This window comes from Sphingobium sp. 22B (genome assembly GCF_001580035.1).
GTDB classification, from domain to species: domain Bacteria; phylum Pseudomonadota; class Alphaproteobacteria; order Sphingomonadales; family Sphingomonadaceae; genus Sphingobium; species Sphingobium fuliginis.
On the sequence record NZ_LTAB01000001.1, the window covers coordinates 458,406 to 514,639 of the forward strand.

The window sequence follows — 56,234 nt, forward strand, 5'->3', positions numbered from 1 at the left end:
CACCCTCTGCATGAGGGGTCAGCGGCATCGGCGCGTATTCAGAAGGGAGTACAGAGCGCTTTTCACTGCGCCTTCCCGTCCGGACGAGCTGTGGCCACGGGCCTGACGGGCGCTTGCGCGGGGTAATGATGAGGTTGCGGTTGACCAATCAAGGCTGGACTGGCGATCCCGAGGAGGTCATCGACTGTCTGATTGTGGGCGGCGGTCCCGCAGGCCTCACGACCGCAATCTATCTGTCCCGGTTTCTCAGGAGCTGCGTCGTCTACGACGCGGCGGCGGGACGCGCCGCCTCCATCCCGCGTTCGCACAACCTGCCAGGATTTCCCGGAGGCATTTCCGGCGTCACGTTTCTTGCGCGATTGCAGGCTCAGCTGCACGAATATGGCGGTACGGTCCAAAGCGGTGAGATCGACGCAATCGTCGCGTCAGGCGACCACTTCTCGGCAAGCTGCGAGCTGAACGTCCTGCACGCGCGGACCGTTGTCCTCGCTACCGGTGTCGTCAATAAACGTCCAGAGATGCCCGATGCAATGCATGACATCGGCGTGGCGCGTGGTCTTCTCCGCTACTGCCCGATTTGCGATGGTTATGAGGCTCGGCGGACGAACGTGGCGGTGCTCGGCTGCGACGGCCATGGCGCTGAAGAAGCCGAATTTCTGCGCGCCTATGGCGCCAAGGTCACGCTTCTAGCGGAATGCTCGCTCGACCTCGGACCGACCGAACTTGCCAAGCTGAACCAGCAGGGCATAGATGTCGCCCCCTCGCCCGTCGAGCAGCTGCGTCTTGGTGACTATGTCGAGGTGCGGCTGGCCAATGGCCTTGAGCTACAATTCGACACGCTTTACCCGGCGCTCGGCTCGTCGCCTCGAACGCGGCTCGCCTCTTCGCTGCGGGCGAAGCTCAGCGCAACAGGGTGCGTGCTGACGGACGCCCACCAACAAACCTCGGTTGCTGGCCTCTACGCGGTTGGCGACGTTGTGGAGGGGCTCGATCAGATCAGCGTCGCAACCGGACAAGCAGCGGTCGCTGCGACCGCAATCCATAATTTGTTGCGCAACCGCGACAGCGGATTGGCATCCGCCATCGCCGGGTTGTGTCTCGCTCGCAGCGTACCACCGACGTAGCGCGAGACATTGGCGGTGTGACGAGCGAAGGCCGCGAACGAGTGCAATTGCGGCTCGCATTTCATCTTCCCGACTGCTTCGCGCTGGTCTGTACCCAGACGACACTCGGCTACACAGCCTTTCTCCGTTCAATGATCCCGCACTACGATCCCGGCTCGCACACACACGCGGCGTCGGCGTCCAGACGGTGCGCTTCTAACGGTGCCGAGAGTTACTCGATCTGCCAGAAGGTCAGCGCTGTAGCAGCTCGTCGCATTGCATTTGAACCGCGCGAACACGCGAACGTCTACTGAGCGCCGGCCCCCTCAGAACGCCAAGTGGTTTATTCCGCCATGCATGAAGGTTCCGCCGAGGAACCCCTGGATCGAGATCGCCAGCGTCATCAGGCCAAGCACCACCCAGTACAACGTCCGAGACCGGTCCGGACCCTTGCGGTGGCGCGCTGCCATCCAAGCCAGCGCGACGCCAAACACCGCGATCAATGTGCCGAGCCAGCGATGCGTCATCAGGATGGGGTTGCGGTCGGTCAGGTAGAAGCCACCCGCGAACCAGCCCAGGAACGCCGCCGCGATCGCTCCCAGGGCGCCGACGGCCAGCATTATGTGTGCGACATGCTGATAGTCCCGGTTGCGGCGCCACAACCCGAAAAGCTCCACCCCGAACGCACCGATGAACAGGGCGATGGGAAAATGAATGACCATGGTGTGCAGGCGGCCCAGCCAGCTCACCAGCCGTTCGCCGAAACTCTTGTTCTTGTTGGCGCCTTCCTCGTGCATGCCCCCCATGTCCATGTCGTCGCCGGCGATATCGCGGCCGCCCATGTTCATGTCCACTGTCGACATAGAGCCCATGCCCATGTGGCCATCGCCAGCGTCTGCCCCATCCGCTTTCTGCGTCTCGGCTGCGCTGTTAGCGACTGGCCCGGGACCGGCCCCGAGAGCGTTGTGGTCTTCGTGCGCCGATGCCGCCGTGCTGACTGACATTGCAACCGCAAGAAGTATAGCGAAGGCTCCGCCTCTTTTAACGCCCATCACCCGTCCCCTTGATCTGTGTTCATCTAATTCCGTTTACGCACGCGCCGCCTTCGCCCCTCACCCGCCCGTTGGCTTTTTCTGTGAGACTTTCCGTCTGCTCTTCAAGACGGCTCTGATGGCGGAGCTAAGCTGGCTGCGGCGGCTGATCAGCTGCCGTGGCGACCGAACAGGCGGCGCCCGCCGGAACCGAAGGCAACCACGTCATAGGCCTGCGCCTTGACGCCGGGCACTTCCATTCCCGGCGAGCCGAGCGGCATGCCGCCGACCGCGAGGCCCCGCACACCCTTGGGCCGGGTCGCGAGAGCCCGCTTCATGTCGGCGATCGGCACGTGGCCCTCGAAAGCCATGCCATCGGCGATTGCTGTGTGGCAGGACGAGACGTCCGCAGGAACCCCCGCGCGCTTTTGCAGCGCCGGGCGGTTGGGATCATCGACGACGCGCACCTGGCGCCCGAACTGCCGCTGCACCTGCGCGGCCCACTTGGCGCAACAGCCGCAGCCGGGATCGCGGTGCATGACGATCGGGGTGGCCGCGCTGACGGCAACCGGAACCAACAAGGCTGCGGCAGTAAACGCGGATCGCAAAGCTGTCTTCATGGGAAACTCCTTGGTCGTTCCTCCCGCCCGCTCGTTGTGGGGCGGGAGGAACGAAGGTTATCACTGAGGACGCTTGCCCATCGACTGGAGCATCGCCTGGAGTTCGCCAATGCTCTTGTTTTGCTCGGCAATCGACTTCTCAGCCATTTGCCGGGTCTTCGCATCGGGTGATTGGCGCAGAACGATCTGCGACATGGCAATCGCACCGCGGTGATGCTCGATCATCTTGCGGATCCACGTCTCGCTCGCATTGGCGCCCTTGGCCGCCATCATCTTTTTCTGCATCGCCATCTCGGCGGGCATGAAGGGCGTGTTCATGCCAGGCATGTTGTCGTGGTTCATGCCCTGCATTTTCGAGTGGTCCATGCCTTGCGTCTGCTGCTGAGCCAAAGCTGGACTCGCTGCCATCGCCGCCAGAGCCAGAACTGTAATTGTCTTAAACATTGACTTCTCCTTCTTGGACTCAGTCAACCCAACAAACCCTGATCGGCCTCAAAACCAAGTGCGGACGCCCAGAACGAGGCTGGTCGACGCCGCCCCCTGGCCCTCAGCGCGTGCGAGGCGGGCGGTGTCCCCGAACCTGCGATCGTACGAAATACCCACATAGGGCGCGAACTCGCGCCTGATCTCGTAGCGCAGACGCAGTCCGAGTTCGGCCGCGGACAGGCCGGAGCCGATGCCAATTTCCGGTACGTCCTGCGCGGCGAAGTTGAACTCGGCGCGTGGCTGAAGGATCAGCCGCTGCGTGATCCGCTGATCGTAATAGCCTTCCAGCCGCCCGAGCAGGTCGCCCTTATTGGACAGGAACAGCGCGCCCTCGACATCGAAGAAGCCGGGTGCAAGCGTTTCAAAGCCGACCGCCGCATAGACACGCGAAGGGTTGGGCTTGAAGTCGTAGCGGACGCCAAGCTGTATATCGGTGTATGGGCCAATGGCGCGCGAATAAAGCGCCTGCACCTCCGCCGCTTCCAAGCTTCCCCCGATATTCCCTTCGCCCTCGGTCTTGAGCACCAGCCGGTTGATATCACCCCCATACCAGGCACTGCCGTCCCACCGGTAGCCATCGCGACCGTCGCGGATCTGGACTTCAGCCAGATTGAATATGACCTGCGAGAAATTCTGCCCGCCGTGCATCCGCAAATGCTGCTGCGAATGCGCCATGGCGGCGGCAGAGTAGACCTGGTCCGCGGCGCGATCCGTCGGGATCGGTGGCGGCGGAGCGTTGCCGGCAGGCAGGTTGGTGCCGACCATCGCCGCGCCCATTACTGAGGGCATGCCTTCCATGTCGTGTCCCGACATGCCTTGCATCGTGCCCGAGCCCTGGCCCATTCCTTGCATCGACCCATGGTCCATGCCCTGCATAGCACCTGGGTTGGCGGGGTTGGCGCCTGCCACACCTGGCATTGCCGACATGTCGTGCCCGGCACCAGGATTGGGGTTGGCTCCGGGCGTATTCATGCCCGGCATGGCCGACATGTCATGACCGGCGTGAGGATCGGCAACGACCGTTCCAGGGGCCGGAGGCTTGGCGGACCGACTTTCGGCCGGCCTGGCCCCCGAACTCGGCTTCGCGCGCGGTGTCGATCTAGCGGCGGGCTTCACGGACTTCTTGCGCGCGGCGGGCTTGGTCGCTGCTGGCTTCTTAGCGGCGGGCTTTTTCACCGCTGGCGTCTTCGGCGGTGGCATCTTCATGCCGGGCATATTGGAATGGTCCATCTGCGCGACCGCCGGCGTTGCCAGGCCGAGCGCTGCGCCACCGGCGATCAGGAGGAGCTTAGCCCGCATCGCGACTCTCCTCACCCATCGGGCGAACGGTTACGACACGCATCATGCCTGCGGTCATGTGATAGAGATTGTGGCAGTGGAACGCCCAGTCACCGGGCGCATCTGCCGTCACGTCGAAAGTCATCTTGCCTCCGGGCGGCACGTTTACGGTGTGCTTGCGTGGGGCCTGGTCGCCATGGCCCGTTACTAGTTCGAAAAAGTGGCCGTGCAGGTGGATCGGGTGCGGCATCATCGTGTCGTTGATCAATGTCACCCGCGCCCGCTCGTCTTTTCGGAACGGAATGGGGTCCGCTGGATCGCTCAGCTTCTGGCCGTCGAAGCCCCACATGTAGCGCTCCATGTTCCCCGTCAGGTGAATTTCCAACTGGCGCGATGGCGCACGCACGTCCGGGTTGCGATCCAGCGCAACGAGATCCCGATAGGTGAGCACGCGATGATCGACGTCCTCCAGCCCCTGTGGCGGCTCGCTTGTGCGGTCCTTCGGCATCGGCGAGATGGTCTGCACCCCCGGCCCCATCTTGACGCCGGGCGCGTTCTTCGGGTTGCGCATGTTCATGTCCATGCTCATGCCCCCGGAGCCGTGATCCATTCCGGCCATTCCACCGGCCTGCCCTGCACCGCCTTGCATGGCGCCGTGGTCCATCCCCGCCATGCCGCCGCTGCCCGTCTGGCTTGGGGTTATGCCCGACGCGCCGGCACCCATCTGGCTGTGGTCCATTCCCGCCATCGCGCCGGAGGTCATTTGGCCATGACCCATGCCGGCCATGCCCGCCATGCCGGACGCAACCGCGACCGCTCCGTGGTCAGTCGGCCCCTTCCAGCCGGTTAGCTTCCACAGGTTACGCGATGCGTTCTGCTGGACCGTGGGGTCGAGGCCGCGCTTTGCCACCGGGTTCTCGTCGGACATCCCGGACATGCCCTCCATGCTTCCCATGTCCATGCCCATGTCGGTCATAGTCAGCAGGGTGCGCGGACGCAGCGGCGGGACTGGGGCGATCATGCCCTCGCGCGGTGCAAGGGTCGCGCGCCCCATGCCGGAACGGTCGATCGCTTCGGACACGAAGCTGTAGGCGCGGTCGCCAGGCGTCACGATCACGTCGAACGTCTCTGCAACCCCGATCTGGAACTCGTCCACGGCGACGGGCCGGACGTTCTGGCCGTCGGCCTGCACCACCGTCATCGGCAGGTCAGGGATGCGGACGTTGAAGTTGGTCTGCGCCGCGGCGTTGACGATGCGTAGCCGAACCCGCTCGCCTGGCTGGAAGAGACCCGTCCAGTTGTCATAAGGCCCGAAGCCATTGACCAGGAAGGTGTAGGTAGACCCCGTGACATCCGCAATATCGGCCGGGTCCATCCGCATCTGCCCCCACTTTAGGCGATCCTTGAGGGGCATTTCACGGCCGGCGAGCAGCCCGCTCAGCGTCGGGCGCTGATAGTTGAAATAGGCGCCACCCATCTGCTTGAGCTTGCGGAAGATCTCCTCGCCGGTCATCTGGCTATGGTCGGACAGCACGATCACATGCTCGCGGTCGAATGCGATCGGGTCGGGCCCCGCGGGATCGATCACAATGGGGCCGTAGAGCCCGTCCTGCTCCTGCTCGCCCGAGTGGCTGTGGTACCAGTAGGTGCCCGACTGCACGACCGGGAACTCGTACACGAAGGTCGAACGTGCCTTGATGCCGGGGAAGCTGATGCCCGGCACGCCGTCCATTTGGAACGGCAGAATGAGGCCGTGCCAGTGGATCGAGCTATCCTCGTCGAGATTGTTGGTCACCGCGAGCCGGACCTTCTGGCCTTCCTTGAGGCGGACGAGTGGCGCCGGGACCGTGCCGTTCACCCCGATCGCGGGCGTCGTGATTCCGTCCATGACCAGCTTCATCCGGTCGATCGTCAGCGCGATGTTTGTGCCCGACACGGTCGGCAGGGGCTTGGCGATGCCGCGCGACACAGCTTGCGCCCAAGCTGGCAGGTGAGCCGACATGGCCAGGGTGCCGCCTAGCATGGCGGTTCCGCGCATCACGTCGCGCCGGTTCAAATTGCGGCTCATGCCGTTCCTTCGCTCCAGTTGAATGCTTGCGGCCGGCGGCGGGGGGGCCGCCGACCTTACCCATCATTACGCTCGAACCGGCCCAACCCCTCATGCGAAGTTGAGAATTTTCGACAATTTTTCACGCGCGCGCCGGAGCCGCGTCTCCACGGCCTTGCCGCTGATCCCCAGCGCGGCCGCAGTCTCCGCTTGGGACAACCCTTCCACGGTCCGTAGCAAGAGCGTCTCCTTGAGCGTGGCCGGCAGCTCGGACACCGCGCGCGAAAGCCGAGCAAGCTTGGCACGGTCGAAGGTGACGGCGTCGGCACCTGGCGCCTCGTCCCGCTCACCCTCGATCGTCTCGGGCGGCAGCGAAGAGGCGAACGATAATATCTGGCGTATGCGCCGCCGCCGATGCCAGTCGCGGCTCTTGTTGATCGCCACGCGGGTCAGCCACGCAGAGAGCGGCCGATCTCCGTCATACTCTCGCAAGTTCTGAAAGGCGGCCACGAAGCATTCCTGAGTGAGGTCAAGCGCCTCTTCGGCGTCGCCGATATGCGAGCGGATCAGGCGGTAGACCGGTCTTTGGTGCCGCCGCATGATCTCAGCGAACGCAGCCTGACGTCCGCCGAGCGTCAAGGCGGCGAGTTCGCCGTCCGTGCAGGCCGTGAGATCAAGGCTCACCGCGCGTCTGCGGTCAGCGCCTTCACCACCGCGCGGTCAAACGTCCTCGCCTGGTCGGGCCTCAGGATCTGACGCATCGCGAACATATGGTTCAACGTCTCCTTTTGGAGCTCGCCCATCGAGCCGTGCGAACGATCGACGGCCGCCGCCACCTGCGGCCCATTACCATGTTCGGCCTCGATGGCGTCGGCGAGCCGCGCGTTGTCGGCCCTGAGTTCCAGCTCCAACGCACGCCGTCGAACGGCGAAGCGCGACTCCAGGGTCTCGAGCTTGGTCCGTTGAGCTTCGTCCAGCTCGAGCCCCTCGTGGAGCAAGCTATGAAGCTCCACGCCCGGGCTCGTCGGCGCAGGAAACAATTCGCGTCCAGCCCACACGCCTGCGACCGCCGCCACGAACGCGACGATGGCGATCAGCATCGTCCTTTGGCCGCCGCTCGTCACTGGAACGCGAGTAAGGTCGAAGGCGCTAGCGGCATGGCAGGCCCGAAGGGTGTTAGCGTCGGCACCTGCGCAGTCGTCGCGTTGGACGACAATCCGCCGCCCACCACTCCCAAAGCGACTGCGCCCAGCGCTGCCAGCATGCCGGATCGCAACGTCACTCCCGCGCCCGCGCGCCGTTTCGCCGCGACCAGCCGCATGACGTCGCCTTCCAGTTCCGCGAGCCCGGGATGAAGCGGTTGCTCGGCAAGGCGGCGCAACGCGCTGTCTAAATCCATGTCCATGTTCATTCCTTAGCCAGCCTCACATGTATTACGCACGGCCGGTGAACACCCCTCGAATCCGAAGCGAACGAATGCCACACGCTTCAAGCCCGGTTCAGCACGATCTGCGCATACATCTCTCCAGCCCGAAAGACGGGACGGAAGCACTTTACGCCGGGAACTCGTCTCAGCTCGGAAGTCGAAGCTTATCAGGCGCGCGGAGCCGTCCGCGGCACCTTTCGCCCCTTTCCCCCATATCCTAAGCCGTTTCCCTCTCGCTGTCCTGCGGGCTTAAAGTCGGCTCCGCGGTCCGGCTTATGTGCCTGATCCGGTGGCGGGCACCGGACGGGCTTTCCAGAGTCTTCGGGACAAACCCAGGCTGAGCACCATGTTCAAGCTCGCAATCGCCGGATTGGCACTCATCGTGGCCGTACCGGCCCTCGCCGAACCACCGGCCCATGCCCGCCAATCCGGTGGCCATGGGTATCAGAGCCAGAGCTACTACAGCCAAGGACATGGCTATGTTCAGCCTCAGGGTCACGGCCGAAGCTACTCCCAAGGCGAAGGGCATGGCAGTCACGGTAACGGTTATTCCGACTACGGCTACAACGGCTACGCCACGAACCGGCACGCCCGTCAGGACTATCGCCGGGAAGTACGTCATGCGCGTCGCGACGCGCGCCGGTACAATGAGCATGGCTACAACCACTAGGTCACCGACTCATAAATCGCATCCAGATTTTGGCTGAGGCGAGTTTGACGAGGGCGAGGTAGTTTGCGTCGTGCTTCTCGTATCGAGTTGCGACGGCTCGGAAGTGCTTGAGCTTACTGAAGAAGCGCTCGACGAGATTTCGGTAGCGATAAAGGAAGGCGCTGAATGCCGGCACCTTCCTCCGGTTCGGCAAAGGTTTGATGTTGGCCCAGGCACCTTGTCCGGCGATCTTCTCACGCAGCGCGTCACTGTCATAGGCGCGGTCGGCAAGGAGGATCTGATCCTCGCCGATCGCGTCGAGCATGTCGGCGGCGCTGCGGCCATCATGGGCTTGGCCCTCGGTGAGCTTCAGCATGATCGGCAGGCCGTTCGCATCAACAAGCGCATGGATCTTGGTGGTCAGTCCGCCCCGCGAGCGCCCCATGCATCGGGCTGGAGCGTCGTCCCCAGCCTCGGCTTCCTTCGGACCCCTTTTTTTGCATTCGCGCCATGCTGATGGACGCGGATCGAGGAACTATCGATCATCTGAAGCTCGCCTTCATAGGCTCTCGACACCGCCTCGAAGATGCGGTCCCAAACTCCCGCTTTGCGCCATCGAACGAAGCGGTTGTAGCAGGTCGTCGGTGGGCCATAGCGCTCAGGTATGTCCGCCCAAGGCGAACCGGTTCGAAGACGCCAGAAGATGCCGTTCAGCACCCGACGATCATCGACCCTGGCAACTCCGCGCGGCTTGTTGGGCAGCAACGGCTCGATCACCGACCACTCGAAATCCGACAGCTCGTAGCGACGCACGCTCATCATAAGCTCCCTTCCAGGAGCTTGAATCACGACCACCCCAAAAAGGGAATCCCATTTATGAGTTTGTGACCTAGCATTACAGTTGCGTTCTTGATTGGACGTGCGCGTGTTGCGCGGCAGCCTGATGAGCTCGTCGCCAGCATGACCATGCGATGACGTGACGGGGTTGCGAAGGCGAGCATGACGAGCGAGACGTGGCGGTGCCAGCCGTGCCAGGAGCGGGTTTCGTTGTGGTCGAGGCCAAGCTCGTTCTTGGCCGTCTCGAAGCTGTCCTCAATGGCCCAGCGATGCCCCTCTACGCCAACGAGGGTTTCCATGGTCGTGCCCGCCGGGCACCATGTCGTGAAGAAGGCGAGATCGCCATCGGCGATGTGGCGCCGGATTAACAGACCCCTGGTCCACGTGCCGGACAGACCGTCGGCATATTCGTCAGCATCAAGGTCGGCGAGTTCGAGATAGGCCCAGTCGTGAAGCCTGGCTCCCTTGGTGCCGTTGCCCGCCGACAGGCGATGCCATGCAGTTGGATCGAGGTCGCGCGCGATTTGCGCGGCGGTGCCCGCGACCACCGGCTTGTCTCCCCAGGAGCCGAAGCGATGGTCGCCCTTGACGCCCAGCACGTACCCTTTGCCGGCACGACGGAGCGCCTGCTCGATGTCGCCGACACCGTAGACCGCATCCGCCGCGATCCAGGCAAACGGCATGTTTGCCGCGATCGCTCGTTGGATCATCTCCACTGCCAATGCCGGCTTGGTTGCGAAGGCCGTGCCCTCGGGCACATGCGCCGCCGCCAGCCGCGAAGGGTCGGTGGTCCAGCTCTTGGGCAGATACAGTGCCCGGTCGACGAAGGCATGGCCCTTGACCGAGACATAGGCGGCAAACACGCCAATCTGGCAGTTGGTCACCTTGCCAGCCGACCCGGTGTACTGGCGCCCCACGCCACACGACGCCTTGCCTTGCTTCAGGAACCCGGTCTCGTCGATGACCAGCACCGCGTCGTCCGTGCCAAGATGTTCGATGACGTAGTCGCGCACGATGTCGCGCAGAGCATCCGCATCCCACCGCCCGCGCCCCAGGATCGCCTGCTGGCGCCACGGCCCGCTATCGCCAGCCGCCTCGGCGCGCATCCACCCGGTCTTGCGCCGTTCGTCACCCAGCAGTCCATCCAAGAAGCTGCTCGCCGAAGCCGCAACCCGCTCCTGGCTGAACAGTGGCCGCATCCGCGCCTTCACCTCGCGCAGCGATGACGCCCATAGCTCCAGCGTCGCTTCGATCGATACTCCCGTCACCACGACCTCCTTGCCATGGTGACCCATTGATTCAGAGCTCGATCAAAAACGCAACTGTAATGCTAGTCTGACACCCGCAATTAGGAGCCTCCGCGCTGCTTCCAGAGCTACGCCGAAAACCAGGTGCGAGACAAAGCCGCGGAGGTGCGTCGAAGCTGCGACCTCCGAAGCGGGGGGACTGAAGCCCAACGCCGGCATCGCCATCTCGTCGGCGACCAGCGACACCGCCGCTCCGTAGGCGGTTCCGAACCCAGCGCTGGTCTCTGGGCGAACCTCCACCGCGGCTCCGTAGAGAGCGCCGAGAAACATCCCAAAGCCGTAATGAACAGCTGCTCCGGCGGGCTCGCGATATTCCTCCGGCACCGGCTCCCCTACGGTTGCTTCCGTTACAGCGTCGGCCACCTTGACGGTGTTGGGCTCGTCTCCGACGTCCCTCTCGCCGGATGCCACTTTCCAGGCGTCGTGGAACTCGGACATTACCCATGAGGCCATCAACCCTGCAGCCGCGCCCGCCACAGCGCCTTCGATTACGCGCTTTGTGCCCACATCCATCTCTCCCACGCCTTTGTCTAAAAGCTCATTCTAACCGTAGCTCGCGCCGTCGTCGGCGCACCAGGCATGATGTTGTTGTCGTTGTAGGCGGACGAGAAATAGTTGCTGTTGAGGAGGTTCTCGACGTTGATTTGCGCCTCGATCTGGGGGGTGAGCTTGAAGAATGCGGCAGCATCCACACGGGTGAAGGCGGGCAGGACGGCGGTGTTGCTGATGGAAGTGAAGCTCTTCGACTGGTGGTAGACGCCGACGCCGGCCCCGAAGCGAGGGGTGAAGTCGTAGCGGGTCCAGAGCGAAGCCTGCTGTTTGGGAACCAGCGGTACCTCGCGCCCGGCCGGGGCCGCGCTCGTCGTCTTGCGAATCTTCGCGTCCTGCAGTGCATAGCCCGCACTGACCTGCCATTGGGGTGTGATCGCGCCGCTCAGGCCGAGCTCAAGCCCTTTGCTGCGCTGCGCGCCCGTAAGCACCGTCCGCGTGGCGTCGTTGGGGTCGGTCGCGCGGGTGTTGGTACGGTCGAGGCGGTAGACAGCAGCGGTCAGGTTCAGCGTTGGAAAGATATCCCATTTGAGGCCAAGTTCGTAATTGTCGAACTTCTCCGGCTCCAGCGCGGCGCTTGTAATGTCGAGCGATGAAAACTGATCGCCCGACTGGGGCAGGAAGGACCGGCTATAGCTGGCGTAGATCGAGACGGGTTGCACCGGCTTCAGCACCACCCCCAGACGGGGAGACCAGAGAGTGTCCGTCCGGCTATAGCTCTGCCCGGCGACCAGGTCGTCGACGCTGAGCTTGAAGCGGTCGCGGCGAACGCCGCCGATGACATCGACATGTTCGCCGATCGAAATCTGGTCCTGCACATAGAAGGCAGTGGCGTCGGCATTTGTCCGGATCGACCGGTAGCCGGTATTGGCGGTGGTGCGCAGCGTCACCGGCGGCACCGTGATCCGGTCGGCCAACCCCACAAAGACACGCCGCCCTCCATTGACGATATCGCCGCTTCCGAAAAAGCCGTTGATCCGCTGGTTGCGCGTGCGCTGATCACCAACTTCAAAGCCGGCGAGCAGCACGTGGCGGACGGGGCCGGTGGTGACGGTCCAGACAAGGTCGTTCTGGTTGAAGAAGTTCTTGCGCGTCGTGGGATCGCTATAGGCTTCGATGCCGACGCTTTGGATGCCGACGCGCGGCGTGACCGGGGTCACCGCAAAGGCGTTCCGATAGAGCTTGTCATAGTCGCCGTACAGGACCCGACTGGTCAGGGTCAGGTTGTCGCTGAACCGATGCTCGATGCGCCCGCTCAGGACCTTGGCCTCGAAATCGCTGACGTTGAAACCCGGAACACCGAAGAAGGTGTCGCGGAAGCCGGTGAGGGGGCGTGACGGGCTCGTCAGAGAGCCCTGCGCAGCCGAGGGGACGCCTCGATCGATCGTGCGCTTGTCATTGTTATATTCGAACCCCAGGTCGATCCGGGTGGTGCCACCGAGGGATAGGGCAAAGGTCGGATTGATCGCAATCCGGCGTCCGTCGTAGAAATCGCGGTTGCTGTTGAACTCCTCGTAAACGGCGTTCAGCCGAGCGGAGGCGGATTCGCCGATCGGCTGGTTGATGTCGGTGTCGACATACCATGCGCCATATGTGTCCGCCGAGCCGCTGCCGCTGATGAAGGCGTTGGCAACGGGGCGCTTGGTGACGCGGTTGACGATCCCACCCCCACCGCCGCGCCCGAAGATCATCGCGTTGGGGCCTTTCAGGACCTCGATCCGCTCTGCATTGTAGAGGCCGCGGTAATATTGCACATCGTCACGCAGGCCGTCGACGAAGAAGTCCGCGGTGCTGTTATTGCCGCGCAGGATGATCTGATCGCGGTGGCCCTCGCCCTGAGAGATCACCGCGCCGGGGACATAGCGAAGCACGTCGGCGATCGAGCGCATCGCCTGGTCGTCAATCTGCGCCTCGGTGATGATCGACGCCGCCTGCGGAACGTCCTTGAGACTGGTCGGTGTGCGGGTGGCGGTGCTGGTCGCGTCGACTTGGTAGCCGTCCCGGACGCCGGTGACGATGATTGTTTGGCGGGCGTCCGTAGCCGGGATGGCTGGCTGATCCTGAGCCGCTGCGGGCACGGCCATCATTCCAAGGCCTAGCGCACCGCATAATCTACTTTTCCTCATTTCACCCCCTTTGCGAATCGTTCTCAATCATTGACGCGCCCTATGCTAGATGCGAATGCATCGCAATAGCGACTCTGATGAAATATGGGCGATGACGGTGATGGTGCGCATGGACCCCAATGCAGGGGACGCCGAGCGGATCGTGGTGCGGCTGCTGCGCCGCTACGCGGCGTGCCGGCAACTCGGTGAGCAACCCCTGCCGCCGCTCACCAGACTAGGGGGCGAGTTCGGGATTCCGGCTCCTGCGGTGGTCGCCCTGGCCAGCGTTTTTCAACTCACTGAAGGATGCCTTGGCCGGGCATTGGTTGCCGAATGCTGTTGTAATCCAATGCTCAGCGCGGACGAGCGCGCGCTGTTGCTGCTTCTTACGCGAACGTACGCTGAGCCGGCTTTGGGCAGCTCAGATATACCGCAGGGTTTGCCAGGTGCGCTTGTCTGGGCTGTTGCGAGCGCACGCCGGCTTCTCAATCCATCGTTTCCAGAGCGGATGAATGGCGCCAGCCAGCCTTCAATGGCAACGTGTGCCTCCGCAAGATGACATGAAGGGTCCAGCCACGATTTCCCCCCTGTCTAGCATGTGATAATGTCCTATCTCCCGTCTCCCGCGAACGCTCGTTCGCGGGAGAGCCGCACCGATGGCGGCGGAAGGCTCTGGAAATGGCCCTTCAGCCTCCGAAAACAGTCCCTCGGTTCAGTCTCCGAAATCCGGCTAGGTTCTGGCAAGGTTCAGGAGAAGGCCTTTGCTCGTCGGCTATGTGCGCGTGTCCACCAGGGATCAGTCCCTGCCCCCCCAACGAGACGCGCTCCGGGAAGCCGGGTGCGGGTGGGTGTTCATGGAGACGCCGTCGGGAGCGCAACGCGACAGCCCGGAGTTGAAAGGCGCCCTTGACTATCTCCGTGCCGGCGAGAAGCTGGCGTTGTGGAAGCTCGACCGGCTGGCGCGCTCCGTCCGACAGTTCGTTGAGACGGACGAAGATTTCGCCAAGCGCGAGAGCGGTCTTCGGGGGCTCACCCGGGCGATCGACACCACCAGCCCCGGCGGGCGGCTCGTGTTCCACGGCGACGGGCGGAGGTGAGGTTGGCTAGTTTATCAACGCCGCTCAGATGCCCGCAATGTGCCGCCGCCTGCACTACGTCAGGGTACTCTGGGCGGTGGCTGAGATGAAATGGCGGCAAGCGGCGGTATTTGGCGCGCCCCGCCGGATAAACATAACGAATATGTGTCGCCGTTTGCACTACCCTAGCAACGCCTGAGGCCGCCGCTCTCCGCAAATGACCGCCGCATCTGTGCGTAGACGCTACTGCTAACGGCGAGAGGTGGCCGTATACCGACAGGCCGGGTTGAGTTTGCCGCGCGCAAGTACCGGGCGTTCAAAAAGGCGATTGGCCGTCGCCGACACCTAACGACCGGCTACCTGCAGGAGACAATTCGGCGCCCCCTGCAGAATCGACCCATGTCTTTTGGCCGATACTTGTCGCCTCTCTTTATCTAAGAGGCAGAGCGCCAGCACGGCGGCGCCGAATGGGGCGGATAGTGTGGCGAGCCTGCGGCCGCCGCAATTAGCGAATAGCAAGCGGTTCTTGGCCGCACATGCGCGCCGATCGGCCAACCGCGGTTAGCCGCTAGCCCGCCAGGTGGTCGTGGCTCCTTTGGGAGGCACTATGAGGCAAGCGCATCGAGAACTGGGCAATCAGGAACGACTTCCCCCGAACATTGTGCGGCGGTCGCGGCCAGGACAGCTTCGATGCGCTTCAAGTCCCGGATTTTATTGCGTACGTCGGCAAGATGAGCCTCGGTAAGCTGCTGGACTTCGGCGCAGGTCTGGGTGCCCCTGTCGACGAGACGCAGCAAGCCCCGGATATCTTCGATGGAGAAGCCGAGCTCTCGCGCGCGTAGGATGAAGCGGAGCCGCGATACGTGTCCTTCGTTATAGACGCGATAGCCGGCGGCAGTGCGCGGGGGATCGGGCATCATGCCGATCTTCTCGTAATAGCGGACGGTCTCGAGATTGCAGCCCGTATGCTTTGCCAGCTTGGCGCGGTGCAGCCCTTCCTCAGGATTCCCGGCGGTCACGTTAAAATACCTCTTGAGCCTGTAGTCCATACAGACCTTATATGGTTCTTGAACGACAGCCAAGGTGATTCGCGATGGACGATGTCAAAGTGTATGAAGCAGGCTTGGATCCGGCGCCTTCCCGGCCAGCCGCCCGGAAGGGATGGTTTGCAGCGGGTGGAGTAATGGGCGCGGTGCTGGCGTCATCCTGCTGCCTCGCCCCGCTCGTGCTTCTAAGCCTTGGTGTGTCTGGAGCCTGGATCGGCAATCTCACCGCCCTCGAACCCTTCAAGCCCTATTTCGCGGCGGTGACGCTGGTCTTCATCGCGCTCGGCTTCTGGCACGTCTATTTCCGGACCGCGCCGGAATGCGTCGACGGCTCCTACTGCGCTCGGCCGCGCTCTTCGATCATCACCAAGTCGGCGCTCTGGATCGCAACCGTCCTGATCGCCCTGGCGCTGACGATCGATTGGTGGGCTCCGTACTTCTACTGAGCCGCCCCGTTCTACCTAGAGAGGATATACTCATGAAACGACCCTTCATCATTGCCGCCGGCGCAGTTGCGCTGACCAGTGCGGGAATCATCTCCACGGCGGCTTTCGCGCCGTTTGCCGCGCAACCGGCCAAAGCGGCGCCTGCCCGCGCTCAGACCGCGACCTTCGCGATCGAGAACATGACCTGCGCCACATGCCCAATCACCGTGAAGAAGGCGATTGCAGGCGTCACAGGCGTCCAGGCCGTCAATGTCGATTTCGATGCGAAGACCGCGACGGTCAGGTTCGACGCGTCCAAGACGACGATTGCCGCCATCGCCAGGGCCTCAACCAACGCGGGCTATCCGGCGCGCGCGACGAAGATCTGACGCGGGTGAAAGACCGGACGCTGCTCGGCGCCGGGCTTATCGGGACGGCGATAGTAGCGCTTTGCTGCTTCACGCCGGTGCTTGTGGTGCTGGCGGGCGTGGTCGGCCTGGCGGCGATCGTCGGCTACCTCGACTATGTCCTGCTGCCCGCGCTCTTATTCTTCGTCGGTCTGACCGCCTACGCCATGTGGCGCCGGCAACGGCGCTAGACGAGATCATGATTGTCGAGCCCGGAACTGCCGCGCCGACAAGATTAGCCGACCCGATCCGATGAGGAGGACACGCATGAGCGCATATGACTTCGACCTGATAGTGATCGGGGCCGGAACCGGCGGCAATGGGGTTGCCCGGATGACTGCTGCGGCGGGCTGGAAGGTCGCCAGCATCGACAGCCTGCCCTACGGCGGAACGTGCGCTCTGCGCGGCTGCGACCCCAAGAAAATGCTGGTGGCGGTGACCGAGGGCGTTGACTGGGCGCAGAACCTGAAGGGCAAGGGTCTCGAGGCTCAGATCTCTGTCGATTGGCCGGACATGATGGCCTTCAAGCGCAGCTTCACCGACGCCATGCCGCGGCGCATCGAGACCGGGCTTGAAAAAGCGGGCGTCGCGACGCTGCACGGCGACGCTCGGTTCACCGGCCCCGACACGATTGAGCTGAACGGGGAAAGCCTGCGCGCGCGGCATTTCCACATCGCCACCGGCGCGCGGCCGATGACGCTGAACATCCCCGGCGAAGAGCTGTTGATCACCAGCACCGACTTCCTCGACCTGCCGGAGCGGCCGGACCGGGTCGTCTTTGTCGGCGGCGGATTCATCGCCATGGAATTCGCCCATATCGCGAAACGGGCCGGTGCGAGCGAGGTCACGGTCTTGGAGATGATGGAGCGGCCGCTCGGCAATTTCGATCCCGATCTTGTCACAATGCTGGTCGAGGCCACCGCCGAACTCGGAGTCGCTCTGCGGACCGAAGCGAAAGTGTTGAAGGTCGAGAAACAGGGCGGCGAACTCGCCGTCTCGGTCGAGACGCCGGGCGGCATCAAGGTGGTTACCTGCGATACCGTGGTCCACGCCACCGGGCGTGTGCCCAATATCGACGGACTGAACCTCGCCGCCGCCGGGGTGGAGCATGGACCGCGTGGCATCAAGGTCAACGCCTCGATGCGCACCACCAATCCAAACATATTCGCCGCCGGAGACTGCGCCGACAGCGGCCCCAACCTGACCCCGGTTTCAGCCTACGAAGGCCGGATCGCCGCCAAGAACCTGCTGGCCGGCCACGACGAGCGCAGCGTGTCCTACCCGCCGATCCCGAGCGTCGTCTTCACCCTTCCCATGGTTGCGACGGTCGGACTGTCGGAGACGGCTGCGCGGGAGAAGGGACTAAAGTTCGACACCCACTTCGAGAAGACACAGGGCTGGTATTCTTCGCTGCGGGTCGGGGCGAAATGGACGGGCTACAAGATTCTTGTCGAACGGGAGACCGGCCGAATCCTTGGCGCGCATCTGATGGGGCCGGGGGCCGAGGAACAGATCAACCTGTTTGCCATGGCGATGGGGGCAGGCCTGACCGCCAACCAGATCAAGGCAGTGATCTTCGCGTATCCGAGCTACGCCTCAGACATCGGCTCAATGGTGTGACACATGCCTTTTGGGGCATCGCCACAGTCGCGGCCCCCATGAATATAGAAGGAATGCGACAGTGGACAATCAAGTGGACGCCCGTGACTGCTGCACTACCGGCGGGTTCGAAGGCCGAGCTTTCGACATCGCCGTGATCGGCGCCGGATCGGCCGGCTTTTCCGCCGCGATCACCGCCGCCGAGCAGGGTGCCAGCGTCGCACTGATTGGCCACGGCACCATCGGCGGCACCTGCGTGAACGTCGGCTGCGTTCCGTCGAAGACGATGATCCGTGCAGCCGAAGCCCTTCACGGCGCCGGCGCCGCAAGCCGTTTTCCGGGTCTCGCCGGAGAGGCTCGCGTCACTGACTGGCGCCAGCTGATCGCGGCCAAGGATAATCTCGTCGCCACGCTTCGGCAGAAGAAATATATCGACCTTCTGCCCGAGTATGACGGCGTCACCTATCTAGAAGGCGCGGCCCGTCTGGATCGGAATGGCGTCGCCGTGGATGACCGGGTCATTGCCGCCCGAAAGATCATCATCGCGACCGGCTCCGCGCCCGCCGTGCCGGATATTCCAGGGCTGGCCGACGTGCCTTGGCTGACGAGCACGACTGCACTGGAGCTCACCGAGCACCCACGCTCGCTTCTGGTCATCGGCGGCGGCTATATCGGCTGCGAGCTCGCCCAGATGTTTGCACGCACCGGGACCAACGTAACTCTCGTCACCCGCTCCCGGCTGCTTCCGGAGGCGGAGCCGGAAATCGCCGAAGCGCTGACCCGCTATCTGGCCGATGAAGGCGTCACGGTTCGCACGGGCCTGGCCTATTCCCGGATCGAACGCCGCGAGGGCCAGGTCGCGCTCACCATCGAGGTGGACGGCAAAGCGGAAACGCTGATCGCCGAACAGGTACTGGCGACGACAGGCCGCACGCCCAACACGGCCGGCCTTGGCCTCGGTGCAGCGGGCGTCAAGGTGGCGACGAATGGTGGAGTCGTCGTCGACGAGCGCATGCGTACATCGAAATCCGGCATTTACGCCGCTGGTGACGTGACCGGGCGTGACCAGTTCGTCTACATGGCGGCCTATGGTGCGAAGCTCGCCGCGCTTAACGCTCTCAACGGCGACAGCCTCGCCTATGACAATGCAACGATGCCATGGGTCGTCTTCACGGATCCGCAGGTTGCTGGCGTCGGCCTGACCGAGGCCCAGGCCAAGGCGCGAGGCTTTGCGACGAAAGCATCAGTAGTGCCGCTCGACCAGGTACCGCGGTCGCTCGCGGCCCGCGACACGCGGGGATTGATCAAGCTTATCGCCGATAAGCAATCCGATCGTCTGCTGGGCGCGCAGATCCTCGCGCCCGAGGGAGCTGACAGCATCCAGACGATGGTGCTAGCGCTGAAGTTCGGGATGACCACCAAGGAATTGGGCGAGACAATCTTTCCCTATTTGACGACCGTCGAGGGGCTGAAGCTTGCGGCACAAGGATTCGGCAAGGACGTGTCCAAGCTATCCTGCTGCGCCGGCTAACAGTCGATTACGATGATTGGGCCACGACGGTTGCCGCATTGCCAAGGGTCGCCGCAAACGCGCGCTATCCATCTATCTCAGACGCTTACAAGCGAATTCGCATTCTGGGAAGCTCGGCAGCACTCGCCGAGGTCCGGAATGGCCGCACAGCTGCCTCCGTGTAGGTGATGCGAACTCCCGTACCGCCGATGACCGCCTGGCCTACTACGCTGGCGTGCTTGCAGCGGACCTTTAGTGGAATACGGCGGCACACGGCGGTATTTGGCGCCCCGCCCTGGATAAAAATAACGAATACGAGTCGCCGTTTGCACTACCCTAGAGCCGCAAAGGGCTACCGCTTACCGCCCCTCACTGCCGCAGTCTGACCGGAGCGCTACTGCTTGAGCCAGCGGTTGGTCACTAGCTGAGTTCGTGACTATATCGTCAGCAGCCGAACGTCCGGGTCAGCGTTCGGGATGCGCTTCATTCGCCCGTCCGCAGTGACAAGGACTAGATCCCGCTCTTTGGCTTGGGCGCACATCCAAAGGTCATTTTCGTCGATCCCGAGCTTCTGGCCGGTCGCCTTATCGACCCATTCCTCGATATACTTTGGACGGTCCTTGCGGAGCATTTTCGCCAGATATTTCTGAGCGACCCGTGCTTTTACCTCTGCGTAGACCGCGGCAGTGTGATGGGTAACATCGAGCACTGCATATGAACGCGCTTGGACGATCATCGCCTCTAGCGCCGGCAAATTGCCCTTGCCGATAGCGGCGGCGAGTTTGGTCCCGAAACCCAACTCAGCCAATGCGATCGCAGAAATGAACCGCGGACTATCAAGGGGCAACGCTGCGAGGGTTTGGCCTTTCTCGACGTGATGAGGATGCGTCGGATCAAGATAGATCGACAGCACCGTCGTATCGAACAGGTACGCGTCCATTGGGTCTACGCCACATAGTCGCGGAGGAAGGTCGCTTCTTCTTGGGGCAGTGGTCGGAACACCGACTGAACCCAATCGCCGCTCGCTTTGAACCGCCCGGAAATCCGCTCCGCAAGGCTCAGTCCTGGCATTGGATAGGACGAATCCCAATGCTGCCAACCATGTGCAAGGGGGCGCTCTGCATCCTTGAAAAATGTTAGGAGCTGACGTTCGAGCCGAAGCGGCAAATCATAGGCTTTCAATACAGCCGCATCGATTTCGGTCAGGAGCTGTGCGAGTTTGGCATCCCGGTCGGCGAGCAACTCCCAATTCTGCAGCACCGTCTGATAAGCAGCAACCAGTTCGCTGATTTTCTCGGGCAAGTGGATTGGAACAGGAATGTCGTCAACCACCGCCGTGCGAAAGCGATCTTTGGGCGAGTTGATCGCCAGGAAAGCGTTCGCCACGGCTCCATTCAGCACGGCGCTCAAAGCGAGCAAGTCGGTTGACGAAACCGGGTGCCTTGGACGCATCGCGAAGAATTGCTGCGAGCACAGCAACCCCTCCAAATCGGCAAATCCCCCTATGCACCATGCCCCGCGACTCAACCGCGTCGCGCTGGCGATCAGCTTGGGAGTAGACCAGTCATGAGTCGCTCCACACCGAAGATTTTCACGGCGGAAGTCTAACCAGAGTTTCTGAGGCGGCATATACTGGCGGAGGTGGCGTGCATTTGGATAGCCAGCCTTGTATCCCGGTAAAGGCTCTGGCTTCGTCGCCGCCGCTTGACTGTAATGCCATTCTAGACCTCGGCGCGTCTCCAGGATCGCTCCGAATTTCGGGTACCTACGCAAATAATCCCAGATATCGCCAAGTGGCGGAAGCCAAAGCTGTCCGCTTGGCGCGGCATCCACCGTCCGCTCCGCTTCGCGTTGAACCGTGATGTGACCGGTTTTCAGAAAAAGGCTGCGATCATATTCGGCGACTTCGGTCGAACGTATCTTAAGCTTGTCATCGTCCGCATCGCGCAAATCGCGGGCAATTACGGCGGAAGATTCCACATCGGATGCGCCGAAAATGCCATCGGGCATTTTCAAGATCTCGACCAATCCGTACAGCTCTTCTAATCGTTTGCGCTGCTCCGCAAACTGCTGATCCATAATGAAGGACCGAGGAAGAACAAATCCCAGTGCGAGCGGCTTGGAGTCCAACGCAGCACTTAATGCCGCGATTGCCTTAGAATAAGTCTTGTTTGCAACTGGATATTTTGTCCGATCAGCCTTGCTGAACGATTCAAACGGGGGATTGCAGACAATGATGTTGTTGGCCTGCAGACGCTTCGCCAAAACATCATCGGTAAACAGGTCGCCTTCTCTGACATGCCAGCCGTTGTGGTTCGGATAATCCGCGAGAATGAGCGATAAGGTAGCTACCTCACACGCGAAGGGATCGACCTCGTCGCCAGAAATGTGGTTGATCAGAAAATCATGCCGTTGTTGATCAGTCCATTCGACCGGCAGAAGATCGCGTAGATGGCGTAGTGCCGAAACGAGGAAAACACCGGCTCCGGCAAAGGGCTCGTAAATTCTGATATCTTCGGGGGGGTGCCGATGCAGTTCGAGCCTCTGGACGACGTATTCCGCGACCTGCCGGGGGGTGCTGTGTGTGCCAAACAGCTTGCGAGTCTCGGGCGTTACCAGCGTATTCTCGTAGACGAAGGCGAGGTCGTCGGACGAAATATTGGAGAAGCTTATGCCGGCCCGCAGATGCCGCCATGCCGCATCAAAGATGCCTGGCAGTGCGGCGTTCGGCTTAGCCTCGATCGTCCCGAGCGCATAATAGCTTTCGATGCCAGCAAGCACCGACCCCAAATCGTCCGCGTCCCAGCCATCCGCATAGGGATGGCGGCGGTCCTGCAGAACCTTGGCCGCCAGCAGGCGAAAGACGACGCGGAACAGCGTCCGTACATTGAGTCTGTCTCCGCCGGGCACCTTGCGAGCCAAGTCGAGGGTCTCGACCAGCAAGCGATCCAGCTTGACGTGAATCTCGCCTTCAATTGCTGGCAGAAGGCCCAGGTCGACAAAATCGAGCTGATAGGCTGTCCCCGACGCACCGATCGATTTCGCCCGGTGAATAGCATCGGGATGCCAGTTCGCCCGATTGCGCGCGAATAGCTCGGCGATATCGGCGAGCCTTACCTTTTCGATCGCACGGGGCGGCGCATCGCTTCGCACCTGCCAGACCGTCACCTCATCCTGCTCGATAACGAACAGCAAAGGCGCACCTAAGGCGCGATGCTCGTTCACGAGGTCGATAGCGCGGCCGCCGCCGCCGTTCACGACGGCGAGTGCGGCGGACCGGTAAGAGGGCGGCGTGCGCGTAAAGGCGGCAAGCGGGACGGTCCGCGTCGTGTTGGCGTCGCTCAGCACATCCGCGAAGGCATAGTCAGACACAACCGCCTCTGCGCGATAGCCGACGTCGCGGGCCGCTTGCGCGATGGTCTCGACCGCGTTCACGACCGGGCTCCGCCTGCGGCGGCCGCAGTGCTGACTGGAATGGGTGGGAAGCGGAGCGACGCCTGATCCTCGACACCGCTCGCAGCGAGAAGCTGCTCGCGCAGTCCAGCCACGACGGCTCGCAGGGGGATTGTGATCGTTGGCCGGTCGCTCGTAATCTCTGCCAGCTCTGGGCGGAGCTGCAATTGTCCTTCGGGGAGATCGACAATCAGCTTCGTGCGTTCAAGTTCGGGCCACGGCGACTGGTTGCACAGGTCGAACAGCGGTTCGGCGATAGGTGCCAGAGCACCGACACGAACAGCCATGTCGACTGCGAGAGAGCGGATCACGGCAACCGCGACTAGATCGCCTGAACTAAAGCAAGGACTGTGGCCACGTCCCCGTCGCAGCGGATCGAGCGCCTTCTTCCAGTGCCGATAGGTTTCCGGAGCGATCGATATCGCGCTCCGCAACTGACCGGGGGTGTAAAGGACTGTCACGAAATTAGCTCACGATCTTGTTGTGAACAACAAGATGCCTCGTTTCGCGCCCCGAGGCAAGAATGATTGGCGAACGATCAGCCGCCGGTCGGAGCGGCGGCGATCGACGTCAAGGTGTTAGCAATTGCACTCAGGAGGCAGCGGTAGTTTCATCGGACACCGCGATGCCCGAATCCCACACATACGCGCTTGCCTTGATTGCTTCGTAACTCACGTCCAAAGCGGGCTGCATCAGGACATAGGCCGTCAGCCGTCGAACGATGGCGACAGCTTCCCGCGCCTCAGCGACGGTGATCGGGCGGCCGATGACCTCACGGTCTCGATATGAAAGCCATTTCTTGAGAACCTGATATCCGCCGATTGTCGTCTCATAAACGCTGGCCGGAACGCCCTTGAGAAACGCCACGTCGTTCAGTCTGACATCGATCGGCGGACCGAGCCGGCTCTCCAGGGCACCAACATCTTCATGGAGGACACCAGCCGCCTCGGTCAACGCTGACCGTTCCTCCTCATCATAGCCAGCTCGCTCGCGGAAATTTCCATTACCCGGCATCACTGGCGCGCCATTGCCACCTCTGCCCCAGCCTGTCACTTCAAGATCGGTGGGGCCAAGCGGACCACCTCCCTCGCGAACCAATCGCCCCAGCGTCCCTAGTGGCGCATCATAAGGTGTCGTAGTTACGCCAGGAGCTACCTGCTCCGTGTCAAGTAACGCGGCAACGCGGCGGCCCAACGTGGCTGACGCCTCAAGGTGCGTCAGGTCGGTCGGCAGAGGCACCCGGGGCCAGCCTCCCAGAATCGCAGACTGATTTTCTTGGAGCCAACCGGGAGCCGCAATGATGGCGAGCGCATGGAACCACGGAGTGTCACCGAGATCGGCGTCTGTATCAGGGTCGCTCTGGGTGATCGTTGCCAACCATGCGCGCGCATTCGCCGACAGATTCGCTCGTCGCGCCGGTGTGCCGAGAAGGTCCTGTTGTGGCGCTTCAGACCCGAGCAGACGGAACGGGAACGCGCGGATATTTGGTCGGAGAAGGTGATAATCAGGCAGGGCGGTAATGGGTAGAGCAGGAACACCCTCGTGGGGCCGTTCGGCCATCATGCGGCTGACGAGAAACCGATTTCCATCGCGGGCAGCGGCGAAGAACTCCGGCCGGGAGCGGTTCCAGATCGGCGCGACAGATGTGTAATAGGCATACCGAGTATCGAGAGGCAGTGAGGCGAAACGAATGATGCGGCTAGCGTCGAACGTCTCACGGGCAAGTAACCTTTGGCGTGCACGCTCTGGGTCGAAGGCGCCGGCATCCTCCACGGGGCCGATTCCCTCGGCCTTCAGAGTTTCGAATGTCAGCGAGGGGTCCATATAGCGTCGCATATGGTCAGCGAGCCGGCTGCGATCGGTATCAATGAGACTTCCGCGACGCATCTCAGCAAGACCGCTAAATGGTTCGGCCTCTGCAATAGCAATGAGATCTGGCCAGGTGTCATAGCTGGACGCTGGCCCAAGAGGGCGGAAGTTAAAGCGGTTCGCCGGCAGCGGCGTGGTCACTTCGAATCCGCCGTCGAGTGATCCGCTATTCAGTGCCTCGACTAACTCTTCGCGCTTTCGGTTGCCCCAGAACTGGCGATACCGGACTTCCGCTAATGAATCGGTCGGCCCCTCGCGCACGAACATGCCGACCGCGGTTCCAAGCTTGATGCCCTCGCGATTGAAAGGCGTCGAGAAAACCGACGGGTCTGGATCGCCTTCAGGCGTGCGTTTCCCAGTCTCTCGGCTGTCGCCATTGAGGCTGTCGATGAAAATGCGATGGAAACCCTCAAGGAGCCGTCGCCGCACAACGACAAATGATGGGTCGCTCAGGTACGAATAGCTGGAAACAAAACAGATAATTCCGCGGCCTGATCGCTCGGTGATGCGCCGTTCGGCTACGCGCAGAAAACGGGTGTAAAGCTCATCGAGATTGTATTTGCGAATGTTCCAGTCAGAACGAAGGCCCTGTTTGAAGGGCTCAACTAAGCCCTCTTCTTCATTCGGGCTGACACCTGCAAATGCGTTGTACGGCGGGTTGCCAATAATCACTAAGATCGGATCGACACGCTTTACCCGCTCGGCGGCGTCACGCTCGGGCTGAAGCTCCGGAAGGAGCAATTGGTCGACCGGCCCTTCCGGCTCATTCCATCCGGTAAGAGCATTTGTAAGGTAGACCGCAGCGCGCTCCTGAGCACTCAGCGGTGCGCCCGCGTGAGCCAGCATCATTCCAATCTGCCAATGCGCGACCACGAATGGCGCGGGCATCAGTTCAAATCCGAAGAGCCGCTCACGGGCCGCGGTGTTCAAATCATGCGCGACGAGTGCATCTTCGCCCTGCTCGCGCAAGCGCTGCTCAATCACCCTCAGCACTTCGACGAGGAAGGAACCGGTTCCGCAGCAAGGGTCCAGCACATGGACGTCGGGGCTTGCCAGGCCGGCTTCAATCCCTAATTCCTCGCGGAGCGCGAGGTCCACGCGCTCCACCATGTAGGTGACGATTTCGGGCGGCGTGTACCAGACGCCGAGTTGCTTGCGCAGCGCAGGATCGAAATGAGCGAGGAACGGTTCGTAGAAATATTGGACGGCGCGCCCCTCATCAAAAGCCTCGAAAAATGTCGTTCGGTCGACCCGATGGAGCGCTTCTCCGGTCCAGTCGAGTATCTCGACCAATCCAAGCGGACCCAACCGGCTTGGCGTCGCCACCTGTTCGAACAAGGTGCGGACCATTGGCACGTGCATCGTCCATCCGGCGGCGTGCCAGTCGAAACGTGCCGTAGCCTGCGGTGGAAGCTCCCGCGCCCATTGCACCCATGCGCTAAAGATGCCGTAGAACAGCGTCTGGACGAGGGTTGACCGGAAGAAATGCTCGCCCTTGGCATCGTCGAACCGCAGACCCAACGCCTGCTCTAGGCCTGAGCGAACTGTCTGCAATGCCGGCAGGTCGGCGCTTGCTTCGATCCGGCGGAGAGCATCGCGGGCATAGGAGGCCAGAAGCCATGCCAAATCCGACGCCCGAGTGAGCGGGGCCAGATAGCTGAGAGCGCGTCGAAGGTAGTCGTGGAGCGCCTCAGCAAGCTGGTCGAGTGTCTCATCGACAGATGTGTGATGTAGGTTCCAAAACGCGGCGTCACTGGAAGCAAGGCTGAATGCTTCGAGACGAACTGGTTGACCTTGCGCGTCTCGTCCAATCAGGAGGAAGGCGCGATAATTAGAGACCAAAACAAGCCCATAGTGCTGCCAGTATTGTGAGACCTGCGACGTATCGGCAGTGAACCATGTCTCTTCGGCCAAGCCCTTCACTTCGACCACGCCACGCTCGGGCGCTGCACCGGTGCCGGGCGCGGGTTCACCCCCTCGGCACTGTGCTTGGCTGTAAAGTCCGAAATCTGGGTGTCCGGCACCTTGGTTGCGTATCTGACCGTTCGCGATCACCCGTGGTCGCAACTGGCGGCCGACCCCATTCAAAAGGTTTTCGAGGGCGCTGTAGTAGGATGTCTCGTTCGTCGCCGCGCCGGTCGCACGAATCTCCCGCATACGCGTCAAATATGCGTCCAAGAGTTCACGACTGGATTCGGCCAATTCGATTCACCTGCAGCAACTGGATGTGAACCTTCATGGCAGCCGTGCAGGGAAAAATCGACTACATCCGCACTGCGTTGGGGCCGAGGGCTACCGACGCCGTTGAATTTACCGCCCTCGGAGCATTTTTGCCGAGGACAAGATCCGGCGAGCGTCGCCCGACATTTCCTATCGCTAAAGCGACGCGACCGGTGCGGTAATGGCCATCATGTCGATTCTTCGGACAATCTCCATCCTCGGCTTCTGGTTTTCGCTGCGCCGCAGCGTCGATAAGATTGCCTTAAGCTAAGCGGTGTGTGGCCTTCCACAGGAGGACCGCAATGCTTGTCAAAATTCTACCATCACGCGGTTGCTGCTGATGATGGCGCTCGTGCGGGTGGCGCTAACGCGACCACTCACCTTCATCGTGATGGCAGTGCTGATCTTTGGTCTCGGCATTCTGTCCGTCCTTCGGATGCCGGTCGACATCTTCCCGCGCATCGGTGTGCCGGTGATCGCGACGGCCTGGACCTTCAACGGCCTGTCCCCGGACGACATGGCGGGGCGGATCATCAACCCGTTCGAGCGCGTGCTGACCACGACCGTCAACGACATCGACCGGATCGAGAGCCAGTCGATGAACGGCGTCGCCGTCGTGCGCATCTACTTCCAGCCCAATGTAGATATTCGTACCGCGACCGCCCAGGTCACGTCGATTTCCCAGACGATCCTGCGCCAGCTTCCCCCCGGCGTCACCCCGCCCGTCATCGTCAACTATGACGCCTCGACCGTGCCAATCGTGCAGGTCGCGCTGTCGGGCGAGGGCCTGAGCGAACAGCAGCTCTACGATCTGGGGGCAAACCAGATACGGCCTCAGCTCATCACCGTGCCCGGCGTGGCCATGCCCTTCCCCTTCGGCGGCAAGCAGCGCCAGATCCAGATCGACATCGACCCCGAGGCGCTGCGGTCCAAAGGGCTGTCAGCGGGCGACGTCGCCGCGGCGATCGCCGCGCAGACGCAGATCACGCCCGCCGGCTTCGCCAAGGTCGGCGGCCTTCAGTATAACGTCCGCCTCAACAACGCGCCGGGCTCGGTCGAGCAGCTCAACAATCTCCCGGTCAAGGTGGTCGACGGCGCGACCATCCTGATGCGCGATGTCGCCCAGGTTCGCGACGGCGCACCGCCGCAAACCAACATCGTGCAGGTCGAAGGTCAGCGATCGGTGCTGATGACCGTGCTCAAGAGCGGCGCGGCTTCGACCCTCACCATCGTCGACACGATCCGCAACCGCATCCCCCAAATCGTCGAGGGGCTGCCCAATGCGCTCCGCGTCCAGCTCATCGGCGACCAGTCGGTTCTGGTGAAGGCGGCGGTGTCCGGCGTGGCGTTCGAGGGCGCCCTTGCGGCCGTTCTCACCTCGCTGATGATCCTGCTGTTCCTCGGCTCCTGGCGCTCGACGGTCATCATCATCATCACCATCCCGCTGGCGATCCTCGGCGCGATCTTCGGCTTGGGGCTCACCGGCAACACCCTCAACATCATGACGCTCGGCGGCCTGGCGCTGGCGATCGGCATCCTCGTCGACGATGCGACCGTCACCATCGAGAACGTCAACTGGCACCTCGAGCACGGCAAGCCGGTGGTGCGCTCGATCATGGACGGCGCAGCCCAGATCGTCACCCCGGCCTTCGTCGCCGTGACCTGCATCTGCATCGTCTTCGTGCCGATGTTCTTCCTTCCCGGCGTCGCGGGCTATCTGTTCGTGCCGATGGCGCTCGCCGTCATCTTCGCGATGATCGCCTCGTTCATCCTGTCGCGCACGCTGATCCCGACCATGGCGATGTATCTGCTGCGCCCGCATCATCACGGGGAGGAGGCTGCCCGCGCTTCCTCGCGCAACCCGCTGGTCCGGTTCCAGCATCGCTTTTCCACGCGGTTCGATGCGGTCCGCGACCGCTTCGGGCATCTCCTCGCGCGCGTGCTCGCGGGCCGCAAGCTGTTCATGCCGGCCTTCCTCGGCGTGATGGTCGCCTCGCTCCTCCTGATCCCCACCCTCGGGCGCGACTTCTTCCCAAGCGTCGATGCCGGGCAGATCACGATGCACGTGCGGGCGCCGGCAGGGAGTCGGATCGAGGATACCGCCACGCTGCTCTCGCGCGTGCAGGCCCGCGTGCGCCAGATCATTCCTGCCGAGCAGATCAAGTCGGTGGTCAGCAATGTCGGGCTTTCGTCGGCCCCGCTCAACACGATCTACAACAATTCGGGCACCGTGGGATCGAACGACGGCGACCTCCTCATTACGCTCGGCGAAGAGCGCACTGCTACGGCGGATCATGTCGCGACCCTGCGCCGCGAACTGCCCAAGAGCTTTCCGGGCATCGACTTCGCGTTCCTGCCCGCCGACATCACCAGCCAGATCCTCAACTTCGGCTCGCCCGCACCGATCGATATTCAGGTGCGCGGCCGCAACGTTGCAGCCAATGAAGCCTATGCGCAGAAGCTGCTGAAGCGCATCCGCGGCGTGCCCGGGCTTGCCGACGCGCGCATCCAGCAATCCTCGCGCGCGCCGCAGCTCGACGTCAACATCGACCGAGCCCGCATCGCGCAATATGGCCTTACCCAACGCGACGTCACGACCAACATCGCGACGGCGCTCGCCGGCACCCAGCAAACCGCGCCGGTCTATTGGCTCAATCCGGAAAACGGCATCTCCTACCCGGTGGTGGCGCAAGTGCCCGAACTCGATGTCGACACCATCGCCGCGATCGAGTCCCTGCCGGTTTCGGGAACCGGCGCCGGCTCGGCGCAGACGCTCGGCGGGCTTGGTACGGTCACGCGCAACACGACGATCAATGTCGCGAGCCGCTCCGACATCCAACCCGTCATCAACATCTACGCCAGTCCCCAGGCGCGCGACCTCGGCGCCGTCGTCGGCGATATCCAGCGCATCATGGCCGATCTCGACGGCGAGCGCCCCAAGGGCGTCACCGTCAGCATCGCCGGCCAGTATCAGACGATGAACCAAGCCTTCAGCGGGCTCGCCTTCGGCCTGATCGGCGCGGTGCTGCTCATCTATCTGGTCATCGTCGTAAACTTCCAGAGCTGGATCGATCCGCTCGTCATCATCGGCGCGCTTCCGGCGGCCTTCGCCGGCATCGTCTGGATGCTGTTCATCACCGGCACGACGATCTCGGTGCCGGCGCTGACCGGTGCGATCATGTGCATGGGCGTCGCGACCGCCAACTCGATCCTTGTCGTCAGCTTCGCGCGAGAGCGACTTGCCGTGCTCGGCGACGCGACCCAGGCGGCGATCGAGGCGGCGACGGTGCGCTTCCGCCCGGTGCTGATGACCGCGCTGGCGATCATCATCGGCATGGCGCCGATGGCGATCGGCATCGGCGAAGGCGCCGAGCAGAACGCCCCGCTCGGCCGCGCGGTCATCGGCGGGCTCATCTTCGCGACAGTGGCGACGCTGCTGTTCGTGCCCGCCTTGTTCAGCTTCGCGCACCGCAAGGGCGCCCCCTCAACCCGGGAGCTAGATCTCCAGCATGCCTGATACGACCAAACCCAATCGCGCCAGGCTCTATGGCGGCGCGGCCATCATCGCCGTGGCGGCGCTTGTCGGCGGCGGCCTCGTGACCCGCAACATGGCGGAACACGAGCAAGCCGCAGTTGCAGCCGAAAACGCGCTGCCGACCGTCAGCGTCGCGCCGCCGCGCGCTTCGGAGGCCGGCGAGATCGTGCTGCCGGGCAATCTCGATCCCTACAACCGCGCGGCGATCAATGCCCGTGTCAGCGGCTATGTGCGCGAATGGCGCGCCGATATCGGCGATCAGGTGCGACGCGGCCAGATGCTCGCGGTTCTCGATGCGCCGGAGATCGAACAGCAGCTCGCCCAGGCTCGCGCCGCCTATCGCACCGCAAGCGCTGACCGGGGCCTGGCCGAGACGACCGCGACCCGCTGGGACGGCCTGCTGAGGAAGGACGCCGTGTCGCGGCAGGAGGCGGATGAGAAGCAAGGCCAGTTCGCTTCGGCCAATGCCCGCGCCGAGGCAGCCCAGGCCGATGTCGGGCGTCTGAACGCGCTGCGCGGCTTCACCCGCCTCACCGCGCCCTTCGATGGCGTGGTCACGAGCCGATCGGCGCAGCTCGGCGCGCTGGTCAACGCCAACGCTGCCGGCGCCGAGCCACTGTTCACCATCGCCGATGTCAGCCGCCTGCGGCTCTACGTCCGCGTGCCCCAGGCCGCTGCCGGCCAGCTTGCGCGCGGCACGCGCGCGACGTTCACGGTGCCCGATCGGCCCGGAGAGACCTTCGAGGCGAGCCTGTCACGCCTCGCCGATGCGGTCGATCGCCAGTCCGGCACGATGCTGGTCGAGTTCCTCGTCGACAATGCGGCGCGCCGCCTGCGCCCCGGCGGCTATGCCGAAGTGCATATCGCCCTCCCCGGCGGCACCGGCACATTCCAGATACCGGCCAGCGCGCTGATCCTTGGCTCCGAAGGCGCCCGCGTCGCGATCGTCGATGGCCAGGGCAAGGTGGCGCTCCGGCGCGTGACGACCGGACGGGATCGCGGCCCGACGATCGAGATCCTGTCGGGACTCGGCCCCACGGACCGCGTCATCCAGACTCCGCCCGACGCACTCGCGGCAGGAGACAGGGTGCGCGTGGTTCCCGCACGGCAGCCGGCGGCGCCCAATGCGAAGCGCTAGTCTCGCAGCGCTCGCCGCACTCGGTCTTGCCGGCTGCTCGACGCTGCCGCCGATGCAGACGCCGTCGATCGACGCGCCGGCGCAGTTCCGCCATGCCGAGGGATGGTCGAGCGCCGCACCGGGCGATCATCTCGCGCGCGGTGACTGGTGGCGCGCGTTCGGCGACCCGGTGCTCGACGGTCTCATGGCGCGCCTCGATGAGAGCACGCCGACGCTCGCCGCGGCGCTTGCGCGCTACGACCGGTCGCTGGCGGCGGCGCGCGCCACGCGCGCCGACCTGTTCCCCAGCGTCGACCTCTCGGGCAGCGCATCGCGCGAGCGGCTATCCGCCGGGCGCCCGATCGGCCCCGGGCAGCCCATCACCACCAACCAATATATCTTCGGCATCGGGCTCGATTACGAACTGGATCTATGGGGACGGGTCCGCAACAGCGTGCGCGCCGCCCGCGCCGATGCCGAGGCGCAGGAAGCCGCGCTGCGCTCGGCCAGGCTCAGCCTGCAAACCTCTGTCGCCGACCTTTACGTCCAGCTTCGCGCCGTCGATGCGGAGCAGGCGTTGCTGGCGCGCACCGTGGCGGCCTTCACCCGCGCGGACGAGTTGATCGTGACGCGCTACGAGGGCGGGATCGCGTCGGGCGTCGATCGCAGCCGATCGCTGGCGCAGGTCGCCGACGCCCGCGCCCGCAGCGAGGCGCTGAAGGCACGGCGGGCGGGCCTTGAACACCGGATCGCTGCGCTGGTCGGCGAAGTCGCCTCCACCTTCTCGATCGCGCCCACCGAACGCGAGCTGGCGCTGCCATCGTTCGCCGCGGGGCTCCCTTCCGAGCTGCTGCAGCGCCGTCCCGACATCGCCGAGGCGCAGCGCCGGCTCGTCGCCGCCAATGCGCGGATCGGGGTTTCGCGCGCCGCCTTCTATCCCAGCATCAGTCTGGGGCTCGGCGCTGGCTATCAGGCGACCCAGGCGCCGATTATCGGCGCCGACACGTTGTTCTGGGGTCTCGGCCCGGTCAGCACGCTCCTCAACCTGTTCGATGGCGGGCAGCGCCGGGCCCGGCTCGACATGAGCCGCGCCGAATATGCCGAACTCGCCGCCGACTATCGCCAAACCGTCCTCGATGCGTTTCAGGAGGTGGAGGACGGCTTGTCGCGTTCGAATGCCTTGGCCAGTCAGGATCGCGAGCAGCGCATCGCTGCAGGCGCGGCCGCGCGCGCGGAAAGCCTGGCGCTCGATCGCTACCGCGACGGCGCGGCCGACTATCTGGAAGTCGTGACCGCCCAGACCGCGGCGCTGTCGGCGCAGCAGGCGAGCATCGCGGTATCGTTCGACCGCGCCCGCACGACGATCGCCCTGGTCCGGGCGCTGGGGGGTGACGCGGCCGCACCGTCATGACGGCCGAGAGGCGAAGACTGTCGCGCCGGGAACTACTCCAGCTCGGCGGCTTGGTCGCAGCCGGTTACGGCGTCAGCGTTTTTCTTCAGGCGACCGCGCCGCTTGGCCGGGACATGTCGACCAACTCCCAGGCGCAGGCGCTCCTGCGCAATCCCGGCGGCCCCACCGAGGGGCCGGACGATGCGGACCTGCGCGTCGTGATCTTCACCGACTATCAGTGCCCGGCATGCCGCAAGGCGGCGCCGGACCTGGATGCCGCCTTCCGCGAAGATGGCCGTGTCCAGTTGGCCTATAAGGACTGGCCGATCTTCGGCGCACTCTCGGAGCAGGCAGCGCGGGTCGCGCTCGCCGCGCATTACCAGGGGATCTACCCGCCCATTCATCACGCCCTCATGCGCGAGCGGCGCCAGCTCGAACGCAATGTTCTCGAACTGGTTGTGCAGCAGGCTGGGGGCCGCTGGGACCGGATCGAACGCGATTTGAACCCACATTCCCCAAGTAAATCGCTGATTTTGCTGTCAGGATCTCAATATTTCCGATATAAATCATGGTGTTGATGGCCGTGAGGGGCGCGTTTGATGGATCACCCAGAGGGTGCGGGTTCGAAGCGGGCAGATCGGGTCGAGTTCGACCGCCGGGTGCATGTGGAGTTCCGAGGTGCGCAGCTCAGTTCCGACGGCGGCCTGCTGGTGATGCGCGAGCTGGATGACGCGCTCGGGCTGTCCGATCTGGCGGCAAAAGCATTGCGCGACACCCGGCGCGGCAAGAACACGGTCCACCGGCTTGACGGGTTGTTCCGGCAATCGGTGTTCGGGCGACTGGCCGGATACGAGGATGTGAACGACGCCGACCGCCTGGCCCTCGATCCGGTGATGCGCCAGGTCGTGGGTGGAAGGGCTGTCGATGCGCAAGCGGCCTCGGCCTCGCAGATGGGACGGTTCGAGACCGAGACACTGGCACAGCCCGAGAACCGTGCCGCGCTGGCCGACCTGAATGGCCAATGGATCGACCGGTTCCATGACCGTAACGGGCTGAAGTACATCGTTCTGGACATGGACAGTTCGGTCAGCCCCACCCATGGCGATCAGGAGGGCGCGGCCTGGAACGGGCATTTCGACTGCACCTGCTATCACCCGAACTTTTTGTTCAACCAGTTCGGCATGCTGGAGCGCTGCGCCTTGCGCCATGGCAACGTCCACAGCGCCGATGGCTGGCGGGACGTTCTCGACCCCGTCATCGCCCGCTACGCGGAGCGCGACCTTTGCGGCCGGTTCTTCCGGGCTGACGCCGCCTACGCGATCCCCGCGATCTATGAGCGGCTGGAAGAAGCCCGATTCTTCTACGCCATCCGGCTGCCTGCGAACAACGTCCTGCGCGAGAAGATCGCGCATCGGCTGACGCGCCCTGTCGGGCGACCTTCGCTGACCAAGGTCAAGCGCTTCTACGAAGACTTCGAGTATCAGGCGGCATCCTGGGACAAGGAACGCCGGGTGATCGCCAAGATCGAATGGCATCCGGGCGAACTGTTCCCGCGTGTCGGCTTCATCGTCACCAACCTGCCGATGGAGCCCGACTGGGTGGTGCGGTTCTATAACCAGCGCGGCACCGCCGAGCAGCACATCAAGGAAGGTAAATATGCCTTCCACTGGACGCGGCTGTCATGCCGGAAGTTCCGCGACAATGAGGTGCGACTGCAACTGCATGCGCTGGCCTACAACCTGGCCATCTTCTTGCGCTGCATCGAGTTGCCCGAGACGATGGCCGACTGGTCGTTGACCAGCCTGCAACTGAAGCTGATCAAGATCGGGGCACGTGTCGTCCGCCATGCCCGCGCCATCACCTTCCAGCTGGCCGAGGTGGCCGTCACCGGTCCGATGGTCCGCGCCATCCTCGCCGCCATCCGCCGATTGCGAGCGCCTCCGCTATGCGCATGACCGCCATCCACGCCCAAACTGAACGAAAACGGCAGGATGGGTCTGTCCGCTGCGCTGAAAAACACCGCCACCAGGGCACAACACGGCGGCTTCGCGGGCCGATCTGCCCTGTCTCAGCGCCTTGCGCGCCCGACGACGCCGCTCGGGACGGAAAATGATTGTCCTGCGGTCGGATTCAGGCGAAACTCACGTCAGACGGCATGCCACTTGGGGAATGTATGCTGAATGTCGATCCGACCCAGGGAGGATAATTGTGGTTTCGTTCTACGACCGTCATGTCATGCCGCGGCTGATCGGCTGCGCCTGTGCGAGCAAACCGGTGATGCGGCAGCGCGCGAAAGTGGTGCCGCGCGCGCGTGGCCGCGTGCTGGAACTGGGCATCGGCGGTGGGCTGAACCTGACCTTCTACGATCCCGCCGCGGTGAGCGAGGTGGTGGGCGTCGATCCTTCGGCCGAACTGCGTGCGCGGGCCGAAGCGGCGCCGCGCGCCGAGGGACTGACGGTGCGGGTGCTCGACGGCGCGGCCGAGGCGCTGCCGTTCGGGGACGATTCCTTCGACACCGTCGTCACGACCTTTACCTTGTGCTCGGTCGACGATGCCGGCGCGGCGCTGCACGAGGCGAAGCGGGTGCTGCGGCCGGACGGGCGGCTGATCTTCTGCGAACATGGGCTGGCGCCGGACGCTGCGGTGACGCGGTGGCAGCAGCGGATCGAGCCGTTGTGGAAGCGTCTCGCCGGGGGATGCCATCTGACGCGGCCGCCCGCGGCCATGCTGCGCGCCGCCGGGTTCCGGGTCGACCGCCTCGACAGCATGTACCTGCCCAGGACACCGCGATCGCTGGGGTGGAACGAATGGGGTGAAGCGCGGCACGGGTGACGGATGGCGAGATAGACCCGCTAGTCACCGCCGCCACTCCGCATTAAGTCCCCGCGCATGACCTCGACCAACGACATTCGCCGCAGCTTCCTCGATTACTTCGGCGGCAACGGCCATGCGATCGTGCCCAGCGCGCCGCTGGTGCCGCAGAACGACCCGACGCTGATGTTCGTCAACGCGGGCATGGTGCCGTTCAAGAACGTATTCACCGGGCTGGAGACACGGCCCTATTCCACCGCGGTGAGCGCGCAGAAATGCGTGCGGGCGGGCGGCAAGCACAACGACCTCGACAATGTCGGCTATACCGCGCGGCACCATACCTTCTTCGAGATGCTGGGGAATTTCAGTTGAAGCAGCTGAGCCTTCAGACGGCGCTAGTCCGCGAGCGCCTACGCTCGCTGGGCGTCGATACCGACATCGATCCTGCTACCTCGCTCCTCAACCGCATCGCGATCGACTCGGTGCTCACCGCCGCACTCGGGCGGGAAGGCCCTACCCTTCTTGCGCTGGTTGCGCTCGATCAGGTCACCTCGATCGGGGCGGCTCATGGGATCGGCGTCGTCGAGCGGGTCCTGCGCGCGCTGGGCCAGACATTGCGGGATCATTGCATGCCGCACCGGGTCGGCCGCTGGGAGGCAAAGCGGATCGCCATCGTGTTCGACAACTGCGACCCCGAAGCCGCCCGCGATATGCTGAACGCAGCCCGCAAGGCATTCTCGAGGCGAAAGCTGCAGCGCGTCGAGAATGAGACGCCGATCGGCGAGGTGACATGCTCGGCGGGTCTCGTACTCGCCCCCAACGCTGTCTCCGAGGATCTGATTGCAGACGCAGCCGATGCGCTGGCACGGGCTTCGAATGGCTTGGGCAACCGGGTTATTCTTGAGCAGCCAGCTGCGCGCCCATTCCCGTGATACGCCGCACGCGTCGGCACCGCAGCTATCGCGCGGGAAAATGCCTGTAAAAGGTCGAGATCGAGACGCCGATCGCGCGCGCGATCTCGCGCGACGACATCTCCGTCTTGAGCAGCTTGGTGGCCGCGTTCCGGCGCTCTTCGGTCATCATCGTCTTTCGCCCGCCGAACCGGCCCTTGCGCCGTGCGACGGCCAGCGCAGCAGTGGTCCGCTCGCGGACCAGCTCGCGTTCCATCTGGGCCATCGCCGTTCACTGATCTCGTCTATACGATGGTGCGCGTGCTCGACGAGGAGAACCGCGCCGTCGGCCCGTGGGACCCCAAGCTTTCGCCCGAAACGCTGCGCCGCATGCTGCGCCACATGGCGTTGCTGCGCGCGTTCGACGAGCGCATGTTCCGCGCGCAGCGGCAGGGCAAGACCAGCTTCTACATGAAATCGCTCGGCGAGGAGGCGGTGGCGGTGCCGCAGGCCTATGCGCTGGATGCCGAGGACATGTGCTTCCCGTCCTATCGCCAGCAGGGCCTGCTGATCGCGCGCGGCTGCCCGCTGGTCGACATGATGAACCAGATCTATTCGAACCGGGGCGACAAGCTGCAGGGCAAGCAATTGCCGATCATGTATTCGGAGAAGCGCTTCGGGTTCTTCTCGATCTCGGGCAATCTGACGACGCAATATCCGCATTGAAGGATCATGCCCAGGCGATCGACCTGACGCTTGGCAGGAACCGGGCCGACGCCTTCTCGCTCGGTATCGCCGGGACGCCGGCGTTCCTGATCGGCCCGCTGCTCGTCATCGGCGCGCTGTCCCAAAGCGAGTTCAAAGAAGCGTTTCACCAGGCAAGGGGCCTCGCCCCTTCCTGATCGAAGGAAAGGAATGACGATGCGAGGTTGGCTGGCAGGATTGGTCCTGGCCACGATGGGCGGCGGCGCTGTCGAGGCGAAGGATCGGAGCTTCACGATCCTGCACACCAACGACATGCACGGGCGCCATGCGCCCATCACCGTTGCGCCCGGCAATGCCACCTCGCAGACCGGCGATACCGGCCGCACCCCTGTCGAGTTCGCCCGCACGGGCAGGATCGGCGGCTTTGCCGCACTGGCGGGTGTGGTCGAGCGCACGCGCCGGGAACAAGGCCCCGCCAACGTGCTGCTCGTCGATGCCGGCGACACGTTCAGTGACGATTTCGTCGGCAACGCGACCCGCGGCGAAACGATGATCCGGCTGATGAACCAGCTCGGCTATCAATTCATGGCGCTCGGCAATCATGATTTCGACTATGGCCTTGAGCGCACGCGCGAGCTGCAGGCGCTCGCCACCTTCCCGATGCGCGGCGCCAATACCCTGGAGAAGGGCTCGCCTGTCTTCGGCGAGCCGTGGAAGATCTTCGAGGCGGGCGGCGTGCGGATCGCGATGCTGGCGCTCAGCTATCACAATACCGGCCTCACGGGTTCCAAGAGTAACGTCGAGGGGCTGACTTTCGCGAACGGGATCGAGACGACCCGGCGCTATCTGCCTCGGCTTCGCGAACAGGCCGATATCGTCGTGCTGCTGTCGCATCAGGGCACGGCCGTCGATCGCAAGCTCGCCCGCGAGGTTCCCGGGGTCGACATCATCATCGGCGGCCATTCGCATGACCTGATCGCCCCGGCCGAGAAAATCGGCGGCACATGGATCGTCCAGGCTCTGTCAGACGCCGCGATGATCGGCCGCCTGACCGTCGTGGTTGGCGCTGGCGGGCGTATTCGGCAGCTCGACAGCGGCGTGGTCGAATTGTGGAACGACCAGCATCCCGATGACCCGGCGATGGCGGCAGCGGTCGCCCGCGAGGACGGCCCCTACAGGCGCGAGATGGACGAAGTGCTGGCGACTGCCACCGACCGCATCGGGCGCCGATACAAATCGGAGAGCCCGTTCGATGCGCTGGTGGGCATGATCCTGCGCGAGGAAACCGGCGCCGACGTCGCATTCATGCCGGGCGTCGGTTACGGTGTCTCGATCGAGCCGGGCCCGGTAACTCGCGACCGGCTCTACACCCTCTTGCCCCACCCGACCAAACTGGTGACGTTGACGATGACGGGCGCACAGGTCCGATCGGTTCTCGAGCAAAGCGCCACGAACCTTAGCCCCGATGACGATCTGGCCCGAGTCGGCGGCCTCGTGCAGACATCGGGCATAGCCTGGACGGCCGATCTCAACCGGCCAGCGGGAAACCGTATCACCCACGCCGCGATCGACGGCCGTGCGATCGAGCCGCAGGCGCGTTACAAGGTCGCGACCAATGCCGGGATGCTCGACGGGCTCCATCGCTACACCGCCTTTGCCCAGGGCGAGGACATCCATACCGATGAACGCAGCGTCACCGCGATCGTCGAGGGCGCTTTGCGGAGGATGAAAGTGGTGGCGGCGCCTGCGAGCGGCGCGGTCCGGATCGTAGCATCGTCTGCGTCATAAACAGCGTGAGCAGTAAGATGGCGGCTGCCAGCGGCAAAGCTGTTCCCCATCGGCTGACGAGCGTTGCGGGTCCGATCGCCGGGAGCACCGTATCGAGCCGCGCCGCCTCATGCGGGGGCAGGCTCGCGGCGATGCTCCCATCAGAGCGGATGACCGCGGTGTGGCCGGTCGGCGTCGCTCGGATGATTGGCACGCCTTCCTCGATCGCCCGCAGGCGCGCCTGCGCCAGATGCTGTTCGGGGCCGCCCGCGCCGAACCAGGCATCGTTCGACGGATTGAACAAAAAGGCGGGACGCCGCGCCTGATCGACGACGGCGGACGGGAAGATAATCTCGTAGCAGATCGATACGCCGGCGCGCAGGTCGCCGATCGCCAGCGTATGTGGACCCGGCCCAGGCACGAAGGCAGCTTCGCCGGGAACCAGGCGGCCTATACCTAGACGTCCCAGCACATCCGCAAACGGTAGATATTCGCCAAAGGGGACGAGATGCGCCTTGTCGTAGCGCCCAAGAACCCGGCCAGCGGCATCGAGCACGAACACGCTGTTGCTGTAACCGTCGGCGCCGGCCGTCCCGGTCGCCCCCGTGAACAGGAGATCGCCGGCCCGCAATATCGCAGCGGCGCGCCGACGTAGCGCCGGGTCGCTATCGAGCGGATCGATGATGGCGGCTTCCGGCCAGAAGATGAGGCGTGGCCCCAATGGCGCGCCGGGCGGACCGCTCAGCGCGCGGTAGCGCGCGAGCTGCGCCGCTCCCTGACCGGGCCGCCATTTGTCGGCTTGATCGATATTGCCCTGGACGAGGCTGATCGCCGTCGCCGTATCGCGCGCCGCACGCGGACCGGCGACGGCGATCGGCACGGTCATGACGAAGGCGGCCAGTGCCAGCGGCCGAACCCCCGCGTCGCGGGTCGCACTGGCGATCAAGCCGGCGGCCAGCAGGGTGATGCCCGACAGTCCCAGCGCGCCGATCGTGGCGGCACCGCGGGCGACTTCGCTGACAGGTAGCCAGATGGCCCCGAGCGGATTCCACGGGAAGCCGGTGAGGAGGACGCCCCGCAGCCATTCGGCGAGGACGAAGAGCGCGGCGGCACTTAGCGCGAAGGGTGTAGCCCCTGCGCGGCGCGTGACGAGATGGGCAAGGCCCAGCGGGAGCGCCCAATAGCAGGCGGTATAGGCCGCGAGGATCACCACCGCCGGCCAGCCCAGCCAAGCGGGCATGGCCGCCTGATAGGTGAAGGCGTGCGCGATCCACGTCAGGCTCGCGCAACCGAGGCCCCATCCATACCACCACCCGCTTGCCGCCGCCCGCCGCCAGTCCGGCGCCATGCCGGCGATGCGCAGCAGCAGGATGAGGCCGCCGATCGTGGCAGGCCATAGCGACCACGGCGCGAAGCCCAGCGATGACACCGCGCCGAGGGCGAAGATCCCCAAGCGCGCCGCGATCATGACGTAGCGGCTTGTTCCACCAGCATGTCGCTGGTGAGCACTTGCGGCAGCTCGCGCAGCTCGCCGCCGCGTGTCACGAACAGATAATAGGGCACAGAATTACGGCCGCGCGCGGCGAGGAAGCGCGTGATAGCGGGATCGCCGCGCGTCCAGTCCCCGACCAGCGTCGTCACGCCTGCGCGGGCGAATGCCTCTTGCGTGCTTGCCCGGTCGATCGCGACCCGCTTGTTGACCTGACAGATCAGGCACCAATCGGCGGTCATGTCGACGAACACCGGCTTGCCTTGCGCGCGCAGCTCGGCGAGCCGCGCTTCGCTGAACGGCTCGGCGCTGGCGCTCGCCGCCGTGACGGGCGGCGGCGAGGCGGGCGCGGGCAGCTCGATGACGAGCGCCAGCAGCGCCGCGCCGGCGACAACCGATAGAGCGATGCCGGTCCCCTTGCCGCCCGATTGACGCAGCCCCGCCCACCATAGGGCGACCGCTGCCATAGCGGCGAGGAGCAGGCCAATAACCAGTCCATCAACGCCGCTCTGACGTCCCAGCACCCAGGCGAGCCCGATCGCGGTCAGCAGCATCGGGATGGCGAGCAGCCTGCGGAAGGTTTCCATCCATCGGCCGGGCTTGGGCAGCACGCGCCGCAATGCCGGTACGAAGGCGATCAACAAGAATGGCAGCGCCATGCCCGCGCCAAGGCCGGCGAACACCGCCAGCGTCGCCGGCGCCGGCAACACCAGCGCGGCGCCCAGCGCCACCCCGAGGAAGGGACCGCTGCAGGGCGTTGCGATCACCGCCGCGAGCGCGCCGGTGCCGAACGCACCGCTCCAGCCCGGCTGCGCCAGACGGCCGCCGGACAGCGATATGCCCCTGATCTCGAAGAGCCCCGCGAGATTGAGTGCGATGCCCAGCGACAGCAGCATGAGCAGGAGGATGATGCGAGGATCCTGCAACTGAAACGACCAGCCAATATCGTGGCCAAGCGCGCGCGCCGCGATCAGGATCGCGCCGAGTAGTGCCGTCGTGGCGACGCTGCCGGCGAAATAGGCGATGCCCTCGATCCGCGCGGCGCTGCGATTGCCGCCGGCCCTGGCGAGGCTCAGCGCCTTCAACGACAAGATCGGAAACACGCACGGCATGAGGTTGAGCAGCAGCCCGCCGATCAAGGCGCCCATCAGCGCGGCGAAGAGCGCTGGCGTCGCGCCGGCGGACGTCACCCTGCCCGGATCGGCGGGAGGGGCCTGTAACGTCTCAGGATCGCCGCTGAGGACCAGCTTGGGCGTGTCGGGCAGTTCCGTCACCCCCGGCGATGCAAGCGCCGCTACGGACCCGGCTTTGGCAGTGAGGGCGACACTGCGCCGCCCGTCGCTCAGGACGCCGCTGAAATTTCCGCTGGGGCGCTCGCCTGTGGCAGCCACCCGCACCGTGACGGCACCACCCGCCGCGCGGGTCACGCTTTGCGGCGTTGCCGCCTCAAACCAATCGGCCGAAGCGGGGAACAGGCGCGCCTTGGCGGGATCGAGCGAACCCGCACCGGCAATGTCGAACACCAGGTCGGGGCCAATACGGGCAAAGGTGCCGCTGGCGCCGCTGGCGCCGCTGCGCGGCAGCGCCGCCTCGGCCGCCGAGATGATCGCGGGCGCGCCGCTCGCCGGGGCGCCGTCGCCTGACACGAGCTGAAGCCGAAGCGTGGCACGCTCCGGGACGCATAACGTGTCGGAACAGGCCAGCCAGTTCAGATCGACCGCGATCGGCAGCGCTGTCCCGGGCGCGATCGACGGGGCGAGCTTGAGGTCCGCCAGGAGCGTGAATGGGCCTTCGTGGACGTAGCTGGCGATACCGGCCAGTTCGAGCAGCGTGGGCGCGGGGTGCCGAAGCGCGCCGATCGTTGCGCCCGCCGGCGCCTGCCACTTTGCCTCTACGGAAAGACCGCTATCGCCGGGGTTGATCCAATAGCCGTGCCATCCCGCCTCGGGCGCCATGCGAATGGCGATGCGGGTCGTAGCCCCCGGGCGCGGCGTGTCGCTCGCCGCGACGATCGATGCTGCGATGTGAGGCCGGGGCTGCGCGTGCGCCGGGACGGCCAGGCCGGCAAGGATCAGCGCGATCATCGCGGCAAGACGCTTCAGCCAGAGCATGGCTGACGATGACGGCGATGGCGCGTGCCGCGCAGCTTGCAGGGGACGGGTCATGCGTCATCGCATCGACCCGCCACCTTAAGGCCCGCTTAGCAGTCCCCCACGCGGTGCAGCGCTCAATCGGGAATGAGCGCCCAGCCCTTGAGCTGCAACGTCGCCAGCGTCACCATGGCAGCGAGATCGACTGTCACGTCCCGCGATACCGACGCCGGTTCGATGCCCGCCCGCCCGAGGGCCTGGCCGCAGACATGGATTTCGACGCCCGCTTGCCGAAGCGCCGCGATCAGCGCCGTGTTGGGATTGGCACGCCCAAAGCGCGCCTGATAGGCCGCATCGTTCATGATGATCGGCGTTGCGGGACCATGGATCACCGCGACCAGCGCACCGGGCGCGGGGTTCACGCCCTTCGAACCCAGCAGATTGACGAAGCGCGCGACGCGATCGAGCGAGGGGTTCACCTCTTCGGGCTTCGCGGCCGCCTTGGTGACGTTGAAGACCGCCCGGTAATTGACGGCCGTGTCGGGCTGATTGGCGGCATCGGGCAATGGCGTGATCGTACCGAAGCCGGCGATGACCGGATGCGCCGGATCGCGCGCACCCTGAGCCTGTACCGCACCGGGCTCAAAGCTCATGGCGAGCACCGCCAGCAGGAGAAACGGACGTCTGCGGTTCATCATAGCGCACTCCCAGCTTGTTCTTCCTGGCGGGGTCGCCGCGGCGGCCCTCACTTTGCTCGCCCGCCTCGGCGCTGACGAATAGCACCTTGGCGGACAGCGCAACGCCGTTCGCGGTCTCGTGGGCAGCGAACACACGCGCCAGATCCTCGCGGACGACATCCTGCAGGGCGCGGTCGCCTTTCAGCAGGTCTGCGACATGCATCGATTCCAGTACGAAGGCGGCGGCAGCATCGGGTTTGTTGCCCGGCCCGCCGATATAATAGGCGCCCTCCCACGGCACGATGTGCGGCTCGGCGAAGCCGGCTCGGGTCAGGAGGTCGCGAAGATATTCCGGTTCGCCCAGAGCGAAGGGTCCGGGCGCGCGGGGCGCGGGCTTGGGCATCTCGACATGCCTTGCGAGGACATCCGTCACCGCTACGAACCAAGGGTTCTCGCCGGCCCTTGCCCACACCGCGATATCGAGCCGGCCGCCGTCGGCGACCATGCAGCGCAGATTGGCAAAGGCCGCATAGGGATCGTCGAAGAACATCGTGCCGAAGCGCGAGAACAGGCGATCGAAGGGAGCCGACGCGGGCATGGCGACGCCCGCGTCACCCAGCTCGAAAGCGATATTGGCGATGCCTTCGGCCTCGGCGCGCGAGCGCGCCGCCTCGACAAGCGCCGGCGAAATATCAAGACCCGTCACCGCGCCATCGGGGCCGACTGCCCGCGCGATCTGCCGGCTCGTCCACCCGCCGCCGCAGCCGATGTCGATCACCCTCTCGCCGGGGCGGTAGCCGGCCTGGGTCAGCAGCGCCGTGCCGATCGGTTCGATCATGCGCTCCAAACCGTCGAGATTGGCGAGCCAGCGCTCGCCCGATCCACCCGCCCATTCCGATGCCGGCAGCCCGCCATCCTTATGCCCGTCGGTCAGCTTGTCATTCATAGCGGGCGCTCCCTTGCGCTTACTGTTTGAGCACCAGGCGGATGCCATAGGCGACACCCGCGAGGATCACGACGCTCGCGAGCCAGATCGCCGCGAACCAGAGCAGCCGCCGCCAGAGCGGGCTTTGCGGTTCAGTGGTATCCAGTCTCATCGACTTTCCCTCGGAAGACCCAATAGGCCCAGACCGTGTAGGCGAGAATGACCGGCACCAGCACGGCCGCGCCGATCAGCATGAACACCTGGCTGCGCTCGGGCGCTGCCGCCTCCCAGATCGAGACTCGCCCCGGGATCACGTCCGGCCAGATCGAAATGGCGAGGCCGATCATCGAGAGGCCGAACAGCGCCAGCGTCAGGAAGAACGGCGTCCAGTCCCGCCCCTTGAGGATCGCGCGCCACGCGAGGAAGCCGGTGACGGCGACCAGCAGCGGCATCTGCGCGCTGGCGAGCACGCCGGGCCATTCGAACCAGCGGCGGTAATATTGACCTTCGAGAAACGGCGTCCACGCGCTCACCACCGCGATCGCGACGAGCAGCGCGGGCAGCAGCGGCTTCGCGATGCGGCGGGCCTGATCGTGCAGCGGTCCTTCGGTTTTCCAGATCAGCCAGCAGGCGCCCAGCAAGGCGTAGCCGATCAGCAGGCTGACGCCCGTCGCGATCGAGAATGGCGACAGCCATTCCCACCATCCGCCGGCATAGGCGCGGCCCTCGACCGTGATGCCCTGCAGCAGCGCGCCGAGCGTGATGCCCTGCGCCAGCGTCGCGACGATCGAGCCGGCACTGAACGAGAAATCCCAGAAGCGCCGGTGCGCCGGATCGCGCCAGCGGAACTCGAAGGCCACCCCCCGGAACACGAGACCGAGCAACATGGCGATCAGCGGCGCATAGAGCGCCGGCAGGACGATCGCATAGGCGAGCGGGAACGCCGCGAGCAGGCCGCCGCCGCCCATCACCAGCCAGGTTTCGTTGCCGTCCCAGACGGGCGCGATGCTGTTCATCGCCATGTCTCGGTCGCGGCCGACCGCGAAGCGCGGGAACAGGATGCCGATCCCGAGATCGAACCCGTCCATCACCACATAGGCAGCGACGGCGAAGGCAATGATGCCGGCCCAGACGATGGTGAGATTGATCATGGCTGGCCTCCCTCGATCGCCGGGGCCGGCGTGATGCCGGCGGTGCGCACCGGGCCATGGATAGGCACGGGATCCTCGTGCGGCTCCGGCGGCTTGGCCATGAGCTTGAGGATATACATCGTGCCGGCGCCGAAGACCGCGAAATACACGGTGATGAAGGCGAGCAGGGACGCGGCGACCGCCGGCGCGTCGAGCGGCGCGACCGACTGCGCCGTGCGCAGCAGGCCATAGACGGTCCAGGGCTGGCGGCCGACTTCGGTCGTCACCCATCCCGCGATCACCGCGACGAAGCCCGATGGCCCCATCACGATCGCCGCACGGTGCAACCAGGGCCAGTCGTAAAGCCGCTTTCGCGCACGCGCGAGCAGGCTCCAGAGCCCGAGTCCGAGCATGGCGAAGCCGATCCCGACCATGATCCGGAAGGCCCAGAACACCGTCCCGACCGGCGGTTGCCGATCATCGGGCACGGTATCGAGACCGGCCAGCGGCGCGTTCGGATCGTGCTTGAGGATGAGCGATGACGCCTTGGGTATCTCGACCGCGAAATCGACCCGTTTTTCCGTGCTGTTGGGGATGCCGAACAGGATCAGCGGGGCGCCAGCGGGATGGCTTTGATAGTGCCCTTCCATCGCCATGACCTTGGCGGGCTGATGCTCCAGCGTGTTGAGCCCGTGCATGTCGCCCGCGAAAATCTGGACCGGCGCGACCAGCGCGGCCATCCACATCGCCATCGAGAACATGGTGCGCGCGCCAGGATTGGTGCGATCCTTGAGCAGGTGCCAGGCGCCCACCGCACCGACCACGAACGCGGTCGTGAGATAGGCGGCGATGACGGTGTGGACGAGGCGATAGGGGAAGCTGGGATTGAAGATGATCGCGGCCCAGCTCGGGCCGGGCAGGAACTGGCCGTTCGCGCCGATCTCGTAGCCGGTCGGCGTCTGCATCCAGCTATTGGCCGACAAAATCCAGAATGCGGAGATGAAGGTTCCGAGCGCCACGAGGCAGGTCGCCGTGAAATGCAATTTCGGGCCGACCTTGTTGATGCCGAACAGCATGACGCCGAGGAACCCGGCCTCGAGGAAAAAGGCGGTCAGCACCTCATAGGCCATCAGCGGGCCGATCACCGGCCCGGCCTTGTCGCTGAACACTGACCAGTTGGTGCCGAACTGGTAGGACATGACGATGCCGGAGACGACGCCCATCGCAAAGGCTACCGCGAAGATCTTCAGCCAGTAGCGGTAGAGGTTGGCATAGACGCCGCTTCCGGTCTTCAGCCACAGCGCTTCGAGCACCATCAGATAGCTCGCCAGCCCGATCGAGAAGGCCGGGAAGATGAAGTGGAAGCTCACCGTGAAGGCGAACTGCGCGCGCGCAAGAAAGAGAGCATCGAACGATTCGAACATGGCCTGTCCTCAACGGCGTCGGCTTGGCGCGCCCATGCATGTGGTGGCGGGGAAGCGACCCAGGGCCGCTCCTCCGCGGCGATTCAGTCGACCATCGTCGTGCGCAGGTAGGATCGATGCTCGGTCCAGCCTTGCGGAAACAGGCGGCGGGCGTCCTCGTCGCCGATCGACGGCGGGATGATGACCTCCTTGCCCGGCATCCAGTCCGCCGGCGTGGCGATCCGGCTCCGGTCGCCGAGCTGCAGCGCATCGATGACCCGCAGGATTTCATCGAAGTTGCGCCCGACGCTCATCGGATAGGTCATCGAGAGCCGGATTTTCTTCATCGGATCGATGATGAACACCGAGCGCACCGCCGCCGTCTCGCTCTGCTCGGGATGGATCATGTCATACATGCGGGCGATGGCGAGATCGGCGTCGGCCACGATCGGGAAGCGCAGATCGGTATGCTGGGTCTCGTTGACGTCCGCGATCCACTTGCGATGTTCGTCGGCGGTGTCGGTGGACAGGCCCAGGGGCTTGGTGCCACGCTGCGCGAACTGCTCGGCGAGCTGCGCGGTGCGGCCCATCTCGGTCGTGCAGACCGGCGTGAAGTCGGCGGGATGGCTGAAGAAGAACACCCAGCTATCCCCGGCCCACTCGTGGAAGCTGATCGGCCCGAGCTGGGTATCGACGGTGAAGTCAGGCGCGGTGTCGCCGATGTGCAAAGTCATGGTCTTGTCCCTTTCATGCAAATAGCGCGGCGCCGCTCTTCCACAGCATGTAGAAGGCGACTGCGAAGATCAGCGACGCGAAGACGATGGTGAGCCGGCCAGTGCTGGCGCCGAGGCGGCGCGCGAGCCGGGTGCCGGCGAAGCTGCCCGCCGCGCCGCCCACGATGAACAGCAGGGCGAGCGGCCAGTCGATCAGGCCGGAGAAAGCGTAGTTGGCCGCCGTCGTCAGCCCGAAGGCCGTGACCGCGACCAGCGAGGTGCCGACCGCGAGCAGGATCGGCATGCCGGTCGAAGCCACCAACCCCGGCACGATCAGGAAGCCCCCGCCGATGCCGAAGAAGCCCGAGAACAGGCCGGAGCCCAGACCATAGCCCGCGACCTTGGGGGCTTTCTCGCGCGTGCATTCGGCGCGGGGGTCGCCAGGGTCGCCGCGGCGCTTGAGCATCAGCGCGCCGACCACCAGCATAACCAGCGCGAACAGGAACAGCAGCTTGTCGCCGTCGACCATCTTGCCGAAGGTCGAGCCGAGCGCCGCGCCGACGATGCCGCTCGCCGCGAAGATGCCGCCGCAGCGCCATTTGACGTTATGCGCCGATGCGTGATTGGCGAGGCCCGTGGCGGCGTTCGCCGCGACCGCGAGCGCGCTGGTGCCGATCGCGACATGTGCGCTCGGCACGCCGACCACATAGACCATCAGCGGGACCGCGAGGATCGAGCCGCCGCCGCCGACAAGGCCCAGGCTGAACCCGACCAGACCGCCCGACGCGAGGCCGAGCACATATTGAACGGGTTCTAGCGTCATTGCGGCTGATCGACGCGCGCCGGCCTGGCGAGCCATTCGCGCCCCTTGAGCATGCCGTGCCAGTAGATCGGCGGCAGTATGCGATCCTTCAGGAACCAGGCCCGCCGTGTCGGCCGACGCCCGTCGAGCAGCCAGGACGGGAAGCTCGGCAGCAGCTTGCCGCCATAGCCGAACTCGGCGAGCACGATCTTTCCGCGCTCGACCGTCAGCGGGCAGGAACCATAGCCGTCATAGGCCGCTTGAGGGGCCTTGCCGTCCAGCATCGCCAGCAGATTGATCGCAACGACGGGCGCCTGTTTGCGCGCCGCCGCCGCCGTCTTGGCATTGCTCGTCGTGGCGACATCGCCGAGTGCAAAGACATTGGGCCATCGGCGATGCTGTAGCGTGGCCGGGAAGACCTCGACGAAGCCGGTCTCGTCGGCGAGCGGGCTTGTCGCCACGAAGTCGGGCGCGACCTGGGGCGGCACCGCATGGAGCATGTTGAAGGAGCGCGCAAAGGTCTCGGACCGCTGCCCGAGCATGCGCCGGAACACCGCTCGCCGCCCCGGGCCGTCTACCTCGATAAGGGTGGAGCCGAGCTGCAGCCCGATCATATAGCGCTCGATGTAGCGCATGAGCGCGGGCACATATTCAGGGACGCCGAACAGGACCGAGCCGGCGGTGTGGAACTCGACGTCGATCTCCCGCAGCCGCCCGTCCCGTTCCCAGGCATGACAGGAGAGATACATCGCCTTTTGCGGCGCACCGGCGCATTTGATCGGCATGGGCGGCTGCGTGAACAGCGCTTTCCCCTTCGCCAGCGTGCGGACCAGATCGCGCGTGTAGGGCGCAAGATCATAGCGGTAGTTGGACGTGACGCCGTTCTCGCCCAGCGCCTGACGCAGGCCGGGGATGGCGTCCCAATCGAGCTTGATTCCTGCCGCGACGACGAGCGCGCGATAGCCAACCCGCGCGCCCTCGGCCAGTTCGACCTGATTGTCGTCGGGATGAAAGGCCGCAGCGCGCTGGTGCAACCAGTGCGCCGCAGGTGGCATGACATCGGCCATCGGCCGGAATGTCGCCTCCGGTTTGAAGACACCCGCGCCGACCAGCGTCCAGCCCGGCTGATAATAGTGGATTTCGGCAGGCTCGACGACGGCGATCGACAGGTCCGGCTGCCGCTTGAGAAGACTGGCGGCACAAGCGATACCCGCACTGCCGCCGCCAACGATCACCACGTCATAGTCCAGGGCAGGCCCGCCCGCCTTCATCGCAGCCGCGTACATCGCCTGCGAACGCGCGCCGGTGCGACAAAAGGCGAGAATCGGGCCGGGTAGCCTTTCGATCGCCTCGCGCATCGCCTGTGCGTCAGGCGGCGCGATATCGCGTGTCGTGACCGGCAGATGGGCAAAGCTGAGCCCGGCCGCCTCCGCCGCCTCTGCGACGGCCTTGGCGCTGGGTTGTCCGGCATCCTCGCCGTCGGGCCGGTTCGAGATGATCGCGCGAAAGCCGAGCGCGGCGATCGCGGCCATGTCCTCGGGGCCTACCTGCCCGGTCGTCGAGAAATCTCCGGTGACGGACGTGATCTTGTCCATGGCAAGTGCCTTTCGGGCTATCGGTTACGGCTCGCCCACAGCCTATGAAGAACCATCCCCGCCGCCATGGCCGCGATGAACGGAACTGTGGAAAGCGGCGCGAGGCCGAGGTTTGCGATTGCCGGGCCGGGACAGATGCCGCTCAGCCCCCATCCGACGCCGAACAGCAGCGCGCCGATCGCCAGCGGAGCATCGAGCTTGGCGGTTGCCGGAACGCGGAAGGGCTCGCCGGACAGCGCGTGCGGTGCCCGCCTCTGCACGCGCCACGCGACCGCCATCGGCAGGATCGCGCCCGCCATCACGAAGGCGAGTGTCGGATCCCAGCGGCCGAAGAGATCGAGAAAGCCCGTCACGCGCGAGGGATCGGCCATGCCGGACACAGCGAGGCCGGCGCCGAACAGGATACCACCGGCAAGAGCGATGACGACGCGCATCAGAGCAGCCCTGCCAAGCGCATCAGCCCGACGGTGGCAAAACCCGCCGCCATGAACAGCCCGGTTGCGACGAGCGAGCGCGGCGATAGCCGCGACAGGCCGCAGACCCCGTGCCCGCTGGTGCAGCCGCTGCCGAGCCGCGTGCCGAAACCTACGAGCAAGCCGCCCACAACCAGCAAGGCGAGCGAGTCCGGGAACACGATACGCACCGGCCCGGCCAGCATCACCAGTGCCGCGCCAAGCGGCAAGCCGGCCACGAAGGCGAGCGCCAGCTTGCGGTCCGCATCCGGCCCGCTCAGCCCCAAGGATGTCGCCGCGAGACCGCTGACCCCGGCGATCCGGCCGAGGCCGAGCAGCATGATCGCACCAGCGACGCCGATCATCAGTCCGCCGACAAAACCCGCGACCGGCATCGCATCGCCGAGCAGCGCGTCCATCACAGCGCGTCCAGCGGGATTTTCAGATAGCGCGTGCCGTTCTCGTCGGGTTTGGGCAGCTCGCCCCCGGCCATGTTGACCTGGATCGAGGGGAGAATGAGCTTGGGCATGCCGAGCTTCGCGTCGCGCGCCTCGCGCATCTCAACGAAGTCCTGTTCCTCCACGCCGTCATGGACATGGACGTTGGATGCGCGCTCTTCGGCGACCGTCGTTTCCCACCGGAAGTCGTCGCGCCCCGGTGCCTTGTAGTCGTGGCAGAGGAACACGCGCGTCTCGGGCGGCAAGGTCAGCAGCCGGCGGATCGAACGGAACAGCGTGCGGGCATCGCCGCCGGGAAAATCGGCGCGAGCGGTTCCGTAGTCGGGCATGAACAGCGTGTCGCCGACGAATGCCGCATCGCCGATCACATAGGCAAGATCAGCGGGCGTGTGACCGGGCACATGCAGGACCGTCACCTTGAGCTTGCCGATGGCAAACTCATCCCCGTCCTCGAACAGGCGATCGAATTGCGAGCCGTCCCGCGCAAAATCGCTGCCGGCGTTGAACACCTTGCCGAAGATGTCCTGCACCGCGAGGATCGCCTTGCCGATCGCGAGCTTTCCGCCCAGCTCGCGTTGGAGATACGGCGCGGCCGACAGGTGATCGGCATGGGCGTGCGTTTCGAGCAGCCATTCCACCGTCAGCCCCTGCTCGCGCACATAAGCGATGATGGCGTCGGCCGATGCCGTCGCGGTGCGGCCCGCAGCGGCGTCGTAGTCCAGCACGCTGTCGATGATCGCGGCGGCGCGCGTCTCCAGATCGTGCACCACATAGCTCGCCGTGTTGGTCGGCTCGTCGAAGAAAGATTTGACCTGCGGGATGCCTTCCAGCGCGGCGCGGACCTGCACGCCGGTGCGATCGAGGATCGGATCCATGGTTACGGCCTTTCGCAATCACTGTTAGACATATTTGTAAGTGTGTATGTATGTTGCGTCAATCTGTAAGTGATGGGACATGGCCGTGATGACCGCTGAGATTCCTGCTCCCACATCGCGCCCGCTCCGGATGGGCGACCCCGCGCCCGACTTCGAAGCACGCACCACCAAAGGCCCCACGCGCCTGTCCGATTATCGCGGCCGCTGGTTGGTATTCTTCTCGCATCCCGCGGACTTCACGCCGGTCTGCACGACCGAGTTCGTGGCGCTGGCGAAGGCGCAGCAACAGTTTGAACAGATGGACTGTGCGCTGCTCGCCCTCTCCGTCGACAGCCTTTATTCGCACCTCGCCTGGACGAAGGCGATCCATGAGCTGTTCGACGTCGAGATCGGTTTTCCGATCGTCGAGGATCCATCGATGGCGATCGGGCGGGCTTATGGGATGCTCGACGATGCCGCGCACGACAGCTCGGCCGTGCGCGCGACCTATTTCATCGATCCCGATGGCGTAATCCAGGCGATCACCCATTACCCGATGACTGTCGGCCGCTCGGTCGACGAGATGGTCCGCATGGTGGCCGCGCTCCAGATCGTGCGCGACGGCGATCAACTCGCGCCGGAAGGTTGGCGGCAAGGCCAACCGACTTTGCGCCCCGCGTCGAATAGCCCCGACGGCGCCGACTGGTTTTGCCGGGCATCGTCGTGACCGAGCTTTGGCAGAGCCGCGAGCGGGCGGACATCGCCGCCGAGAAGCTGAAGGCGTTCGCCCAGCCACAGCGGCTCATGGTGCTCTCGCTCTTGCTCTCGCAGGGCGAACAGCCCGTGTCGGCGATCGACGAGGCGACGGGGATCGGCCAACCGGCGCTCAGCCAGCAGCTTGCCGAGCTGCGCAAAGCTGAACTGGTGACAACCCGCCGGCAGGCGAAGCAGGTCTATTACAGCCTCGCCGATGCCGCGACCGAGCTATGCGTTCGCAGCATCGAGGCGGTGTTCGGCTCGGGCGATCCCCGGTTGGCGCCGTCCGGAACGCCAGCTCGCAACGTGAGTGCTTCCGGCGCAGCGGCCTTCGCGCGCATCCTCGACGGCAGCTAAGACCGCATCACGGTCATAGGCCCCGCCACGCCCTACGATCGTGGTCCGAAGCGGATCGCAGCGAGGAGCCCGCCCCCTTCCGCGTTACGCAGTTGCAATGTCGCGCCGGACGCATGGGCTGCGGCCTCGACAATCGAAAGTCCGAGCCCGCTGCCGGCTCCGTGACCGCCCGCGCCGCGTTCGAAACGACGAAGCAAGCGCTCGCGGTCCTCGGCCGCGATCCCCAGGCCCCGGTCGATCACCCGGATTTCGGTATGCCTTTCGTCTTCTTCGCATTCGAGACGCACCTCGCCGCCTTCGGAGGCGTAGAGGATGGCATTCTCCACGAGATTGCCGATCGCCAGACGCAGCGCGTCCGCCGTCATGGGGACGGCGATGAAAGAGCAACCATGGCCTGTCACCATCTTCATGCCCGCTGCCTCAGCCGCGCCCCGATAATCGTCCAGAACCTCCGCCAAGGCGTCATCGACAAGCGTAGTCGCGGGACAATGATCCTCGACCCGGCTTTCCTCGCGCGCCAGGTTGAGGAGCTGGCGGACCAGCCTGCTGGTGCGATCGACCGAGCGGGTAATCTGCTCCAGGGCATGATCGCGCATGCCGGCGTCGCGCGCGCGCCGGGCGACTTCGGCCTGGGTCTTGAGGCCCGCCAGCGGGGTCTGCAGTTCATGCGCGGCATTCGCCACGAAATCGCGCTCGGCGCGCCGCGCAGCGTCGAGGCGGCGGAGCAGCCCGTTCATCTCCTGCACGACCGGGCGCATCTCCACGGGTGAAGCGCCTTCATCGAAGGGCGCCAGCGCGCTCGGCGATCGCGATGCGATCCCGCGTGCCAACGTATCGAGCGGTCGCAGGCCGCGCCGGACTCCCAGCCACAGCAGCACACCGAGTGCCACCAGACCGGCGAGCGCCGGCGCCAACAGACCGATCATCATGTCGGTGACGAGCCGGCGGCGAACGCTCAGATTGTCGCCGACCATCACGCGCAGCCCCTTGGCGGCATCGATATGCGTGTAAACGCGCCATTGCTGCCCGCCGATCTCGCGTTCCGCGAAGCCTGCGCCTCCGCCACCGAGGGGCGCATCGGGCGCGCCGGCCGAACGACCGACAAGGTGGCCGCTCAAGGACCAGATCTGACACGACAACTGCCGGGTATAGGCTGATGGCGTGACCTGGCGCGGCTCGTCGCGCAGCGGGATGTCGAGCGCGGCCACCATCCGCGCCGCCTCCACCAAACGGCCATCGAGCACCCGCTGGACTTCGGCCCGGGTAGAGAGCGCCGTCCACGTCGCCGCGCCCGACCAGACGAGCAGCGTGATGGCGGCGACGAGCGCGAACAGCCTGACCCGGAGCGAACTCATGACTGCGCGATCCGATAGCCTTCGCCGCGCACCGTCAGGATCATCTCCTTGCCGAGCTTGGCGCGTAGCTTGTGGATATGCACCTCGACCGCGTTGCTCTCCACTTCGTCGTTCCAGCCATAGATGCGGTCCTCGAGCTGGCCCCGAGAAATGACATGGCCGGGCCGGCTCGCGAGCGCGTGCAGGATCGCATATTCGCGCCGTGACACGCTGACCTCGTGGCCATCCAGCGCGACGATGCGCCGTGCCTCGTTGATATGAAGCCCGCCGAGCGAGATCACGCTTTCGGCGCGGCCATCGCAGCGACGCAGCAGCGCGCGCAGCCTGGCCGACAGCTCGCTAAGGTCGAAGGGCTTGCCGAGGTAATCGTCCGCCCCGCCATCGAGCCCGTCGATCCGATCGGACACCATATTGCGTGCGGTCAGGAGCAGGATCGGCGTCGAGACGCCGGCGCGGCGCCACTCCCCGAGCAGATCGAGGCCCGAGCCATCCGGCAGGCCGATGTCGAGGACTATAGCGGCATGGTCGGCACTGGCCGTTACGGCCCGGGCATCGGCGCAGTTGGACACCGCGTCGACCTCGAAGCCGTCGAGGCTCAGACCGGCTGACAGCCCGTCGCGCAGCACTTCGTCGTCTTCAACAATCAGTATCCGCATGGTCTCGCACCTCTACGCCGCTACCTTATCGCATCCTTAAGGTGGGTGCTAAGCCAGCCTTAAGGTTGAGGAAACACGACGCTCCACATGGACGGCGTGCTTCAACTTGGCCCCCTCATGATCGCGATCGACCGCATCGTCGTGGTCGCCTTGCTATGGGCGTTTCTGAGCGCAGGCGCGTTCATCGCCGCGCGCTCGCAGACCCGCGCCGGCCGTGCGGCCTGGTGGGCCGCCCTCACAGGCATCATCGCCGCGCGGGTCGGCTATGTGGCCGAGAACGCTGATGCCTTCGCTGTCGAGCCCTGGACGGTCCTGGCGCTCTGGCAAGGCGGCTTTTCGTTATGGCCGGGTGTGATCGCCGCGGCCGCGGTCATCATAGCGCTGCTCTGGCGCAGCCGGGCGATGTTTGCCCTGATCGCGGCGCTGGCGGTCCTGACAACCGTGCAGCTCACCACGTCGGCGCTGCTCGCGCCTGCCTCCCGCCCCATGCCGGGCAACGTCATCCTCGCCGAACTGGATGGTCGGCCCGTCGATCTGGCATCGCTGCGCGGGCGTCCATTCGTGCTCAATATGTGGGCGAGCTGGTGCCCTCCGTGTCGCCGCGAAATGCCGATGCTGATCGAAGTCGCCGCGCAGTCGGACGTGCCGATCCTGCTCGTCAACCAGGGCGAGGATGCGGCGCAGGTCCGCGCCTATCTGGAGCGCGAGCGGCTGTCCCCTGCCTCCGTCAGGCTCGATCTCGAAGGCACCCTCAGCCAAGCCACAGGGTCGCGGGCGATGCCGACCACCCTCTTTATCGACGCCGAGGGCCGCATCCAGCGCACCCATGCCGGCGAGATATCCCGCGCGGCCCTGCAGGCCGAGCTTCGCGATCTAGGAAGGAAAACGTCATGAAGAAGATGGTCGTCCTGGCCGCCGCTGTCGTCGTTCTGCTGGTAGCTGGCATATTCGCGTTGCGATCCATCGATGGCAGCGACGCCCGCGCTCAGTCCGTCGCAGAAGCCGGAGACACCCGGCCTAGCGCCGAGGGCGAGCGTATTCGCCGCCAGATCCAAAATGACCCCGTGGCGCCGACGGTGGCGCCGCAGGGGCATGACGTGACCATCGTGTTCTTCACCGACTACCAATGCCCCTTCTGCCGCAAGATGCACCCCGTTCTCGAAGCGCTGTTGCGCGAAGACCCAAAGGTGAAGCTGGTCTATCGAGACTGGCCGATCTTCGGCGCGGCCAGCGTCGAAGCGGCGCGCGCGGCGATCGCCTCGCA

53 protein-coding genes and 4 pseudogenes (1 of these 57 only partly in view) are annotated in these 56,234 nt (G+C 64.8%); 24 read left to right on the top strand and 33 right to left on the bottom strand.

Annotation, left to right across the window (positions count from 1 at the left end; translation table 11 throughout):
• Positions 1-140 precede the first annotated feature (140 nt).
• Positions 141-1,124: an NAD(P)/FAD-dependent oxidoreductase gene (locus A0J57_RS02060; RefSeq protein WP_235600760.1), complete on the top strand. Its 984-nt coding sequence runs from the start codon at positions 141-143 to the stop codon at positions 1,122-1,124.
• Between the two features lie 305 nt (positions 1,125-1,429).
• Here the strand turns inward: A0J57_RS02060 and A0J57_RS02065 are convergent, their stop codons facing one another.
• The 8 genes from A0J57_RS02065 to A0J57_RS02100 all read right to left on the bottom strand — a co-directional run bounded on the left by A0J57_RS02065 (position 1,430) and on the right by A0J57_RS02100 (position 7,970).
• The gene (locus A0J57_RS02065) at positions 1,430-1,966 is read right to left on the bottom strand and encodes a DUF2231 domain-containing protein (RefSeq protein WP_082396249.1); all 537 of its coding nucleotides are present in this window, start codon (positions 1,964-1,966) and stop codon (positions 1,430-1,432) included.
• 338 nt (positions 1,967-2,304) lie between these two features.
• Positions 2,305-2,754, bottom strand: a complete 450-nt coding sequence (locus tag A0J57_RS02070) for a DUF411 domain-containing protein (protein WP_054725907.1) — start codon at positions 2,752-2,754, stop codon at positions 2,305-2,307.
• Between the two features lie 60 nt (positions 2,755-2,814).
• Positions 2,815-3,198 carry a DUF305 domain-containing protein gene (locus A0J57_RS02075; RefSeq protein WP_054733098.1) on the bottom strand — a complete coding sequence of 128 codons (384 nt, stop codon included), beginning with the start codon at positions 3,196-3,198 and terminating at the stop codon, positions 2,815-2,817.
• A 48-nt stretch (positions 3,199-3,246) separates the two neighbouring features.
• Positions 3,247-4,539: a copper resistance protein B gene (locus tag A0J57_RS02080; RefSeq protein WP_054725904.1), complete on the bottom strand. Its 1,293-nt coding sequence runs from the start codon at positions 4,537-4,539 to the stop codon at positions 3,247-3,249.
• On the bottom strand, positions 4,529-6,586 hold the full coding sequence (locus A0J57_RS02085) for a copper resistance system multicopper oxidase (RefSeq protein ID WP_054725900.1): 2,058 nt from the start codon (positions 6,584-6,586) through the stop codon (positions 4,529-4,531). The genes A0J57_RS02080 and A0J57_RS02085 overlap by 11 nt, the downstream gene beginning before the upstream one ends.
• 90 nt (positions 6,587-6,676) lie before the next feature.
• Positions 6,677-7,249 carry an RNA polymerase sigma factor gene (locus tag A0J57_RS02090; protein WP_054725897.1) on the bottom strand — a complete coding sequence of 191 codons (573 nt, stop codon included), beginning with the start codon at positions 7,247-7,249 and terminating at the stop codon, positions 6,677-6,679.
• Positions 7,246-7,665: a periplasmic heavy metal sensor gene (locus A0J57_RS02095; protein WP_054733096.1), complete on the bottom strand. Its 420-nt coding sequence runs from the start codon at positions 7,663-7,665 to the stop codon at positions 7,246-7,248. The genes A0J57_RS02090 and A0J57_RS02095 overlap by 4 nt, the downstream gene beginning before the upstream one ends.
• Before the next feature lie 20 nt (positions 7,666-7,685).
• Complete coding sequence (locus tag A0J57_RS02100; protein ID WP_054733094.1) at positions 7,686-7,970, bottom strand: hypothetical protein; 285 nt, start codon at positions 7,968-7,970, stop codon at positions 7,686-7,688.
• Positions 7,971-8,337: 367 nt separating this feature from the next.
• Here A0J57_RS02100 and A0J57_RS25840 point away from each other — a divergent pair, with 367 nt between their 5' ends.
• Positions 8,338-8,661, top strand: coding sequence for a hypothetical protein (locus A0J57_RS25840; RefSeq protein ID WP_145923448.1), 324 nt, complete (start codon positions 8,338-8,340; stop codon positions 8,659-8,661).
• A gap of 1 nt (position 8,662) precedes the next feature.
• Here the strand turns inward: A0J57_RS25840 and A0J57_RS25120 are convergent.
• The 4 genes and pseudogenes from A0J57_RS25120 to A0J57_RS02130 all read right to left on the bottom strand — a co-directional run bounded on the left by A0J57_RS25120 (position 8,663) and on the right by A0J57_RS02130 (position 13,417).
• A pseudogene (locus A0J57_RS25120) lies at positions 8,663-9,459 on the bottom strand (IS5 family transposase).
• Positions 9,460-9,485: 26 nt separating this feature from the next.
• Positions 9,486-10,762 (bottom strand): annotated as a pseudogene (locus A0J57_RS02120) (IS701 family transposase).
• Positions 10,763-10,787: 25 nt separating this feature from the next.
• Positions 10,788-11,297, bottom strand: a complete 510-nt coding sequence (locus A0J57_RS02125; RefSeq protein WP_062017007.1) for a DUF1440 domain-containing protein — start codon at positions 11,295-11,297, stop codon at positions 10,788-10,790.
• A gap of 17 nt (positions 11,298-11,314) precedes the next feature.
• Positions 11,315-13,417, bottom strand: coding sequence for a TonB-dependent siderophore receptor (locus A0J57_RS02130; RefSeq protein ID WP_235600765.1), 2,103 nt, complete (start codon positions 13,415-13,417; stop codon positions 11,315-11,317).
• A gap of 133 nt (positions 13,418-13,550) precedes the next feature.
• On the opposite strand from A0J57_RS02130, the gene A0J57_RS25845 reads away from it, so the two are divergent.
• The gene (locus tag A0J57_RS25845) at positions 13,551-13,997 is read left to right on the top strand and encodes a hypothetical protein (RefSeq protein ID WP_153017842.1); all 447 of its coding nucleotides are present in this window, start codon (positions 13,551-13,553) and stop codon (positions 13,995-13,997) included.
• A gap of 217 nt (positions 13,998-14,214) precedes the next feature.
• Positions 14,215-14,535 carry a recombinase family protein gene (locus A0J57_RS02135; protein ID WP_268873863.1) on the top strand — a complete coding sequence of 107 codons (321 nt, stop codon included), beginning with the start codon at positions 14,215-14,217 and terminating at the stop codon, positions 14,533-14,535.
• Between the two features lie 584 nt (positions 14,536-15,119).
• Here the strand turns inward: A0J57_RS02135 and A0J57_RS02140 are convergent.
• The gene (locus A0J57_RS02140; protein WP_234716096.1) at positions 15,120-15,533 is read right to left on the bottom strand and encodes a helix-turn-helix domain-containing protein; all 414 of its coding nucleotides are present in this window, start codon (positions 15,531-15,533) and stop codon (positions 15,120-15,122) included.
• Positions 15,534-15,607: 74 nt separating this feature from the next.
• Here A0J57_RS02140 and A0J57_RS02145 point away from each other — a divergent pair, with 74 nt between their 5' ends.
• The 5 genes from A0J57_RS02145 (at position 15,608) to merA (ending at position 19,522) form a co-directional block, all read left to right on the top strand.
• Positions 15,608-16,006 (top strand): mercuric transporter MerT family protein, encoded by a 399-nt coding sequence (locus A0J57_RS02145; protein ID WP_054725884.1) that lies wholly within the window; start codon positions 15,608-15,610, stop codon positions 16,004-16,006.
• A 32-nt stretch (positions 16,007-16,038) separates the two neighbouring features.
• The gene (locus A0J57_RS26485) at positions 16,039-16,374 is read left to right on the top strand and encodes a heavy-metal-associated domain-containing protein (protein ID WP_054725882.1); all 336 of its coding nucleotides are present in this window, start codon (positions 16,039-16,041) and stop codon (positions 16,372-16,374) included.
• A 5-nt stretch (positions 16,375-16,379) separates the two neighbouring features.
• A complete protein-coding gene (gene merF / locus A0J57_RS26490; protein ID WP_201030916.1) occupies positions 16,380-16,583 on the top strand; it encodes a mercury resistance system transport protein MerF in 204 nt (67 codons plus the stop codon).
• 76 nt (positions 16,584-16,659) lie between these two features.
• On the top strand, positions 16,660-18,012 hold the full coding sequence (locus tag A0J57_RS02160; RefSeq protein WP_054725878.1) for an NAD(P)/FAD-dependent oxidoreductase: 1,353 nt from the start codon (positions 16,660-16,662) through the stop codon (positions 18,010-18,012).
• Positions 18,013-18,073: 61 nt separating this feature from the next.
• Positions 18,074-19,522 carry a mercury(II) reductase gene (merA, locus tag A0J57_RS02165; RefSeq protein ID WP_269465200.1) on the top strand — a complete coding sequence of 483 codons (1,449 nt, stop codon included), beginning with the start codon at positions 18,074-18,076 and terminating at the stop codon, positions 19,520-19,522.
• A gap of 415 nt (positions 19,523-19,937) precedes the next feature.
• On the opposite strand, the gene A0J57_RS02170 is transcribed toward merA, so the two are convergent.
• The 4 genes from A0J57_RS02170 to A0J57_RS02185 all read right to left on the bottom strand — a co-directional run bounded on the left by A0J57_RS02170 (position 19,938) and on the right by A0J57_RS02185 (position 27,025).
• The gene (locus A0J57_RS02170) at positions 19,938-20,441 is read right to left on the bottom strand and encodes a PIN domain-containing protein (RefSeq protein WP_061937989.1); all 504 of its coding nucleotides are present in this window, start codon (positions 20,439-20,441) and stop codon (positions 19,938-19,940) included.
• Positions 20,442-20,446: 5 nt separating this feature from the next.
• A complete protein-coding gene (locus tag A0J57_RS02175) occupies positions 20,447-22,936 on the bottom strand; it encodes an SAM-dependent methyltransferase (protein WP_061937992.1) in 2,490 nt (829 codons plus the stop codon).
• Positions 22,933-23,415, bottom strand: coding sequence for a hypothetical protein (locus A0J57_RS26300; RefSeq protein ID WP_061937995.1), 483 nt, complete (start codon positions 23,413-23,415; stop codon positions 22,933-22,935). Before A0J57_RS26300 ends, A0J57_RS02175 begins: the two co-directional genes overlap by 4 nt.
• 130 nt (positions 23,416-23,545) lie before the next feature.
• Positions 23,546-27,025 (bottom strand): type ISP restriction/modification enzyme, encoded by a 3,480-nt coding sequence (locus A0J57_RS02185; protein ID WP_201030917.1) that lies wholly within the window; start codon positions 27,023-27,025, stop codon positions 23,546-23,548.
• 358 nt (positions 27,026-27,383) lie between these two features.
• Here A0J57_RS02185 and A0J57_RS02190 point away from each other — a divergent pair, with 358 nt between their 5' ends.
• The 8 genes and pseudogenes from A0J57_RS02190 (at position 27,384) to A0J57_RS02225 (ending at position 36,828) form a co-directional block, all read left to right on the top strand.
• The gene (locus A0J57_RS02190; protein WP_061938082.1) at positions 27,384-30,560 is read left to right on the top strand and encodes an efflux RND transporter permease subunit; all 3,177 of its coding nucleotides are present in this window, start codon (positions 27,384-27,386) and stop codon (positions 30,558-30,560) included.
• Positions 30,553-31,716 carry an efflux RND transporter periplasmic adaptor subunit gene (locus tag A0J57_RS02195; RefSeq protein WP_061937998.1) on the top strand — a complete coding sequence of 388 codons (1,164 nt, stop codon included), beginning with the start codon at positions 30,553-30,555 and terminating at the stop codon, positions 31,714-31,716. The genes A0J57_RS02190 and A0J57_RS02195 overlap by 8 nt, the downstream gene beginning before the upstream one ends.
• Positions 31,703-33,106: an efflux transporter outer membrane subunit gene (locus tag A0J57_RS02200; protein ID WP_061938001.1), complete on the top strand. Its 1,404-nt coding sequence runs from the start codon at positions 31,703-31,705 to the stop codon at positions 33,104-33,106. Before A0J57_RS02195 ends, A0J57_RS02200 begins: the two co-directional genes overlap by 14 nt.
• Positions 33,103-33,663: a thioredoxin domain-containing protein gene (locus A0J57_RS02205; protein WP_082718718.1), complete on the top strand. Its 561-nt coding sequence runs from the start codon at positions 33,103-33,105 to the stop codon at positions 33,661-33,663. The genes A0J57_RS02200 and A0J57_RS02205 overlap by 4 nt, the downstream gene beginning before the upstream one ends.
• A gap of 21 nt (positions 33,664-33,684) precedes the next feature.
• On the top strand, positions 33,685-35,040 hold the full coding sequence (locus A0J57_RS02210) for an IS1380-like element ISKpn23 family transposase (RefSeq protein ID WP_003168745.1): 1,356 nt from the start codon (positions 33,685-33,687) through the stop codon (positions 35,038-35,040).
• 253 nt (positions 35,041-35,293) lie between these two features.
• Positions 35,294-35,917: a class I SAM-dependent methyltransferase gene (locus A0J57_RS02215; RefSeq protein ID WP_328587029.1), complete on the top strand. Its 624-nt coding sequence runs from the start codon at positions 35,294-35,296 to the stop codon at positions 35,915-35,917.
• A 57-nt stretch (positions 35,918-35,974) separates the two neighbouring features.
• A pseudogene (locus A0J57_RS02220) lies at positions 35,975-36,265 on the top strand (alanine--tRNA ligase-related protein); the annotation flags it as partial.
• Positions 36,265-36,828 (top strand): GGDEF domain-containing protein, encoded by a 564-nt coding sequence (locus A0J57_RS02225; RefSeq protein ID WP_061938014.1) that lies wholly within the window; start codon positions 36,265-36,267, stop codon positions 36,826-36,828. The pseudogene A0J57_RS02220 and the gene A0J57_RS02225, both read left to right, overlap by 1 nt.
• 25 nt (positions 36,829-36,853) lie before the next feature.
• Here the strand turns inward: A0J57_RS02225 and A0J57_RS25130 are convergent, their stop codons facing one another.
• On the bottom strand, positions 36,854-37,072 hold the full coding sequence (locus A0J57_RS25130) for a helix-turn-helix domain-containing protein (protein WP_082718720.1): 219 nt from the start codon (positions 37,070-37,072) through the stop codon (positions 36,854-36,856).
• 5 nt (positions 37,073-37,077) lie between these two features.
• Here A0J57_RS25130 and A0J57_RS02230 point away from each other — a divergent pair.
• The 3 genes and pseudogenes from A0J57_RS02230 to A0J57_RS02240 all read left to right on the top strand — a co-directional run.
• Positions 37,078-37,506, top strand: a pseudogene (locus A0J57_RS02230) (thiamine pyrophosphate-dependent enzyme); the annotation flags it as partial.
• Positions 37,507-37,508: 2 nt separating this feature from the next.
• Positions 37,509-37,688, top strand: a complete 180-nt coding sequence (locus A0J57_RS02235; protein ID WP_061938016.1) for a hypothetical protein — start codon at positions 37,509-37,511, stop codon at positions 37,686-37,688.
• Positions 37,689-37,743: 55 nt separating this feature from the next.
• Positions 37,744-39,279 (top strand): bifunctional UDP-sugar hydrolase/5'-nucleotidase, encoded by a 1,536-nt coding sequence (locus A0J57_RS02240; RefSeq protein ID WP_160330003.1) that lies wholly within the window; start codon positions 37,744-37,746, stop codon positions 39,277-39,279.
• Here the strand turns inward: A0J57_RS02240 and lnt are convergent.
• The 13 genes from lnt to A0J57_RS02300 all read right to left on the bottom strand — a co-directional run bounded on the left by lnt (position 39,185) and on the right by A0J57_RS02300 (position 51,867).
• Complete coding sequence (gene lnt / locus A0J57_RS25135; RefSeq protein WP_076605703.1) at positions 39,185-40,726, bottom strand: apolipoprotein N-acyltransferase; 1,542 nt, start codon at positions 40,724-40,726, stop codon at positions 39,185-39,187. The two genes, A0J57_RS02240 and lnt, sit on opposite strands and share 95 nt — an antisense overlap.
• On the bottom strand, positions 40,723-42,912 hold the full coding sequence (locus A0J57_RS02250) for a protein-disulfide reductase DsbD (protein WP_235600762.1): 2,190 nt from the start codon (positions 42,910-42,912) through the stop codon (positions 40,723-40,725). The genes lnt and A0J57_RS02250 overlap by 4 nt, the downstream gene beginning before the upstream one ends.
• A gap of 62 nt (positions 42,913-42,974) precedes the next feature.
• Positions 42,975-43,490: a DsrE family protein gene (locus A0J57_RS02255; protein WP_061938085.1), complete on the bottom strand. Its 516-nt coding sequence runs from the start codon at positions 43,488-43,490 to the stop codon at positions 42,975-42,977.
• Positions 43,480-44,460, bottom strand: a complete 981-nt coding sequence (locus A0J57_RS02260; protein ID WP_064232569.1) for a class I SAM-dependent methyltransferase — start codon at positions 44,458-44,460, stop codon at positions 43,480-43,482. The genes A0J57_RS02255 and A0J57_RS02260 overlap by 11 nt, the downstream gene beginning before the upstream one ends.
• A 19-nt stretch (positions 44,461-44,479) precedes the next feature.
• Positions 44,480-44,611: a DUF2474 domain-containing protein gene (locus A0J57_RS25140; protein ID WP_082718721.1), complete on the bottom strand. Its 132-nt coding sequence runs from the start codon at positions 44,609-44,611 to the stop codon at positions 44,480-44,482.
• Positions 44,592-45,590: a cytochrome d ubiquinol oxidase subunit II gene (cydB, locus tag A0J57_RS02265; protein WP_061938028.1), complete on the bottom strand. Its 999-nt coding sequence runs from the start codon at positions 45,588-45,590 to the stop codon at positions 44,592-44,594. The genes A0J57_RS25140 and cydB overlap by 20 nt, the downstream gene beginning before the upstream one ends.
• Complete coding sequence (locus tag A0J57_RS02270) at positions 45,587-46,993, bottom strand: cytochrome ubiquinol oxidase subunit I (RefSeq protein WP_061938031.1); 1,407 nt, start codon at positions 46,991-46,993, stop codon at positions 45,587-45,589. The genes cydB and A0J57_RS02270 overlap by 4 nt, the downstream gene beginning before the upstream one ends.
• A gap of 83 nt (positions 46,994-47,076) precedes the next feature.
• Positions 47,077-47,706, bottom strand: a complete 630-nt coding sequence (locus A0J57_RS02275) for a peroxiredoxin (protein WP_061938033.1) — start codon at positions 47,704-47,706, stop codon at positions 47,077-47,079.
• 13 nt (positions 47,707-47,719) lie between these two features.
• Positions 47,720-48,508, bottom strand: coding sequence for a sulfite exporter TauE/SafE family protein (locus A0J57_RS02280; protein ID WP_061938036.1), 789 nt, complete (start codon positions 48,506-48,508; stop codon positions 47,720-47,722).
• Positions 48,505-50,082 carry a bifunctional protein tyrosine phosphatase family protein/NAD(P)/FAD-dependent oxidoreductase gene (locus A0J57_RS02285; RefSeq protein WP_061938039.1) on the bottom strand — a complete coding sequence of 526 codons (1,578 nt, stop codon included), beginning with the start codon at positions 50,080-50,082 and terminating at the stop codon, positions 48,505-48,507. The genes A0J57_RS02280 and A0J57_RS02285 overlap by 4 nt, the downstream gene beginning before the upstream one ends.
• Positions 50,083-50,099: 17 nt before the next feature.
• The gene (locus A0J57_RS02290) at positions 50,100-50,516 is read right to left on the bottom strand and encodes a DUF6691 family protein (protein WP_170978391.1); all 417 of its coding nucleotides are present in this window, start codon (positions 50,514-50,516) and stop codon (positions 50,100-50,102) included.
• Positions 50,516-50,953 carry a YeeE/YedE family protein gene (locus A0J57_RS02295; RefSeq protein ID WP_061938045.1) on the bottom strand — a complete coding sequence of 146 codons (438 nt, stop codon included), beginning with the start codon at positions 50,951-50,953 and terminating at the stop codon, positions 50,516-50,518. Before A0J57_RS02295 ends, A0J57_RS02290 begins: the two co-directional genes overlap by 1 nt.
• Complete coding sequence (locus A0J57_RS02300) at positions 50,953-51,867, bottom strand: MBL fold metallo-hydrolase (RefSeq protein WP_061938048.1); 915 nt, start codon at positions 51,865-51,867, stop codon at positions 50,953-50,955. The genes A0J57_RS02295 and A0J57_RS02300 overlap by 1 nt, the downstream gene beginning before the upstream one ends.
• Positions 51,868-51,955: 88 nt before the next feature.
• On the opposite strand from A0J57_RS02300, the gene A0J57_RS02305 reads away from it, so the two are divergent.
• On the top strand, positions 51,956-52,573 hold the full coding sequence (locus A0J57_RS02305; RefSeq protein WP_076605708.1) for a peroxiredoxin: 618 nt from the start codon (positions 51,956-51,958) through the stop codon (positions 52,571-52,573).
• On the top strand, positions 52,570-52,959 hold the full coding sequence (locus tag A0J57_RS02310) for a helix-turn-helix transcriptional regulator (RefSeq protein WP_061938088.1): 390 nt from the start codon (positions 52,570-52,572) through the stop codon (positions 52,957-52,959). The genes A0J57_RS02305 and A0J57_RS02310 overlap by 4 nt, the downstream gene beginning before the upstream one ends.
• 32 nt (positions 52,960-52,991) lie before the next feature.
• Here A0J57_RS02310 and A0J57_RS02315 read toward each other — a convergent pair whose 3' ends face one another.
• Positions 52,992-54,314 carry an ATP-binding protein gene (locus A0J57_RS02315; protein ID WP_061938054.1) on the bottom strand — a complete coding sequence of 441 codons (1,323 nt, stop codon included), beginning with the start codon at positions 54,312-54,314 and terminating at the stop codon, positions 52,992-52,994.
• Positions 54,311-54,970 carry a response regulator gene (locus tag A0J57_RS02320; protein ID WP_061938057.1) on the bottom strand — a complete coding sequence of 220 codons (660 nt, stop codon included), beginning with the start codon at positions 54,968-54,970 and terminating at the stop codon, positions 54,311-54,313. The genes A0J57_RS02315 and A0J57_RS02320 overlap by 4 nt, the downstream gene beginning before the upstream one ends.
• Before the next feature lie 87 nt (positions 54,971-55,057).
• On the opposite strand from A0J57_RS02320, the gene A0J57_RS02325 reads away from it, so the two are divergent.
• Together A0J57_RS02325 and A0J57_RS02330 are read left to right on the top strand one after the other, a co-directional pair.
• A complete protein-coding gene (locus A0J57_RS02325) occupies positions 55,058-55,864 on the top strand; it encodes a TlpA family protein disulfide reductase (RefSeq protein WP_061938060.1) in 807 nt (268 codons plus the stop codon).
• On the top strand, positions 55,861-56,234 hold the 5' portion of the coding sequence (locus tag A0J57_RS02330) for a DsbA family protein (protein WP_061938063.1). It continues 322 nt past the right edge of the window; only the first 374 of its 696 coding nucleotides appear in the window; the start codon lies at positions 55,861-55,863; its stop codon lies off the right edge, out of view. The genes A0J57_RS02325 and A0J57_RS02330 overlap by 4 nt, the downstream gene beginning before the upstream one ends.

Excerpts from the sequence above, each read along its gene's own strand:
- A0J57_RS02065 (WP_082396249.1), bottom strand. The coding sequence starts at position 1,966 with ATGTCGACAGTGGACATGAACATGGGCGGCCGCGATATCGCCGGCGAC.
- A0J57_RS02070 (WP_054725907.1), bottom strand. The coding sequence starts at position 2,754 with ATGAAGACAGCTTTGCGATCCGCGTTTACTGCCGCAGCCTTGTTGGTT.
- A0J57_RS02075 (WP_054733098.1), bottom strand. The coding sequence starts at position 3,198 with ATGTTTAAGACAATTACAGTTCTGGCTCTGGCGGCGATGGCAGCGAGT.
- A0J57_RS02080 (WP_054725904.1), bottom strand. The coding sequence starts at position 4,539 with ATGCGGGCTAAGCTCCTCCTGATCGCCGGTGGCGCAGCGCTCGGCCTG.
- A0J57_RS02085 (WP_054725900.1), bottom strand. The coding sequence starts at position 6,586 with ATGAGCCGCAATTTGAACCGGCGCGACGTGATGCGCGGAACCGCCATG.
- A0J57_RS02095 (WP_054733096.1), bottom strand. The coding sequence starts at position 7,665 with ATGCTGATCGCCATCGTCGCGTTCGTGGCGGCGGTCGCAGGCGTGTGG.
- A0J57_RS02100 (WP_054733094.1), bottom strand. The coding sequence starts at position 7,970 with ATGGACATGGATTTAGACAGCGCGTTGCGCCGCCTTGCCGAGCAACCG.
- A0J57_RS25840 (WP_145923448.1), top strand. The coding sequence starts at position 8,338 with ATGTTCAAGCTCGCAATCGCCGGATTGGCACTCATCGTGGCCGTACCG.
- A0J57_RS02125 (WP_062017007.1), bottom strand. The coding sequence starts at position 11,297 with ATGGATGTGGGCACAAAGCGCGTAATCGAAGGCGCTGTGGCGGGCGCG.
- A0J57_RS02130 (WP_235600765.1), bottom strand. The coding sequence starts at position 13,417 with ATGGCCGTGCCCGCAGCGGCTCAGGATCAGCCAGCCATCCCGGCTACG.
- A0J57_RS25845 (WP_153017842.1), top strand. The coding sequence starts at position 13,551 with ATGACGGTGATGGTGCGCATGGACCCCAATGCAGGGGACGCCGAGCGG.
- A0J57_RS02145 (WP_054725884.1), top strand. The coding sequence starts at position 15,608 with ATGGACGATGTCAAAGTGTATGAAGCAGGCTTGGATCCGGCGCCTTCC.
- A0J57_RS26485 (WP_054725882.1), top strand. The coding sequence starts at position 16,039 with ATGAAACGACCCTTCATCATTGCCGCCGGCGCAGTTGCGCTGACCAGT.
- A0J57_RS02160 (WP_054725878.1), top strand. The coding sequence starts at position 16,660 with ATGAGCGCATATGACTTCGACCTGATAGTGATCGGGGCCGGAACCGGC.
- A0J57_RS02170 (WP_061937989.1), bottom strand. The coding sequence starts at position 20,441 with ATGGACGCGTACCTGTTCGATACGACGGTGCTGTCGATCTATCTTGAT.
- A0J57_RS02190 (WP_061938082.1), top strand. The coding sequence starts at position 27,384 with ATGATGGCGCTCGTGCGGGTGGCGCTAACGCGACCACTCACCTTCATC.
- A0J57_RS02195 (WP_061937998.1), top strand. The coding sequence starts at position 30,553 with ATGCCTGATACGACCAAACCCAATCGCGCCAGGCTCTATGGCGGCGCG.
- A0J57_RS02200 (WP_061938001.1), top strand. The coding sequence starts at position 31,703 with ATGCGAAGCGCTAGTCTCGCAGCGCTCGCCGCACTCGGTCTTGCCGGC.
- A0J57_RS02205 (WP_082718718.1), top strand. The coding sequence starts at position 33,103 with ATGACGGCCGAGAGGCGAAGACTGTCGCGCCGGGAACTACTCCAGCTC.
- A0J57_RS02210 (WP_003168745.1), top strand. The coding sequence starts at position 33,685 with ATGGATCACCCAGAGGGTGCGGGTTCGAAGCGGGCAGATCGGGTCGAG.
- A0J57_RS25130 (WP_082718720.1), bottom strand. The coding sequence starts at position 37,072 with ATGGCCCAGATGGAACGCGAGCTGGTCCGCGAGCGGACCACTGCTGCG.
- A0J57_RS02240 (WP_160330003.1), top strand. The coding sequence starts at position 37,744 with ATGGGCGGCGGCGCTGTCGAGGCGAAGGATCGGAGCTTCACGATCCTG.
- lnt (WP_076605703.1), bottom strand. The coding sequence starts at position 40,726 with ATGATCGCGGCGCGCTTGGGGATCTTCGCCCTCGGCGCGGTGTCATCG.
- A0J57_RS02250 (WP_235600762.1), bottom strand. The coding sequence starts at position 42,912 with ATGACCCGTCCCCTGCAAGCTGCGCGGCACGCGCCATCGCCGTCATCG.
- A0J57_RS02255 (WP_061938085.1), bottom strand. The coding sequence starts at position 43,490 with ATGAGCTTTGAGCCCGGTGCGGTACAGGCTCAGGGTGCGCGCGATCCG.
- A0J57_RS02260 (WP_064232569.1), bottom strand. The coding sequence starts at position 44,460 with ATGAATGACAAGCTGACCGACGGGCATAAGGATGGCGGGCTGCCGGCA.
- A0J57_RS25140 (WP_082718721.1), bottom strand. The coding sequence starts at position 44,611 with ATGAGACTGGATACCACTGAACCGCAAAGCCCGCTCTGGCGGCGGCTG.
- cydB (WP_061938028.1), bottom strand. The coding sequence starts at position 45,590 with ATGATCAATCTCACCATCGTCTGGGCCGGCATCATTGCCTTCGCCGTC.
- A0J57_RS02270 (WP_061938031.1), bottom strand. The coding sequence starts at position 46,993 with ATGTTCGAATCGTTCGATGCTCTCTTTCTTGCGCGCGCGCAGTTCGCC.
- A0J57_RS02275 (WP_061938033.1), bottom strand. The coding sequence starts at position 47,706 with ATGACTTTGCACATCGGCGACACCGCGCCTGACTTCACCGTCGATACC.
- A0J57_RS02280 (WP_061938036.1), bottom strand. The coding sequence starts at position 48,508 with ATGACGCTAGAACCCGTTCAATATGTGCTCGGCCTCGCGTCGGGCGGT.
- A0J57_RS02285 (WP_061938039.1), bottom strand. The coding sequence starts at position 50,082 with ATGGACAAGATCACGTCCGTCACCGGAGATTTCTCGACGACCGGGCAG.
- A0J57_RS02290 (WP_170978391.1), bottom strand. The coding sequence starts at position 50,516 with ATGCGCGTCGTCATCGCTCTTGCCGGTGGTATCCTGTTCGGCGCCGGC.
- A0J57_RS02295 (WP_061938045.1), bottom strand. The coding sequence starts at position 50,953 with ATGGACGCGCTGCTCGGCGATGCGATGCCGGTCGCGGGTTTTGTCGGC.
- A0J57_RS02300 (WP_061938048.1), bottom strand. The coding sequence starts at position 51,867 with ATGGATCCGATCCTCGATCGCACCGGCGTGCAGGTCCGCGCCGCGCTG.
- A0J57_RS02305 (WP_076605708.1), top strand. The coding sequence starts at position 51,956 with ATGACCGCTGAGATTCCTGCTCCCACATCGCGCCCGCTCCGGATGGGC.
- A0J57_RS02315 (WP_061938054.1), bottom strand. The coding sequence starts at position 54,314 with ATGAGTTCGCTCCGGGTCAGGCTGTTCGCGCTCGTCGCCGCCATCACG.
- A0J57_RS02320 (WP_061938057.1), bottom strand. The coding sequence starts at position 54,970 with ATGCGGATACTGATTGTTGAAGACGACGAAGTGCTGCGCGACGGGCTG.
- A0J57_RS02325 (WP_061938060.1), top strand. The coding sequence starts at position 55,058 with ATGGACGGCGTGCTTCAACTTGGCCCCCTCATGATCGCGATCGACCGC.